Source organism: Phenylobacterium sp., from assembly GCF_036495085.1.
Lineage (GTDB): Bacteria > Pseudomonadota > Alphaproteobacteria > Caulobacterales > Caulobacteraceae > Phenylobacterium.
Map to the genome: position 1 here is coordinate 1 of NZ_DASXNL010000106.1, position 56,695 is coordinate 56,695.

At 68.0% G+C, this 56,695-nt stretch carries 52 protein-coding genes and 2 pseudogenes; 24 read left to right on the forward strand and 30 right to left on the reverse strand.

Going from position 1 to position 56,695, the window contains the following annotated elements:
• The first annotated feature begins 8 nt into the window (after positions 1-8).
• Entirely contained in the window at positions 9-161 is a 153-nt protein-coding gene (locus VGI62_RS22445) for a PEPxxWA-CTERM sorting domain-containing protein (protein ID WP_414695688.1), read from the forward strand.
• A gap of 326 nt (positions 162-487) precedes the next feature.
• Here the strand turns inward: VGI62_RS22445 and VGI62_RS12465 are convergent, their stop codons facing one another.
• A complete protein-coding gene (locus tag VGI62_RS12465) occupies positions 488-1,705 on the reverse strand; it encodes a hypothetical protein (protein WP_331504816.1) in 1,218 nt (405 codons plus the stop codon).
• A 119-nt stretch (positions 1,706-1,824) separates the two neighbouring features.
• On the reverse strand, positions 1,825-3,285 hold the full coding sequence (locus VGI62_RS12470) for a DUF2252 domain-containing protein (protein ID WP_331504817.1): 1,461 nt from the start codon (positions 3,283-3,285) through the stop codon (positions 1,825-1,827).
• An 855-nt stretch (positions 3,286-4,140) separates the two neighbouring features.
• On the opposite strand from VGI62_RS12470, the gene VGI62_RS12475 reads away from it, so the two are divergent.
• The 8 genes and pseudogenes from VGI62_RS12475 to VGI62_RS12510 all read left to right on the forward strand — a co-directional run bounded on the left by VGI62_RS12475 (position 4,141) and on the right by VGI62_RS12510 (position 15,685).
• Positions 4,141-4,692 carry a fimbrial protein gene (locus tag VGI62_RS12475; RefSeq protein ID WP_331504818.1) on the forward strand — a complete coding sequence of 184 codons (552 nt, stop codon included), beginning with the start codon at positions 4,141-4,143 and terminating at the stop codon, positions 4,690-4,692.
• 148 nt (positions 4,693-4,840) lie between these two features.
• Entirely contained in the window at positions 4,841-5,560 is a 720-nt protein-coding gene (locus VGI62_RS12480) for a fimbrial biogenesis chaperone (protein WP_331504819.1), read from the forward strand.
• A 511-nt stretch (positions 5,561-6,071) separates the two neighbouring features.
• The gene (locus VGI62_RS12485) at positions 6,072-10,148 is read left to right on the forward strand and encodes a fimbria/pilus outer membrane usher protein (RefSeq protein ID WP_331504820.1); all 4,077 of its coding nucleotides are present in this window, start codon (positions 6,072-6,074) and stop codon (positions 10,146-10,148) included.
• Positions 10,149-10,348: 200 nt separating this feature from the next.
• Positions 10,349-11,335: a fimbrial protein gene (locus tag VGI62_RS12490; protein ID WP_331504821.1), complete on the forward strand. Its 987-nt coding sequence runs from the start codon at positions 10,349-10,351 to the stop codon at positions 11,333-11,335.
• A gap of 253 nt (positions 11,336-11,588) precedes the next feature.
• Positions 11,589-11,846, forward strand: a complete 258-nt coding sequence (locus VGI62_RS12495) for a fimbrial protein (RefSeq protein WP_331504822.1) — start codon at positions 11,589-11,591, stop codon at positions 11,844-11,846.
• An 887-nt stretch (positions 11,847-12,733) separates the two neighbouring features.
• Positions 12,734-13,756 (forward strand): AraC family transcriptional regulator, encoded by a 1,023-nt coding sequence (locus VGI62_RS12500; protein WP_331504823.1) that lies wholly within the window; start codon positions 12,734-12,736, stop codon positions 13,754-13,756.
• Between the two features lie 36 nt (positions 13,757-13,792).
• Positions 13,793-14,064, forward strand: a pseudogene (locus VGI62_RS12505) (IS110 family transposase); the annotation flags it as partial.
• A 562-nt stretch (positions 14,065-14,626) separates the two neighbouring features.
• Positions 14,627-15,685 (forward strand): PAS domain S-box protein, encoded by a 1,059-nt coding sequence (locus tag VGI62_RS12510; protein ID WP_331504824.1) that lies wholly within the window; start codon positions 14,627-14,629, stop codon positions 15,683-15,685.
• 212 nt (positions 15,686-15,897) lie between these two features.
• Here the strand turns inward: VGI62_RS12510 and fdhD are convergent, their stop codons facing one another.
• On the reverse strand, positions 15,898-16,722 hold the full coding sequence (gene fdhD, locus VGI62_RS12515; RefSeq protein WP_331504825.1) for a formate dehydrogenase accessory sulfurtransferase FdhD: 825 nt from the start codon (positions 16,720-16,722) through the stop codon (positions 15,898-15,900).
• A gap of 109 nt (positions 16,723-16,831) precedes the next feature.
• Between fdhD and VGI62_RS12520 the strand changes: the two genes are divergently transcribed.
• Both VGI62_RS12520 and VGI62_RS12525 read left to right on the forward strand, forming a co-directional pair.
• Positions 16,832-19,234, forward strand: coding sequence for an FdhF/YdeP family oxidoreductase (locus tag VGI62_RS12520; RefSeq protein WP_331504826.1), 2,403 nt, complete (start codon positions 16,832-16,834; stop codon positions 19,232-19,234).
• 1 nt (position 19,235) lies between these two features.
• Entirely contained in the window at positions 19,236-19,724 is a 489-nt protein-coding gene (locus VGI62_RS12525) for a nitrate reductase associated protein (RefSeq protein ID WP_331504827.1), read from the forward strand.
• Here the strand turns inward: VGI62_RS12525 and VGI62_RS12530 are convergent.
• Positions 19,721-20,257 (reverse strand): NTP transferase domain-containing protein, encoded by a 537-nt coding sequence (locus VGI62_RS12530; protein ID WP_331504828.1) that lies wholly within the window; start codon positions 20,255-20,257, stop codon positions 19,721-19,723. The genes VGI62_RS12525 and VGI62_RS12530 overlap by 4 nt on opposite strands.
• 163 nt (positions 20,258-20,420) lie before the next feature.
• Between VGI62_RS12530 and VGI62_RS12535 the strand changes: the two genes are divergently transcribed.
• The gene (locus VGI62_RS12535) at positions 20,421-22,205 is read left to right on the forward strand and encodes a thiamine pyrophosphate-dependent enzyme (RefSeq protein WP_331504829.1); all 1,785 of its coding nucleotides are present in this window, start codon (positions 20,421-20,423) and stop codon (positions 22,203-22,205) included.
• 195 nt (positions 22,206-22,400) lie between these two features.
• Here VGI62_RS12535 and VGI62_RS12540 read toward each other — a convergent pair whose 3' ends face one another.
• The 9 genes from VGI62_RS12540 to VGI62_RS12580 all read right to left on the reverse strand — a co-directional run bounded on the left by VGI62_RS12540 (position 22,401) and on the right by VGI62_RS12580 (position 29,885).
• Positions 22,401-22,823: a c-type cytochrome gene (locus tag VGI62_RS12540; protein ID WP_331504830.1), complete on the reverse strand. Its 423-nt coding sequence runs from the start codon at positions 22,821-22,823 to the stop codon at positions 22,401-22,403.
• Positions 22,810-23,715: a cytochrome c oxidase assembly protein gene (locus tag VGI62_RS12545; RefSeq protein WP_331504831.1), complete on the reverse strand. Its 906-nt coding sequence runs from the start codon at positions 23,713-23,715 to the stop codon at positions 22,810-22,812. Before VGI62_RS12545 ends, VGI62_RS12540 begins: the two co-directional genes overlap by 14 nt.
• On the reverse strand, positions 23,703-24,038 hold the full coding sequence (locus VGI62_RS12550; protein ID WP_331504832.1) for a hypothetical protein: 336 nt from the start codon (positions 24,036-24,038) through the stop codon (positions 23,703-23,705). Before VGI62_RS12550 ends, VGI62_RS12545 begins: the two co-directional genes overlap by 13 nt.
• Positions 24,029-24,646, reverse strand: a complete 618-nt coding sequence (locus tag VGI62_RS12555; protein WP_331504833.1) for a cytochrome c oxidase subunit 3 — start codon at positions 24,644-24,646, stop codon at positions 24,029-24,031. Before VGI62_RS12555 ends, VGI62_RS12550 begins: the two co-directional genes overlap by 10 nt.
• Positions 24,643-26,550: a cbb3-type cytochrome c oxidase subunit I gene (locus VGI62_RS12560; protein WP_331504834.1), complete on the reverse strand. Its 1,908-nt coding sequence runs from the start codon at positions 26,548-26,550 to the stop codon at positions 24,643-24,645. Before VGI62_RS12560 ends, VGI62_RS12555 begins: the two co-directional genes overlap by 4 nt.
• On the reverse strand, positions 26,547-27,566 hold the full coding sequence (locus tag VGI62_RS12565) for a cytochrome c oxidase subunit II (protein WP_331504835.1): 1,020 nt from the start codon (positions 27,564-27,566) through the stop codon (positions 26,547-26,549). The genes VGI62_RS12560 and VGI62_RS12565 overlap by 4 nt, the downstream gene beginning before the upstream one ends.
• Positions 27,563-28,069, reverse strand: a complete 507-nt coding sequence (locus VGI62_RS12570) for a c-type cytochrome (RefSeq protein WP_331504836.1) — start codon at positions 28,067-28,069, stop codon at positions 27,563-27,565. Before VGI62_RS12570 ends, VGI62_RS12565 begins: the two co-directional genes overlap by 4 nt.
• Before the next feature lie 161 nt (positions 28,070-28,230).
• Complete coding sequence (locus VGI62_RS12575; protein ID WP_331504837.1) at positions 28,231-29,124, reverse strand: NAD(P)H-hydrate dehydratase; 894 nt, start codon at positions 29,122-29,124, stop codon at positions 28,231-28,233.
• On the reverse strand, positions 29,121-29,885 hold the full coding sequence (locus VGI62_RS12580) for a histidine phosphatase family protein (protein WP_331504838.1): 765 nt from the start codon (positions 29,883-29,885) through the stop codon (positions 29,121-29,123). Before VGI62_RS12580 ends, VGI62_RS12575 begins: the two co-directional genes overlap by 4 nt.
• Before the next feature lie 248 nt (positions 29,886-30,133).
• Between VGI62_RS12580 and VGI62_RS12585 the strand changes: the two genes are divergently transcribed.
• Both VGI62_RS12585 and VGI62_RS12590 read left to right on the forward strand, forming a co-directional pair.
• Positions 30,134-31,171 (forward strand): PAS domain-containing protein, encoded by a 1,038-nt coding sequence (locus VGI62_RS12585; RefSeq protein WP_331504839.1) that lies wholly within the window; start codon positions 30,134-30,136, stop codon positions 31,169-31,171.
• 489 nt (positions 31,172-31,660) lie between these two features.
• A complete protein-coding gene (locus VGI62_RS12590; RefSeq protein ID WP_331504840.1) occupies positions 31,661-31,981 on the forward strand; it encodes a hypothetical protein in 321 nt (106 codons plus the stop codon).
• Here the strand turns inward: VGI62_RS12590 and VGI62_RS12595 are convergent.
• From VGI62_RS12595 to VGI62_RS12610, 4 genes are all read right to left on the reverse strand, one after another.
• A complete protein-coding gene (locus VGI62_RS12595; RefSeq protein ID WP_331504841.1) occupies positions 31,978-32,730 on the reverse strand; it encodes a DUF72 domain-containing protein in 753 nt (250 codons plus the stop codon). The genes VGI62_RS12590 and VGI62_RS12595 overlap by 4 nt on opposite strands.
• Before the next feature lie 4 nt (positions 32,731-32,734).
• On the reverse strand, positions 32,735-33,586 hold the full coding sequence (locus tag VGI62_RS12600) for a Ku protein (RefSeq protein WP_331504842.1): 852 nt from the start codon (positions 33,584-33,586) through the stop codon (positions 32,735-32,737).
• A gap of 86 nt (positions 33,587-33,672) precedes the next feature.
• Positions 33,673-34,578 (reverse strand): SDR family oxidoreductase, encoded by a 906-nt coding sequence (locus VGI62_RS12605; RefSeq protein WP_331504843.1) that lies wholly within the window; start codon positions 34,576-34,578, stop codon positions 33,673-33,675.
• 96 nt (positions 34,579-34,674) lie between these two features.
• Entirely contained in the window at positions 34,675-34,950 is a 276-nt protein-coding gene (locus VGI62_RS12610; protein WP_331504844.1) for a DUF5961 family protein, read from the reverse strand.
• Between the two features lie 122 nt (positions 34,951-35,072).
• Here VGI62_RS12610 and ligD point away from each other — a divergent pair, with 122 nt between their 5' ends.
• Together ligD and VGI62_RS12620 are read left to right on the forward strand one after the other, a co-directional pair.
• The gene (gene ligD / locus VGI62_RS12615) at positions 35,073-37,694 is read left to right on the forward strand and encodes a DNA ligase D (protein ID WP_331504845.1); all 2,622 of its coding nucleotides are present in this window, start codon (positions 35,073-35,075) and stop codon (positions 37,692-37,694) included.
• Positions 37,642-37,989, forward strand: a complete 348-nt coding sequence (locus VGI62_RS12620) for a hypothetical protein (RefSeq protein ID WP_331504846.1) — start codon at positions 37,642-37,644, stop codon at positions 37,987-37,989. The genes ligD and VGI62_RS12620 overlap by 53 nt, the downstream gene beginning before the upstream one ends.
• 13 nt (positions 37,990-38,002) lie before the next feature.
• Here the strand turns inward: VGI62_RS12620 and VGI62_RS12625 are convergent, their stop codons facing one another.
• Positions 38,003-38,221 carry a SemiSWEET transporter gene (locus tag VGI62_RS12625; RefSeq protein ID WP_331504847.1) on the reverse strand — a complete coding sequence of 73 codons (219 nt, stop codon included), beginning with the start codon at positions 38,219-38,221 and terminating at the stop codon, positions 38,003-38,005.
• Here VGI62_RS12625 and xth point away from each other — a divergent pair.
• From xth to VGI62_RS12640, 3 genes are all read left to right on the forward strand, one after another.
• A complete protein-coding gene (xth, locus tag VGI62_RS12630; RefSeq protein WP_331504848.1) occupies positions 38,220-39,206 on the forward strand; it encodes an exodeoxyribonuclease III in 987 nt (328 codons plus the stop codon). The genes VGI62_RS12625 and xth overlap by 2 nt on opposite strands.
• 41 nt (positions 39,207-39,247) lie before the next feature.
• The gene (locus VGI62_RS12635) at positions 39,248-39,601 is read left to right on the forward strand and encodes a hypothetical protein (RefSeq protein ID WP_331504849.1); all 354 of its coding nucleotides are present in this window, start codon (positions 39,248-39,250) and stop codon (positions 39,599-39,601) included.
• Positions 39,602-39,668: 67 nt separating this feature from the next.
• Positions 39,669-40,457, forward strand: a complete 789-nt coding sequence (locus tag VGI62_RS12640) for a Crp/Fnr family transcriptional regulator (protein ID WP_331504850.1) — start codon at positions 39,669-39,671, stop codon at positions 40,455-40,457.
• Between the two features lie 6 nt (positions 40,458-40,463).
• On the opposite strand, the gene VGI62_RS12645 is transcribed toward VGI62_RS12640, so the two are convergent.
• The 4 genes from VGI62_RS12645 to VGI62_RS12660 form a co-directional block, all read right to left on the reverse strand.
• Entirely contained in the window at positions 40,464-40,607 is a 144-nt protein-coding gene (locus VGI62_RS12645) for a hypothetical protein (protein ID WP_331504851.1), read from the reverse strand.
• Between the two features lie 12 nt (positions 40,608-40,619).
• A complete protein-coding gene (locus VGI62_RS12650) occupies positions 40,620-41,279 on the reverse strand; it encodes an Nramp family divalent metal transporter (protein ID WP_331504852.1) in 660 nt (219 codons plus the stop codon).
• A 54-nt stretch (positions 41,280-41,333) separates the two neighbouring features.
• Positions 41,334-42,281, reverse strand: a complete 948-nt coding sequence (locus VGI62_RS12655) for a manganese catalase family protein (RefSeq protein ID WP_331504853.1) — start codon at positions 42,279-42,281, stop codon at positions 41,334-41,336.
• A gap of 198 nt (positions 42,282-42,479) precedes the next feature.
• Positions 42,480-43,127 (reverse strand): sigma-70 family RNA polymerase sigma factor, encoded by a 648-nt coding sequence (locus VGI62_RS12660; protein WP_331504854.1) that lies wholly within the window; start codon positions 43,125-43,127, stop codon positions 42,480-42,482.
• Positions 43,128-43,720: 593 nt separating this feature from the next.
• Here VGI62_RS12660 and VGI62_RS12665 point away from each other — a divergent pair.
• Positions 43,721-44,614: a DUF1206 domain-containing protein gene (locus tag VGI62_RS12665; RefSeq protein WP_331504855.1), complete on the forward strand. Its 894-nt coding sequence runs from the start codon at positions 43,721-43,723 to the stop codon at positions 44,612-44,614.
• Here the strand turns inward: VGI62_RS12665 and VGI62_RS12670 are convergent.
• Complete coding sequence (locus VGI62_RS12670) at positions 44,608-45,108, reverse strand: DUF4142 domain-containing protein (RefSeq protein WP_331504856.1); 501 nt, start codon at positions 45,106-45,108, stop codon at positions 44,608-44,610. The two genes, VGI62_RS12665 and VGI62_RS12670, sit on opposite strands and share 7 nt — an antisense overlap.
• 156 nt (positions 45,109-45,264) lie before the next feature.
• Here VGI62_RS12670 and VGI62_RS12675 point away from each other — a divergent pair, with 156 nt between their 5' ends.
• The gene (locus tag VGI62_RS12675; protein WP_331504857.1) at positions 45,265-45,990 is read left to right on the forward strand and encodes a DUF72 domain-containing protein; all 726 of its coding nucleotides are present in this window, start codon (positions 45,265-45,267) and stop codon (positions 45,988-45,990) included.
• A 9-nt stretch (positions 45,991-45,999) separates the two neighbouring features.
• Here VGI62_RS12675 and VGI62_RS12680 read toward each other — a convergent pair whose 3' ends face one another.
• Positions 46,000-46,362: a hypothetical protein gene (locus VGI62_RS12680; protein ID WP_331504858.1), complete on the reverse strand. Its 363-nt coding sequence runs from the start codon at positions 46,360-46,362 to the stop codon at positions 46,000-46,002.
• A gap of 324 nt (positions 46,363-46,686) precedes the next feature.
• Here VGI62_RS12680 and VGI62_RS12685 point away from each other — a divergent pair, with 324 nt between their 5' ends.
• Positions 46,687-47,187 (forward strand): hypothetical protein, encoded by a 501-nt coding sequence (locus VGI62_RS12685; RefSeq protein WP_331504859.1) that lies wholly within the window; start codon positions 46,687-46,689, stop codon positions 47,185-47,187.
• Here the strand turns inward: VGI62_RS12685 and VGI62_RS12690 are convergent.
• The 5 genes and pseudogenes from VGI62_RS12690 to VGI62_RS12710 all read right to left on the reverse strand — a co-directional run.
• Positions 47,184-48,197, reverse strand: a complete 1,014-nt coding sequence (locus VGI62_RS12690; protein WP_331504860.1) for a methyltransferase — start codon at positions 48,195-48,197, stop codon at positions 47,184-47,186. The genes VGI62_RS12685 and VGI62_RS12690 overlap by 4 nt on opposite strands.
• Positions 48,194-48,424 (reverse strand): hypothetical protein, encoded by a 231-nt coding sequence (locus VGI62_RS12695; RefSeq protein WP_331504861.1) that lies wholly within the window; start codon positions 48,422-48,424, stop codon positions 48,194-48,196. The genes VGI62_RS12690 and VGI62_RS12695 overlap by 4 nt, the downstream gene beginning before the upstream one ends.
• Positions 48,425-48,578: 154 nt before the next feature.
• Complete coding sequence (locus VGI62_RS12700) at positions 48,579-49,412, reverse strand: formate/nitrite transporter family protein (RefSeq protein ID WP_331504862.1); 834 nt, start codon at positions 49,410-49,412, stop codon at positions 48,579-48,581.
• 60 nt (positions 49,413-49,472) lie between these two features.
• Entirely contained in the window at positions 49,473-49,655 is a 183-nt protein-coding gene (locus VGI62_RS12705) for a hypothetical protein (protein ID WP_331504863.1), read from the reverse strand.
• Positions 49,656-49,868: 213 nt separating this feature from the next.
• Positions 49,869-50,114 (reverse strand): annotated as a pseudogene (locus tag VGI62_RS12710) (TraR/DksA family transcriptional regulator); the annotation flags it as partial.
• Between the two features lie 173 nt (positions 50,115-50,287).
• Here VGI62_RS12710 and VGI62_RS12715 point away from each other — a divergent pair.
• Positions 50,288-51,217: an iron-containing redox enzyme family protein gene (locus VGI62_RS12715; RefSeq protein WP_331504864.1), complete on the forward strand. Its 930-nt coding sequence runs from the start codon at positions 50,288-50,290 to the stop codon at positions 51,215-51,217.
• A gap of 46 nt (positions 51,218-51,263) precedes the next feature.
• Here the strand turns inward: VGI62_RS12715 and VGI62_RS12720 are convergent, their stop codons facing one another.
• A complete protein-coding gene (locus VGI62_RS12720; protein ID WP_331504865.1) occupies positions 51,264-51,431 on the reverse strand; it encodes a hypothetical protein in 168 nt (55 codons plus the stop codon).
• A gap of 457 nt (positions 51,432-51,888) precedes the next feature.
• Between VGI62_RS12720 and VGI62_RS12725 the strand changes: the two genes are divergently transcribed.
• Positions 51,889-56,490: an autotransporter outer membrane beta-barrel domain-containing protein gene (locus VGI62_RS12725; protein ID WP_331504866.1), complete on the forward strand. Its 4,602-nt coding sequence runs from the start codon at positions 51,889-51,891 to the stop codon at positions 56,488-56,490.
• Positions 56,491-56,695: the final 205 nt, after the last annotated feature.

A 56,695-nucleotide genomic window follows, 5' to 3' on the forward strand; every position in this document is an offset into this window, starting at 1 on the left:
ACGGCGGCATAACCGAACTCGCCGACTTTGCGCCGGATGCGTCAACCTTCAAGGCCACACCCGTTCCGGAACCGGCGAGCTGGGCCCTGATGATGGGGGGCTTTGGCCTGATCGGCGGAGCACTTCGCCGCAGGGCGCGTCTCCACAGCCGCCCGGCTTAGAAGCCAGGGAGCACAACGACAATTTCGTCATTTAGAAAAACAAAGGTCCGCGACCATCGTTAGGCCAGCAGAGAATGCTTTGGTCAATCCAGCCAGCGTGGTGAGCCACGGGCCGTCCGGGGTCGTTCCGGCGATCGATTTCGAGCTTGGCGGCAACGCGAAGCTGAACCGCGGCGGCGTCGCATGGTCGATCTTCGATGTCGCTGGCGGCGCAAGCCGGACAAGGGCCGTGCTGCTAGAGGCGAACTGGGCGGCGACGAACAGGCCGCTGAAAGCGGGTTCAAGCCGGCAAATCGTTGCCGGCGCGACATCCTGATCGGCCAGTCCTAGGTGAGGACGCCGGCGATCAGTTTGAGCACCTCGTCGAAAGGCAGCACCAAGAACGCGAGCGGCAGCCCGGGGAGGCAGCTGATCAGCGCCGTCTGTATGAACTGCGCCCGACTCACCGGGAAGACGGTCATTTGTCGAACCACCAGAAAACTAGAGCCGAGATCAACGAGTGAGGAGGCGTCCGGATTGCCGAGTATAATCTCTTCCGGTTGCTTCTTCCCCTGAATCCATTTGTCGTGGAACATCTGGTTATGCTGCTGGACGAGGATTCCGTAGCTCCTCAAAGCCTCGTGCTTGGCCAAGGTCAAAGGCCGAACGAACAACAGCAGGGGACTATAGGTCGCCACTTCCACGAACAGCACATAGGCCACCAGCACCGGGATCATGGTCTTCGCCGCCACGAGGTCGAAGCCCTCGAAGACGGCCCGGAACGCCAATTCAGCGCTGAGGGCGCAGCCCACGGCGAAGGGGATGATCACGGTGGTGACATGAGCGGTCCCCAGGAATCCCAGACCTGCGGACATGTCGGTGTGGGTGGGCAGCAGGTTGAGGTGAAGCCGTGAGACGTCCCAGAGGAACAAGGTCCAAATAATCAGGCGCCAGAACAGGCGGATGAAGAACAACTGCAACAAAGGCAGCGCGACGTAAAAATACCACAGCCCAGCCGGAGTCCGGTGTTCAATACCGTTGACCACCGTGGTCCCCCAATCCGCCTCATGTAGTCCAGCCAATTGCTCAACGTTCAGCGACCTGGCGAAGAAGATCACGACGGCGAAAATGAAAAGCTCCGGTAGTAGAGCCTCACGCCTTGTCCGGACCCGTTCAGCGGCGGCCGCGAATTCCGGATAGTCCTCCGGGCCAACGATCCCGCCGTTGATGAAGCGAAGGGCGGCGTTGCGCAGGCGCGGGCCGACCACGCTCTCAGCGGCGATGATCAGCGGAACGGCGAGAAAAAACCGTGCATACGAGTCGAAGTCCCACAGAAAACTCGTCCTCGGCGTGGGTCCGATCGCCTCGCCATGGAGGGCTGACAGCAGGAGCAGCGGCAGCCAGGTGACGGCGATCGCAGCTATGCTGCGGCGCGCGACGGAGGGTCCGGCGCCCTTGATGACGCCGATCCGCTGCATCAGGCGATAGGTCGGACCACCTTCGAAGAAGGACAGTGCGCTTAAATCCAGGGTCCTGGAGTCGGGCGCGATTGGTTCGTCTTGCACCACGCGAACGCCCTTTGGGTTTCAGACCTGGCCCGACTGGCCACTAGAACGTCATGCTGGCCGAACTGTCGGCAGATGGTTGAGCGTGCGCCGCGACCGACCGGCCGATCGCAGTGGTCTTACACATCGCTGAAGGCGACCACGTCGCCCTTCCGGACCGCGGCCTTCAGTGCGGCATGATCGCGCTCGGTTTGATCGGCGTAGGCGACCCCAAAGGCGCCCATGGCTTCGTCGAACGCGTCCCCTGAGCCCAAGTAGCCGCCGATGGACGCGGCATCGCCCGCCTTGGCGTGCGCGCGAGCCAGAACCCAGCCACAGGCCTTGGCGTAGACCGAGAACAGTTCGCGGTCGAACGTCTCGACCAGCGGCTTGATCTTGGCGTCGCGCAATTGCCGGACATAGTACTGTTTTCCGGTCGCCTCCACCGTCACCCAGCCCAGGAACATGTCCGAGACCGGCTGCATCAGCCGCTGGCCGGCGACGACCCGCTGACCGTGGTGAGGATAGACGCTCTCGCCCGCGTACGGCTCGAGCACCGAGGCTTCCGCTTCCTTGAATTGCAGGAACAGCGGATCGTTCGACGAAGACATCAGGAGCAAGATCCAGCATCGCCGTCCGACGCTGCCGATGCCCACGACCTTGATGGCGGCGTCCACAATCCGATAGCGGTCCAACAGAGCGCGCCGGTCGTCCGTCAGCGTCTCGCGATAGGCGCCGAACGCCTGTTCCATGACCCCTTGGAACCCGGGCTCGCGCGCTTGCTCGGGGTGGAAAATCAACGGCGGGGCGTCGCGGATGGCGACCTGGCCGCCGACCATGCCGGCCAGCTTGGGAAAATCCATTTCCGATCCGTCTCGGGCGCTCGCCTTCTCGATCCGGGCGTTCACTCTCCCCCGCCTTGACGCCGGCACGGCGTTTGCGACGTCTTGAGCGGTGACGCGCGCGTACCAGACCTCGAGCGGGCTCATTTGGGAGAAGTCGCGCATCCGTTTGCGGTAGGTCTGGGCGCAGGTCGCGGCCAGGTCGCGTGCGTTGTCATCAGAGAGACCGTTCGAGCGCGCCGCCAGCACAAACGAAGCCGCCAGGCGTTTGATGTCCCATTCCCACGGCCCAGGGGCGGTCTCGTCGAAATCGTTGATATCGAAGACGATGTTTCGCTCAGGCGTGGCGAAGCCGCCAAAGTTCAGCAGATGACAGTCACCGCAGACCTGCACTCGAATTCCGGTCGCCGGCGTTCGCGCCAAGTCGGCTGCCATGACGCCGGCAGCTCCACGAAAAAAGGTGAACGGTGAGGCCAGCATGCGACCGTATCGGATTGGAATCAGCTCCGGTATCCGACCCGCGTCCGCTGACCGAAGGACATCGATCGGATTCGCCCGGTCCTCCGGCCGTTTCCACTTCCCATGGGATTCGCGTGTGGTCATGGAGCGCAAGGCCCTGCCGGCCTGCGCGCGCTCCTCCGGAGAGCGCTTGCTGTCGGCATTCGCGGACGCTGATGCTGCGGTAGAGATCCTGCTCTCCGCACGCTTCGCCTTGTTCAGGTTTGCGACGGGGGGCGGCGCGTCCAGGACGTCAGGCATCGAGTTTTCTCCACCGACGGGGGCGTCGGCTCGGCGGTCGGTTCCGGCCGCCGTCACCTTCGCCAGCCCTCAAGCTTCAAATGAATTCATGAGCTCCGCCATCCGGGAAACACCTGAGAACCGGCGCTTCGGCCGCCGGTGAGCCGCCAGCCTCGCGCCGGTTGCGAACCACAAGCTGGGCCTGGATCGAACAGGAGTGCGGCCTCCGTACTCCACCCGATGTCACGGCCACGCTACCCCTGGACCATCCATGCTCGACGCACAGCGCCATGGCGGGGGGTAGCTCCCGTTAGGTCGCTGCCGGGCCTGTACCACCCGAAGGCTCTGGTGATACTGGTTCGGCGTTTGGTCCAACGTCAGCGTAAAGCGCTGAAAATGTGGTTCGGCTCAGGCCGGCGGAGGCAGCCAACTCTCCGAACGTGAAGTGGTTGGTCAGGGAATTGCGGAAAAGTTCATCCTCTTTCCTGAGTTGCGATGGTGACAGAAGCACGCCGGCGCCGGCGGACTCTTTTCCTCCGAGCACGCATGCCGTTACAGAACATGAGCGGCAATAGCGCCGATCGTATCAACAACTTCCCCGGGCGGGGTTAAGACGATCGCATCTGGCTCGAGTGTGGCCTGGACCGTTTTGCCTCCTATCATCCGTTGGATGATCGGAGGAGTGAGCACCGTGGCGATCCAGACGCTTGAAATTGGATGATGCTCTCGCGCGTCAGGCTCGTCCGAATCCGCGAGGTCAGCATTACCGGGCAATTTTACAATATATTGTGGTTCCATCAAAGACCAACTCGCTTGGCTCCTGATAGCACAGCCTCACTCAAGCTCGGGTGAGCAACAATCGCAGGGAGCCAACACTTGATTCAGAATATCCGCAAAACTTTGCTCGCCGTCGCGCTGTTCGGGGCGGTCGCCGCGCCGACGGCTTCGTTCGCGTCCGACGGCACCATCAACTTCTCTGGCATGCTCACCGACAACACCTGCAAGCCCAGCGTCAACGGCACGGGCAAAGACGGTCAAGTCAACTTGCCGACAGTGTCGGTCGATGCCCTCGCTAAGAAGGGGGACGTCACCGGCGACACGCACTACCAGATCAAACTGTCCGGTTGCACCGGCGATTTGACTAACGTCGCAGTCTATTATGAGGCGGGTCCGACCGTCGACTATGAGACCGGAAACCTTGTGAACGCCCTCGGCGACGCCACGAATGTCGAAGTTCAACTGCTCAATGCTGCTGACGGCGGGAAGATTGAGCTCGGAGCGGTGGATGCAGCGAGCCAGAACGCGGCGTATATGGAGATCGTGGGCGGTGAGGCGACGCTGGACTACGTCGCGCGATATTACGCCCTGGGCCCGACTGGGCCGGGCTCTGTCGAGACCAGCGTCACGTACTCTCTGATTTACAAATAGACGCCTGTTCGTCGGTCAATCATGGCCGGGGTGCCGCCCCGGCCAGAATTCGCCTTGAGTGGCGGCCTTTAATGGCGAGACAGCGCGCCTCAACTAGATGGTCACCAGAAAAGTTCTGCTCTTAGCCGCGGCGGCCGTATCTGTCTCGGTGGCTTCAGGCACTGCCTGCGCCGGCGTCGTTATTGGCGGCACCCGCGTGATCTATTCGGAAAAGGATCGGGAAGTGACGGTCAAGGTCACCAATCACGGCGATACGCCGTCGCTGGTGCAGGCCTGGATTGACGCAGGCGACCCGAAGGACGGTCCAGACGTCTCCAAGGCGCCGTTCACGCTGGCCCCTCCCCTGTTCCGTCTCGACGCAAACAAGGGCCAGAGCCTGCGTCTGATCTACACGCGCGATCCGCTGCCCCGGGACAGGGAGTCGCTCTTCTGGCTCAACGTGCTGGAGATCCCACCGAAGGCGAAGCTTGAAGAAGGGGCCTCGTCGAATCACATGCAGTTTGCGTTTCGTTCGCGCATCAAGTTCTTCTTCCGCCCGGCGGGCCTGCCGGGCGCGGCCGAAGACGCCCCGGCGAAAATCGCCTGGCGCCTCGTGCGCCAGGCCGATGGACAGTGCGGCGTCGAAGCGACCAATCCTACGCCTTATCACGTGACGCTGACGAAGATCGTCATCAGCGAAGGCGACAGAACCTGGGCGAACGATAGGGGGGCGATGGTCGATCCCCGCGCGGCTGCAGTCTTGAACGCACAGAAAGGCCCGCGCCGTCCAACCGGGCCAACCCAGATCGACTACACATTCCTCAACGACTATGGCGCTGCGGTCTCTGGCACGGCCGGTCTCGGAAGCAGCCAAAATGTCTGCGGCTGAGGCGCCTTTTGGCCGGGCCTTCCCGGCCCTCGGCGCCCACGCGGCGCCGCCGGGATGAGGATCGCGGTGATCTGGCCCGCCTCCAAATTCAGCGGATCGACCGACGCATTCGCCATCCTGGTGGCGGGGGAAACACGCCCGCCTGCCGCTCGGCTCGAAGTCGTCCTCACCGCCGTCCCCGACGGCACGATAGAGGGCAATCATGCATGAGCGTAAGCGGCGCGGCTTGCTGCTTGGCGGCGTGGCGGTCATCAGCCTTGGCGCATCGGTGATCGGAGGACGTACGGCGTCGGTTGCGATTGGGGAGCCGGCGCGACCACCCGGCGTCACGAAGCCTCCGGCGCGGACTTCGGCGGTCGGAACGGTTGCCCAATCTGACGCCTCCATTTCAGACGCAGTCTCCGTTCACCGGGCGGACCCGCTCGCCGAAGCCGCCGATCGCCACGAAGCTTCCCGCGGGGACCTCTCGACTGCGGCTGATCGTTCGGACGCGTCTGAGACTCATTTGGCCGTGGCGGAGAAGACGCTAGTCCATCCCACGGCTCAGCCCGCTCAGTCGGTCCCACTGGCGGACGGCGCAGAAGACGATGCAGGCTCGGCGGCCGCATCCCTGGCAGCCGTCTCGGCCGCCGCGATCGCTCCGACGCCGTCCTTCGCCGCGGCGCCGGGGCCCGCGCTCGCCCCGGAAGGTATCGCCGAACCGCGAACGTCCGCCGCTCCGGTTGTCGCCCTCGGAGACGTCACGCCCCTCAGTGACCGTTCGGGCCTGAAGTCCGACGGCGCTGCGGGCGAGGCGACCCAACCGTACGAACAGCTGACGGAGATGATCAGCACATCCAACGCCGCGCACCCGTGGACGACCTCGACAGAGGGGCTTGCGCAGACGGTGCTCGCACCGGACCAAGCCGCCTCGGTGCAACAGAAAATTGTTGTGGCGGACCTTCAGCCGCTCCCCATCATCCGCGCGCCGGCCGGCCCGACGACGGTCCAGCAGATAGAAGCTGGTGCGCCCGACAAGGCGTCGCGCACGCAGCTCGAACAGTTCGGAGCGGGGGCCGGATTCCTGGCCAGCGCACGATTCCCGGAAGCTGCTTCTGGCGGGGTGTCAGGCGCGCCCGCAGGCCCGCGGCAGGTTCCGGCGACTTTGGCGCACAGCGAAGGCGGCGACGCAGAACCGGCGTCGGAGCTCGAGCTCCATGAGCCGGAATTCGCACGCACCAACCTCGCAGCAGAACCAAGCGATCGGAGCCAAAGCGCCGCAGACTCGATATCCAGCCTGGGCGAGGCGCGCGCCCCGGCAGGCGGAGCCATCCCGAAACCGTCGGCCGATGAAGACATCGCCGCCTCGATCCAACGCATCCACGAGATAGCCGCGGAGGTGCGCAACGGTTTGGATCGGGGTCAGTCCGCCGCCGCCCGCCGGCCAGGCCGGGTCGTCGAGGCGACCATAGCGCCGGCAGCCGAAGAGCCCGCGATTCCAACTCGCCAATTCGCCCTGGCCGACACGACGCGTCAGCCAGCAACGGACCCCGACCGTACTGCGGGTCCCGCGATCGGTGGAAGGCCGTCCTCTCTCGCGTCGTCCTTCCGGGAGACGCCGACGACTTCGGTGGACGCGGATCAGCGCGCGACATTGGCCGCGGATCAGGAGGTGTTACTCGAGGCCGGCTTTACACCGGAGAGGCTCGCGCAAATGTCGCGCAGCGATCTGGCTCGGCAACTCGTGTCAGCCGACGACCGGATCCTTCAGCGGGCGATTCTAAACACCGCATTGCAACTTGCCGGCGTTTCCAGGCGGGAGCGCGCGAACCTTTCCGCGGAGGACATCGCCGAAACCCTATTCCCCGAAGTCATCTCCACAAACCGACTTCCTGCAGCGACGAGCACAGAAGGGGTGGGGACCGAAACCAGCCGCCAGGACATGCAACTCGCCATGTCGACGTCCAGCCCGCTCGCCCGCACATCGGGGGATCGCCAGCCCTCGGCGCCGGACCGCGGGGGGACCGCTACGAATGGGGCGGCTAGCGTCGACGCAGGAACCGCTGTCGCGTTCAATAGCGAATTGCTGATGCGACCGGCGGGCGGGCGGAGCATCGACGTGTCGCGCTTCGAGCACGGCAATCCAACGCCTGCCGGTAGCTATCGTGTCGACGTGTACGTCAACGGCGCCTGGACCGGCCGCACCGAGATCCGCTTTGAAGCGGCGACCAGCCAAGCCAGTGCTACGCCCTGCTACGACAAGGCCCTGCTCCGCCGCCTGCCGCTCGATTTCACAGCCCTGTCCAACAGGGGCGGGGCCGACATCGCGAAGCTCGCCGAGGGCGAGTGCCTAAGCCTGGCGCAGGTCGTCGCCGGGGCGTCCGAAACCTTCGACCTTTCGGAGCTGCGTCTGGATCTGAGTATCCCGCAGGCGATGCTGCTGCGCACCCCACGCGGCTACGTGCCTCCGGAATTCCTGGACGAGGGCGTTCCCTCGGCCACGTTGGGCTACAATCTGAACGCCACGCGCCAGGACGCCGCCGGCGAGGCCAGCACCAGCGCCTACCTGGGGCTGAACGCCGGCGCCAATCTAGGCGGCTGGCACTTCAGGCACAATTCCGCCCTCTCCTATCAACCGAACGGCGCGGTGAACTTCCAGGACATCTCAACCTACGTCCAACACGACCTGCCATCGATCCGTAGCCAGCTCACACTCGGGGAGTCGTTCACCGACGGTATGGTCTTCGACAGCATCGGGATCCGCGGCGTTCAGCTCGCCACGGACGATCGGATGCTGCCGGATTCGCAGCGGGGCTACGCCCCGCTGATCCGCGGGGTGGCCGACAGCAACGCCCGGGTGACGGTGACGCAGAACGGCAACAAGCTCTACGAGACGACGGTGGCGCCCGGCCCGTTTGAGATCAACGACCTTTATCCGACAGGGTACGGCGGCAACCTGTTGGTGACGGTCACCGAGGCCAATGGAAGTCAGCGCAGCTTCACCGTGCCTTACGCTTCGCTTGTGCAGTTGTTGCGTCCGGGCGTGACCCGCTTCAGCGTCGCGGCCGGCGAGTTGCGCGATGCGCAGCTCCCTCAGCATCCGGCGGTGCTTCAGGCGACGGTGCAACACGGTTTCACCAACGCGTTTACGGGCTACGCCGGCCTCGCCGCGACGCCCGACTATCTGGCCGGCCTGGTCGGGGTGGCGCTCAACACGAACCTTGGCGCCTTCGCCGTCGATCTGACCCAGGCCAAGGCCAGCATCACCGGTCTCTCGGCAACAGCCGGTCAGAGTTTGCGTGTCTCGTACAGCAAGCTGGTGCCCTCGACGAAGACCAACTTCTCGGTCGTGGCTTACCGGTATTCGTCCAGCGGATACTGGGCATTGCGCGACGCGGCGCTGGCAAACGCCGCTGCCTTGGCAGGGAACAGTCCCAACGCTGCGGCCCGTCAACGCAATCAGATCCAGTTGAGTGTGAACCAGAACTTCGGTCGCACTTTTGGCAGTCTCTACGCTGCCGCGTCGGTGCTCGACTATTGGAACCGCCCTGGCTCCACCACACAATTCCAGGTCGGCTACAACAATACGCTGCGCTTCGCCAAGTCGAACGTCTCCTACAACATAGCAGCGTCTCGTGAGCGAGACGGCATGAGCGGCCAGATGGACAATCGGGTCACGTTCGGCCTGTCGATGGCGTTGGGACGCGGAGCGCATGCACCGATGCTCAACACAAGCGTGACTCACGACAGGGCAAGCGGAACGTCCGAACAGGGCGTGCTGAGCGGCACGCTCGGCGTTGACAATCAATTCAACTATGGACTGAACCTCAACAATTCACCCGGCGGCGGCACGTCGGGCGGCGTGAACGGGCAGTATCGGAGCCCATACGCCACGCTCTCCGCCAGCGCGAGCGCGGGGCCGAACTATACGCAATTCTCGGGGCGCACATCCGGTGCGATCGTCCTGCATCCCGGAGGGCTCTCGTTCGCCAACGATCTGGGCGATACGGTCGCTGTCGTCGAGGCCAAGGACGCTGCCGGCGCGCGCATCACCAATTCGTCCGGCGTGCGGATCGACGGCCACGGGTATGCGGTCATCCCCTATCTGACGCCCTACAGAATGAACACGGTCGATATCGACCCGAAGGGCATGTCGCTGGACGTCCAACTCGCCTCCACCAGCCAGCAGGTGGCGCCGAGGGCGAATTCCGTGGTCATGGTCCGCTTCCCAACGGCCGCGGGACGCACTGCGGTGATCTCGGCGAAGTTGCCGAACGGACAGGCCGTGCCGTTCGGCGCCGAGGTCCAGGACGCGAAGGGCGGGAGCATCGGCCTGGCGGGCCAGGACGGCCGGATCTTCGCAAGCGGCCTGGCCGACCGAGGCACGCTTGCCGTCAGATGGGGCGAAGGCGCCGAAGAGCGCTGCGCATTTGCTTATGAATTGCCCGCGAAGAGCAAGGACCAGACGACTTACCCTCAGATCGGCGCCGTTTGCACGCTGGGCGAGGCCAGCGCGAGCAAGGCTCCGGGCAACCCGCCTCAATCTGACACCCAGGTAGACGCGCATGCGATGGGCGCCACGACGAGTTCGCAGCAAACAACCAAATGACGGAAGGTCGTGGGAGAGAATAGACGCAAGGTGAGATAGTATATCATTGACAACAAATGGTAATAGTAAGTTCGCGCGAGATATGTGGTATCTGCAATCGCCTTGGCAGTTGGGGTTGAAGTAGCGACTTTGTCTTCCGGTGTTCCGCGGGGGCTCATGACAGCTGGGATTGCGCGCCGAAATAAATCGCGAGCCAAATGATGAAAAACCTGACCCAGATTCTCGCCTATATTGGCTCTGTCATTTTGTTATGTTCGACACCCTCCATCAGTCGGGCGGCTTGCCCTGAAATTCTATACGCTTCAGGTCCAGCAGAACTTCGTGTCGATCCCAGCAAAGCCGTAGGTTCGGTGCTTACCAGTATTACGGTTACCTGGCCCACAACTCTTGCCGGACCCTGCGCGCGGGGAAGCTACACGATGGTTTATGCCGGCACCGGCGCTGTCGTCATGCCAAATCCGACGGGCGGCAACCTGTATGATTCTGGAATCCCGGGTATCGCGCTAAGAATGAAATTCGATTACGTCGACGGTATCTGCAGTACCGCTTATTGGCCGGTATCCTGTAAAGTAAACAACACAACCAGTCTTATTACGGGTGCGTCGATGACCGTGGAACTTGTCAAGACAGGTCCCATTAGCGGTAGCGGGGTACTGTCTGGTCTATTCGCCAACTGGGTGACAGACGGCGGTGTAGTCATCGCAGAACACTTATGGACGACCAGCATTGTCGTTGCTCCCATACCAACGTGTGCAGTGACCGCATCGCCGATAGAGGTTCCTCTCGGTGCCGTTGCGTTAAGCACCCTCACTGGGATGGACACAACGTCTCCGGAGAAGTCCTTCAGCATCGATCTAGAATGTTCGGGCGGTGCTCCCAGCCTGGTTACCAGCGTCTACGTGACACTTACAGATCAAACCAGTCCAGGTAACACGTCAGATATTCTGTCATTGACCCCAACTTCGACCGCCGCCGGTGTCGGCATTCAGGTGCTGAATGGTGGCGTGCCTGTCCATTACGGGCTCGCTCCCGATGTGATCGGTGGTGATGCGAGCCAATGGTTTGCCGGATCAGCCGGTAACGGCACGTTCACGATCCCATTAACCGCTCGCTATATCAGGACTTTACCTGTGGCGAAGCCCGGTTCGGCCAATGGCGTCGCCATTTTTACGATCAGCTACAATTAAAGTTGGTAACCCCCAGGCCCTCGTTCGATCGCGCACGGGCGAAGGGTTCCTCCGGGGACGCCGTTAGCCCCTGTGCGGCGGATGAAGCGGCCGAAGGGGCGATGCGGAAGGTTTCGTTCTCTCCTGCCACCGGCGGGCATCCTCGATTTGAGGGTGCGGAGATCACCGTCAACCGTGTCCGGCCCGCGCGGCCGGCCCCGAACCTGAACCGCACCGCCGGAACGCGATCGCAACAGTGTCGGGATTGCCTAAATTGACTGTTCTTCCAGCCACCTGCGCCGTGACCACGACCGCGCTCAACGTGACTTTGCCCGATGTCCCCGTATCGCAACTGAACGCCGTAGGCGCCACGGCCGGGAACAGATCCTTCGAGATCGGCCTGTCCTGCCCGTCGACCGGGGGCGGAGACGTCTACGTCACCTTCACCGACGCGACCGCCCCCGCCAACGTAACCGACGTGCTTTCACCCGCCTCCGGCTCTACGGCCACCGGCGTAGCCTGCGCATCCTGAAACGATCGGACGGGTCGTCGACCAGTTTCGGACCGGATTCGTCCGCCCCCGGCAACCCCAACCAATGGTTCGTCGGCCCCGTGGCAAGTGCGGCCAGCATTCCATTGACCGCGCAATACTACTCGAGGAGCAATTCCCCTACCCCGGGCGTCGTGAACGGGCTTGCCACCTTCACCATGAGCTACCAGCAACGCCATGCCGCCCGCGCTGCGCTAGCAGGCTCTTGAGGAGCTCCGTGGCGGGGCGGATTTCCCGTAATTCACTGCACTCTCTATTCGGGGATGGGGCGGCCCTCGCTCCCGCCGGCGATGCTGCCGCGGGCGTGTTGCTGCAGGCCTTCCATTCGAGCCGCTCGGAGCGGCAACTGATGGCGTCGTCGGCCACGCGAAGCCGTCAAAGGCGCGTCGCGACCTTCGCCATGCACGCTCGGCTCCGCCCCCGACTTCAGGCTGCGCGCGTCTCGCTGCCACGTTGGACTGGCCTGGTCTTCATGAGACAGTCGGTCGACGAACGACTAGACAGCGAGTCCATGCACCATGGACTGAAAGTTGTTTAGCGAGGTCAGGTTTGTAGAATAAGGTAATAGTTTGTATATTTCGACAAACGTTTCTCATAGATCAGGATAGAGACTTTACGAATCTACCAAACAGCACGACAATTCTCTCGCCTAGCGCTTGAATGGCTGAAGCAAGAAAAGGGGGTTGGCCCGAATGACTTTCCGGCTGTCTGGCGCCGTCCTGCCCTGGCCTTGATAGCGTTGCGCACATCGCACCTCACGGCGGGCGCCCCCGCGACATTGGCGCCCGCTTCGTCACCACCAGTTTGCCCTAATTGCTCCAATCAAGGATGGCAGGGGGGCGGCAGTCATTTGGGGTGCAGGAGGAAGCATGACCGACAACAATTCCGGTCTCGCCGATCAGGAGCCTTCGTTCCTTCGTGCCGGCACCATGGAAGCGGCGTTGGCAGCCGCTCCGCGGCGGCCGTATGCGCATAGCCAGCCGCCCCGGGGCGTCGCGGCGCCGACCATCGACGATGTGACAAGGAAGACCCTTTATGTGTCGGACTGCATCGCACCGGTAGTCGACAGCCGGGCGCTTGGCTGGTCGGATGTTTTTGCTGCTCGCACCAGCGAGCTTCCACACAACACACAATACGGCGTTACGTCGACGTTCTGGGTCTCGATGTCCCTCGACGACTCGTTTGTCCAAAGGCGGCTGGACGGCAAGGATGAAGAGGGGGAGGTCGCACGCCACTCGATCTATATCGTTTCCCCTGGCACCAACAAAAGCATCCAACTCGGCCGGCAGACCGACCTGTTGCACGTATTCGTCAATCCTGCCTTGATCGACGAAGTCGCGTCGGAGATTGCCCAGAAGACAATGCGCAATGTGTTGTTGAACCCGCTCTTCAACAAGACTGATGCGGAATTGGGTTATCTGTTGCGCGCTATTAAACGATCCCTGGCGGAAACGGACAATGCGTCGCCGTTGAAGATGGACTATCTCTCGCGAGCCCTGTGCGCTGATCTCCTGGAAAAATACGCCCTTGAGCCGGTCGAGCGGGGTGATTTCAGGCCCATGCTGGAGGGCCTCAGCAGGCGCCAAATCGCGCTCATGCAAGATTACCTTGAGTCGAATCTGGCGCAGGACGTGCGCATCAGTGATCTGGCATCTCTTTGCGGTGTCAGTGTCACTGCCTTTTCGAGCCGCTTCAAGGCATCAAAGGGTATGACGCCCTACCAATATTTAATTCAGGTGCGCTTGGAAAAAGGAAAGCAGCTTTTGGCTGAGGGCAAACTGCCAATCTCGGAAATAGCCATTGCTTGTGGCTTCACCGATCAAGCGCATTTCACCAAAGTCTTTGGTCAGCGCACGGGCTTTCGGCCCTCTGAATATCGGAAGATGTGCTGAAACCGGCAATCATCGCTCCGAACGACCGTAGCGGAAGACGTCGCCCATCGTCGCTTGACGCACTATCTGCCGCTGTACTTCCCGGAGATCGAGGGCTTCCGCCGCGGCTCCCGCACCGACTGGCTCTTCGCCTTCCTCGAGCGTTTCCGACCCCAGCCAGCATTACAGCGTTCTCGAAGGCGGCCTTCCTCGAAGCGGCTTGGCCCGTGCTCGGCCGCAAGGTCGCCAAGACCCAGCTGATCGGCGACATCCATGAGACCGCCGCGAGTTCGATCGGCTTGCCCGTCCCGTTAGACAGTCCCGCGATCCCAACCGCCGAGTTTATCGACCCAATCGACCCGATTACCGACGTTCGAAGACCCCGTTTACCTTCCGGCTGTGCAATTGGCCGGGGCAACGTGGACATCCGCGAGCCAGCCCTGGCCTGCCCTACGCGCATTTCTGAAGAGCAGCGGCCTGAGCCGGACTGAACCAGACGACGATGGCGAGCCGCCTGGGCATGAGCTTCTGCGGATACCAGGACTCTGGTGACGGAGAATGGTCTCGCAGATTGTCTTACTGCAGCTCGGAAATACGGTGAGGTCCGCGGGTGAAATTGGCCACCCTGGTTCTCACTTCGCCGCTCACATGGGTAGCGTCCGAGTTGGAAATCCGCTGTCGGGCGCACACATAACGGGAAAAGTACCGGAGACGACGAATGCCAGCGCTGTCTTGCGTTCGGCCCGTTCGGGCGCCGAGCTTGCGCCACTGCAGATTGCCGAACCAGGGCCCGGGATTGCCTGGCCTGCGGAGCGGCCCGGTCGTTTGACCGACCGGGGGGTGGAACCTAGACTTCGACGTCTCGCGCCCTGCCGGTTTGTTGGAAGTCCGATGCCCGAAATACCCATAGCACCTTGGGGTGCTCACGACGGGGTCGAAGCGGCGCAAGCCCTTGAGGAACTCCGTCAGCATCTCGCCGCGATCGTGGAGTCCTCCGGCGACGCGATCCTTTCGAAGAATCTTGACGGCGTCATCACCAGCTGGAACCGCGGCGCGGAACAACTCTTTGGCTACACGGCTGAAGAAGCGGTGGGCCAGTCCGTCACCCTTCTGATCCCGGCCGACCGGCTGGACGAGGAGCCTTCGATCCTGGCGCGCCTTCACAGAGGCGAGCGGATCGACCACTTTGAGACGGTCCGCCGCCGCAAGGACGGCAGCCTGGTGGACATATCGCTCACGGTATCGCCGATCCGGGATTCCACCGGACGGGTGGTCGGCGCCTCGAAGATCGCGCGCGACGTCACCGACCGGCGGAGAGTTCTCGAACAGCAGAGCCTGATGCTGGGCGAGATGCAGCACCGGGTCAAAAATCTGGCCGCCGTCATCGACGGGCTGGCCCGCCAGTCGCAGCCGGACGACGACCCCGGCGTGAAAGCCTTCGTGGCGCGTTTCCTCGGGCGGGTGCACGCCCTGCTCTCCACCGGCGAGCTCGTGATGTCCGCTTCGGACCGCCACGCTGATCTGCGGCAAGTGGTGGAAAACGTGCTTCAGCCCTTCCTCGACCCGTCCAAGGCCTCGCCGATCACGCTCGACGGTCCGCCCCTGCCCCTTCCCGAACACACCTCGGGCGCCTTGGCGCTGGCCACGCACGAGCTGGCGACCAATGCGCTCAAGTATGGCGCCCTGAAGGTCCCCAAGGGCCGCGTGTCCCTGACCTGGTCGGTCGAGCCGGGCCGCGAAGCCGACCGGGTGCGGATCGAGTGGGAGGAGCGCGGCGGTCCCAAGATCCTGTCCCCGCCGACCCGCCAAGGCTTTGGCGATCGCGTCGTCCGCTCCGCGGTGTCCCGCGAGCGCGAAGGCAGGACCGATGTTGTCTTCGGACCCGACGGCATGCTGTGCCGTTTCGAATTCCTCACGGCGCCGAAGGCGTCCGCCGCGACGACAGGCTAGGGCGCGCCGCCTTCAGGGGCGACCCTCAGACGGCCCGTGCTCGCGGGCCGGTTCAATCGCCGTCGGCGCCGGACGGCAGACTGCAGAATCGTCGCGCGCGGCGTGCGCCAGGACGAAACCATCCCTGCCTGGTCGCGGAAAGCTTGGCGGCAGCCCAGCATCCACTTCCGCCTCCGCGTTGGTCTTTTGCTTCCCTGCCGGCGGGGGCCCCGTCAGAGGCCGGCGCGCATCTCCGCCGGTAGGTCGATGCGATCGGGGTGGGTGAACACCTCGAAGCCGTCGGCGCGCGCCACGCCCACCAGGGTGAGGCCGGCGGCCTGCGCCGTCCGCACCGCGAGCGCTGTCGGGGCGGAAACGGCGCAGATGACCGGCGCGCCCAGCACCGCGGCCTTCTGGACCATTTCCACCGACACGCGGCTGGTGAGCAGCAGTACGCCGCGCGCGCCGCCGCCGCGCCGGCAGGTTGCGCCGATCAGCTTGTCGAGGGCGTTATGGCGTCCGACATCCTCGCGGACGACGAGCTCGCCGTCAGGTCGCCAGAGCGCGGCGGCATGGGCCGCACGGGTGGCGCGCCCGAGCGGCTGAGCCCCATCAAGCCCGGCCATGGCGTCCAGTAGCGCGGCAGGCGACACCTTGAAGTCGGTGGCCGGGATCGGGCGGGCGGGCTTGGCCGCCGCTGCCAGGCTTTCGACGCCGCAGAGCCCACAGCCGGTCGGTCCCGCAAGGTGGCGGCGCCGCGCGGCGAGTTGCTCGGAGCAGTCGCCGGAGAGCCAAAGCCGGACTTCGACGCCGTCGGCGCCATGGTGGACTTCCACGTCCTGAATGTCAGCGGGCGAACCGACAATGCCTTCGGAAAGGGAGAACCCTAGGCCCAGGTCCTCAAGGTCCGCCGGCGTCGCCATCATCACCGCGGTGGTCGTCGCCTGGTGGACCAAAGCGATCGGCGCCTCTTCGGCGGCCAGGCGGGGTTCGACTTCCGCGCCGTCCGCGACGCGCCAGCGGAGACGAGAGACCGGCTGCATGGATTCGACGGACATGACGGTTCCGAGGGGAGCGGTTTTCAGCTTAGCGCGCTTACGCCGCGATCGATGCATCGCATCGGTCCGCCTTGGCGTTCCGCCAAGGCGCACGCCGCGGAAAACGCCTATGACGAAATCGCATAAAGGCCAGATCCACCCTTACCCCGGTCCGGCCGGCGGCTACGGGTCCGCGTTCTCCGTCGCCGACATCCTGGCGCGGGAGGGGATTCCGGCCGACCTCGACCTGATAACCAGGCAGAACAAGCCCGACGGCTTCATGTGCGTCAGCTGCGCGTGGGGGAAGCCGGCCGAGCCGCACCCCCTGGAGGTGTGCGAGAACGGCGTAAAGGCGACCGCCTGGGAGATCACGCGGCATCGCGCGGGTGACGCCTTCTTCGCCAAACACACCCTGAAGGAGCTGGAGAGCTGGTCCGACCATGAGTTGGAGAAGGCCGGGCGCCTGACCCGGCCGATGTGCTGGGATGCGGCCAGCGACAGATATGTCCCGATCAGTTGGGAGGAAGCTTTCGAAGGGATCGGGCGGGAGCTGAAAGCCCTTAGCGCGAACCCCGACGCCACGGTCTTCTACACCAGCGGCCGGGCGAGCCTGGAGGCCAGCTACCTCTACCAGCTGCTGGCGCGGATGTACGGCACCAACAACCTGCCGGACAGCTCGAACATGTGCCACGAGAGCACATCAGTGGCCCTGCCGGAAAGCATCGGCGTCTCGGTCGGGACCGTTACGCTGCAGGACTTCGAGATGGCGGACCTGTTGCTCTACATGGGGCACAACCCCGGAACTTCGTCGCCCCGCATCCTCCACCAGCTGCAGAGCGCGGCCCAGCGGGGCGCCAAGATCATCGGGGTCAACCCGCTCCGCGAGCGGGGGCTTGAGCGCTTCAGGAACCCCCAAAAACCGCTCGAGATGTTGACGCCGAAGGAGACGGAGATCGCCGACGAGATCCTGCAGGTGCGCAACGGCGGCGACATCGCGTTGCTGACGGGGGTCTGCAAGGCGCTGATCGAGTGGGACGACGTTCTGGCTGCTGACGGTGAGGCGCATGTCACCTACCGCGACAAGCTGCTGGCGGAGACGACCAATGACGCCGGCTTCTCGGTGAAGGCGGCGGCGGCGGGGAAGGAGAACCGCCGCATGCTCGACCATGACTTCATCGCGCACCACACGGCGGGGTTCGAGGCGTTCGCGGCCTACTGCCGCGGGACCGCCTGGAGCGACATCGAGATGGTCTCCGGCCTCAGCCGCCTCGACATCGAGGGCCTGGCCAGGACCTACGCCGAGGCCAACGCGGTGATGGGCATCTACGGCATGGGCCTGACCCAGCACGTGGCCGGCGTCGAGAACGTGCAGATGGTGGTCAACCTGCTGCTGTTGCGCGGCAACATCGGCAAGCCGGGCGCCGGCGTCTGTTCGGTGCGCGGCCACTCCAACGTTCAGGGGCAGCGCACCGTCGGGATCACCGAAAAGCCGGAATTGGCGCCGCTCGACAAGCTGCAGGAGCTCTATGGCTTCGCGCCGCCGCGTCACGAGGGCCTGACCACGGTGAAGACCTGCGAGAAGATGATTTCCGGCGAGGTGAAGGCCTTTGTCGCGCTCGGCGGCAACTTCTCCCGCGCCGCGCCGGACCTGCCGCGGGTCGAGGCGGCGTGGCGCAAGCTGCGGCTGACAGTGGCGATCGCAACGAAGCTGAACCGGAGCCATGTGGCGCACGGCGAAGTGGCCTATCTGCTGCCGTGCCTCGGGCGGATCGAGATCGATCAGCAGGCGACCGGACCCCAGGCGGTTTCAATGGAAAGCAGCCTGGCGCACTTCCATGGCTCGAACGGTCAGGTGAAGCCGGCCAGCCCGCACCTGAAATCTGAGCCCGCAATCATCGCGGGCATCGCGAAGGCGACCCTCGAGCCTAATCCCAAGGTCCCCTGGGACGCCTGGATCGATGACTACGCCACGATCCGCGACGCCATCGAGAAGACCTGGCCGGCGACGTTCAAGGGACTGAACGAGAAGATGTTCCAGCCCGGTGGCCTGACCCGGCCGCTGGGGGCTCGGGAGCGCAAGTGGGCGACCCGCAGCGGCAAGGCCAACTTCATCCCGCCCACCCAGCTGTTCGCGGGGGATGTGGAGAGCTTCAACGCGCCCGACACCCTGCAGCTCATCACCCTGCGCAGCAACGGCCAGTTCAACACCACCGTCTACAGCGATGTGGACCGCTTCCGCGGCGTGAAGGGCACCCGGATGGTGGTGTTTATGAACCCCACCGATATGGCGCGGCTTGGCGTCGAGAAGGACGACCTGATCGACCTGACCACGGTGATCGAGGCCGAGGTCGAGCGCCGGGTGAACGGGTTTCGGGTGGTCCCCTACAACATCCCGCCGGGCTGTATCGGCGCCTACTACCCCGAAGCCAATCCGCTGGTGCCGCTGGGCCATCACGACAAGAAGGCCCACACCCCCGCCTACAAGGCGACGCCGGTGCGGATCTCGAAAACCCCGAGTCGCGAGACCGCTTGAGATGAACGACACCGCCCTCTACGCCTTTGAGAACGACTTCGTGGTCACCTTGCGCTGCGTGCCGATGGCGGTGCGCTTCAAGCTGGACGCCTGCGGCATCAAGCTGACCCTCCGCCAGTGGAGCCGCTTCACCCGGGACGAGCGACAGACCCTGCTCTTGGCCCCTTGCGGGTCGCTGCGGGAGGTGGAGGCCTATCGGGAGCGTCTCGTGAACCTCATCGCGGTGCGCACCGGCGATGTGGCCAAGCTCCTCGGGAGCGAGGGGCTGGTGCCGTGGGAGGAATCGGAGGCGACCCCCGCGCAGGTTCTCGCCTTCGCGCACAGCCGAAAGGTCCAACCGCCTTCCGACGCCGATTGGCGCCGGCTCACCGAGCTGCAACGCTTCGTGCTGCTGAAGCTCAGCCGCGACAACCATGACAATGTCAATTTCGTCCCGGCGATGCGGGAATTCGGTCTGATCGACGCCGCGCCGATATCGGCGGTCGCCTAGGGCGCCGAGCGGAACAGCGCGACGCGCTCGCTCGGCGTGTTGGCGCCCCGAACGCGCAGCGCCACCGCGGGCGGGCAGGAAACGTGCGACAGGCCGCTGGCCTCCACCAGGCGGCGCAAGGGCCAGCCGGCCTCGGCCTCGGGCGGCAGCCGGGCGATCTGGACCACCAGAGGCAGGGGAAACCGTGCATACGCCGCCCCAGGCGGTTCGGCGGCGATCAACGGTGCGAGGTCCGCCGTCCGGAGCGTTGGGGCGTCCACGGCCAGGACCAGCATGCGGTCGCAGCCCAGCGCAGCGAGCGCCGCGGCGCCGGCCAGAACACCGCCGACCGGACCCGCCAAGGGCTGCGCGTCGGCCACGAACGGCAGGCCGTAGTCGGTGTGGCCAACGGTGAGCACGGCGATCGGCCGCAGGCTCTCGGCAAGCGCGGCGACCCGATCCACCGCGCGTTGGCCGTGCCATTCCGCGGCGGCCTTGTCCTCACCCATGCGGGACGATGCGCCGCCCGTCAGGATCGCCACGCCGAGACCCAAGGATTTACCTCCTGCCTAAAGCCTTCGCGACGAGCCCTGCGCACAGCGCCGGTCGCCGCGATGGCGGGCTGTCCAGCCGCGCCCGGACACATTCTCATCTTAATGCACAGGGGTGCGGAACGGGTCTCGCGGCAAGCGGTTGCCAAGCCGATAGGAGAGCCCGATGGACGACGCCGCCGCGAAGCCCAAACCCGACCCGACCGCCGCCGACCTGCTGATCGACAGCCTGATCGACTGGGGAATCGACACGGTGTTCGGTCTGCCGGGGGACGGCATCAACGGGATTATGGAAGCGCTGCGGACGCGACAGGCAAAGATCCGTTTCATTCAGGCGCGGCACGAGGAGGCCGCCGCCTTTATGGCCTGCGCCTACGCCAAGTGGACGGGCAGGATCGGCTGCTGCCTGGCGACGACGGGCCCCGGCGGGGTCCATCTGCTCAACGGACTCTACGACGCCAAGTTCGACCGTGCGCCGGTCCTGGCGATCACCGGCCTGCCGTACCACGATCTCGCCCAGACCAGCACGCAGCAGGACATCGACCACGTTCGGCTTTTCAACGATGTCGCCGAGCACGCCGCGGCGATCACCGGCGCGGCGCAGGTCGAAGGCGCGGTGGCGCTCGCCTGCCGCACCGCGTTGGCGCGCCGCGGGGTCACCCACCTGGCGGTGCCGGTCGACGTCCAAGAACAGACCTTGTCGGCCGACAAGCGTTCGCCGCGCAACAAGGCCCGTCCGACCAAAGCCTATGCCGAGAGCCCGCACGCGCCCGACCCTGAGGCCGTCGGCGCTGCGGCGGAGATTCTCAAGGCGGGCCGCCGCGTGCTGATCCTTGCCGGCCAGGGGGCGTTCGGCGCTGAGGAGGACCTTCTGCGGGTGGCCGAGCGGCTCGGCGCGCCGATCGCCAAGGCCTTGCTCGGCAAGGCTGTGGTCCCCGACGACCATCCCTACGTTACCGGCGGGGTGGGCTACCTCGGAGCGCGCCCCTCGCAGTTGGCCATGGACGCCTGCGACACCCTGCTGATCGTCGGGTCCGGCTTTCCGTATGTCGAGTACTACCCGGAGCCCGGGCAGGCGAAGGTGGTGCAGATCGACGTCGATCCCGCGCGGATCGGCCTGCGCTATCCGGTCGACGCCGCCCTGGTGGGCGACGCCGCGGCCTGCCTGCAGGCGCTCACGCCGCATCTGCCGGATCTCGCCGAGCGCGGGTTCCTGGCCCGGGCGCAGGCGTGGAAACAGGAGTGGCTGGAGGCCCTCGACACGGGCGCGGACCGCAGCGACGTTCCGATGAAGCCGCAACGGGTGGTCCGCGACCTGAACCGGCGGCTGCCAGATCACGCCGTGATCGCGGCCGACTGCGGCCACAACACCGGCCTCACGGCCCAATATGTGCAGATCCGCCAGGGACAAGCCTTCGGCGTGTCGGGCACCCTGGCGTCCATGGGCGGCGGCGTGCCCTACGCGATCGCTGCGGCCTTAGCGTTCCCTGGGCGCCCAGTGGTGGCCGTGGTCGGCGATGGCGGGCTGTCCATGAGTCTGGCCGAATTGGCCACCTGCGCGCGCTACCGGCTCCCGGTGAAGGTGATCGTGTTGAACAACGGCACGCTTGGCCAGATCAAGTGGGAGCAGATGCTGTTCCTGGGCAATCCGGAATTCGCCTGCGACCTGCAGCCGATCGACTTCGCCAAGGTCGCGCAGGCCATGGGGGTGAAGGCCTGGCGCATCGAAGATCCCAACGACTGCGCGCGGGTGCTGGACGAGGCCCTGGCCCACGAGGGACCTGCGCTGGTCGACGCGGTGGTCGACCCCGACGAGCCGATGCTGCCGCCCAAGCGGCGGCCCGAATATATGGAGAAGCTCGAAAAGGCGCTGGCGGCAGGGACGCCGCATGCCGCCGAGATCACGCAGGCGCTGGGCCAGGAACCGGCCCGCACGTCCCTCAAGCCCTGAGCGTTGGACGGCTTGGGGGCGGCCATGACGATTGGCCGTTCTCGCCCGGTCCGGGCTCGGCCATGCGGCGGTGCATTTCCGCGAGCTGGGTCTGCGGGGTGACCGCGGCCATGGCGATGGGGGGCTGCTTGGGTTGGCGGCGGATCCGCAGGTCACGACCGTGCGGGGTAACGCCCCGTCGGTGCGCGGCTGGGCTCAGCGCAGAATGTAGAGATAGGCCGCAAGGTCGCGCGCCTCGCCGTCGGTGAGCCCCATCTCCGGCATGCCGGACCCCGGATCGAGGGCCTGCGGATGCTGGATCCAGGCCGTCATCTGCTGCGGGTCGTTGGCCAGCTTGCCCGCCAGGAAGGCCCGGATCGCCACCTTGTCCAGCGAGGGCCCGACGGCGCCGTTGGCGAAGTTTTGGCCGGTGATCGAATGGCAGCCGCCGCAGCCCTTCTCCGCGAACAGGGCGCGCCCCGAGGCCACGTGGCCGCCGGTGAGGGCCTGGGCGGCCTGGACGGTGGTGTGGTTGGTCTGAATGCGCTGGACCCCCAGCGACACCGCCGCGGCCACGGAGCCGAGCCCCAACAGGATGGCGATGAACACCAGGGCCGGCGGCAGCCTAGGAAACAGCATCGGCGACCTCGCGCTTGGCGGGCCGCAGCACATGGGCGACCACCGCCAGGGCGGCGGCGGCATGCACGACGCCGCCGGGGACCCACATCAGCAGCCCAGCCAGCTGCTGGTCCTCGATCGGAGTCAGGCCCAGCGGCGTCATCCCCAGCCGGGCGTAGCCCGCATACCAGGGGCTCTGGGCGACGGCCATCATCGCCCCGAGCGCGCCCGACACCACCGAGGTCGCGAACAAGCAGAGTGCGGCGACACCGGGGTTGCAGGGCCGCCGCTTCAGGACCGCGCTCCAGAAGAAAAGCGCGCTCAGGACGAAGCAAAGATGCTGGGCGATATGCCAGGCGGGATGTGCGAGTGCGACGTCGAAGAGGGCCGGGGCGTGCCAGAGCCAGAGCGCGGCGGCCTGCAGGAGGGTGGCGGTGACGGGTTCGGTTAAGACGCGCCACGGACGGGCCACGGCCGGGGTCCGGCTGAGCGCGCCCAGCGTCTGGCGGCCACCTGCGGGGAAGGCCCAGAGCATGACTGACAGCGGCTCGGCTAGCACCAGCAGCGGCGCGACGGCCAGCATCAGCAACTCGTGCTCGGCCATGTGGGCGGTGAAGGAGTGTCCGCCGGCTTGGTGCAGCGGGCTGATCAGCGCCGAGGCCAGCAGCAGCATCCCAGCGGCGAACAGGGACGTGCGCCGGCGAAGCCGGCCCGCGCCGAGGTTGGCGCGGGGCGCGAGCCGACGCCACCCCAAAGCGAAAAGGCCGACGCCCAGCAGCCAGGGCGCCACGATCACGGGGTCGAGGGTCCAGCCGAACCGTTGGCCCGCGCCGCCCGCGGGATGCGCCAGAGCGGGCGGGGCGGCCACGGATAGGGCGAGCGCCAGGCTGGCGAGGCGGGTCACCGGGCGCATGGGGGCACCAGCCAGATCGCGGCGGTCATCACCAGGCTCGCCAGCGCGAAGATCGCCGAGGCCCCGAGCCCGATCCGCCCGAGGAAGCGTCGGGTGGCGTCGGGGTCGCTCCGAACCACCTGCCAGGCGAGCGCGCCCGCAGCTCCGCACAGCGCGATGGCCGCCAAGCCGAGCGCCGCGCCGAGCGGCGGGCCGGCGGCGGCGCAGGCGAAGTAGACCAGGCCGCCTTCGCCCTGTTGGAACAGCACCCAGGCCGCCCCGGGGCCGAACAGCGCGGCGGCTGTGGCCAGGGTGACGCGCAGGACTGACCGGCTCACAGCCATCGCGGCCCCCAGTACACCAGCAGGTAGATCGGCAGCCAGGCCAGCACGACGAAGTTCCAGTAGACGGCGTTGTCATTGATGTCGGAGAACTGGTCGTCGCCGCACTCGTGGCTGAACAACCAGGCGCCCAGCACGGCGGTGTCGCCGAGGTCGGTGACGACGTGGGTGGTGTGCAGCACGATCATCAGCCAGGTGACCGAGCCATAGGCGTCCTGGTCCCAGCGCAGATTGAGGTGGGCGAACTCGAAGCCCCGCACGACCATGAGGCCGACCGCGATCAGGGTCATGGCGAGCACGCCCCAGCGCGCTTCCAACGCACGCTTCTGCTTGGCCATGCGCGCGGTCCACAGGTTTGGGATCAGGCTGAGGACCGCGACCCCTGTGAAGACGGCGCCCCAGAGGTGATCGGGCGGGGCGTCGCCGGGCGGCGGCCAGCCGCCGGCCTGGCCGCGCAGGTAGAGGTACGCCGCCGCCGCCAGCAGGAAGGCGGTGCCCTCGATCAGCATGAAGCCGAAGGTGCCCCACCAGAGCAAGCTGCGCGGCCCGATGGCCGACTTCGGCAGCCCTTCCACCGAGCCCACCACCTCGATCTCGAAGGGCGCCGTCATGGCTTGTCTCCGAGGTGACGGCGGGGTTGCTTCGGCCAGAACCAGGCCGTGATGGTGGCCCCGACGGGAAGGGCGCCCCAGACCAGCGCCCAGGGGCTGAAGATGCTGCCGACAAACATGGCGCTGGTCGCCAGAGCAGCCAGGAGCGGCCAGATCGACGGCGTGGGGCTGTGCTGGCGGTAGTCGGGCTCGGCCTCGACGGGGGAGGTCAGCAGGAGCTCGCGATGGTCGAGGGACAGGCCCTCGAGCACCGGCCGCGGGCCCGTCTGGGTCCAGAGCGGCGTCAGGCTGTCGACCACCGGGATGTGGTCGAAGTTGTAGGCCGGTGGCGGGCTTTGCGTGGCCCACTCCAGGGTGGCGCCGCCCCAGGGATCGGGGCCGGCCTTAGCGCCGCGCCAGTAGCTAAAGAGGGCATTGGCCACGAAGACCGCGGCGCCGCCGGCCGCGATCACCGAGCCGATGGAGACGACGATGTTCAGGGGACCCCAGCCCATGGCGTCGGAATAGGTGTAGATGCGTCGCGGCATGCCCATCAGCCCGAGGATGTGCATCGGGAAGAAGCCGAGGTTGAAGCCGCCCAGGATCAGCCAGAAGGCGACCTTGCCCCAAGCCTCCGACATCACCCGGCCGGTGGCCTTGGGATACCAGAACGTGAAGGCGCCGAAGAGCGGGAACATAGCCCCGCCGACCAGCACATAGTGCAGGTGGGCGACCACGAAATAGGTGTCGGTCAGCTGCAGGTCGAGCGGCGCGGACGCGGTCATCAGGCCGGAGAGGCCGCCGATGACGAAGGTGGCGATAAATCCGATCACCCACAGCAGGGGCGTCCTGAACACCGGCTTGCCACCGAAGATCGTGGCGATCCAGCAGAAGATCTGCAGCCCGGTTGGAACGGCGATCGCCATGCTGGCGGCGGTGTAGAAGCTGTTCCCAAGCTTCGGCAGGCCGACCGCGAACATGTGGTGCACCCACAGGCCGAAGGCGAGCACGCCGATCGAGACGAGCGAGAGGACCACCGGCACATAGCCGAAGCCCACGCGCCGCGAGAAGGTCTCCACGATCGAAGCGACAAAGCCGAGCGCCGGGATGAAGATCAGATAGACTTCCGGGTGACCGAAGAACCAGAACAGGTGCTGGAACAGCAGCACGTCGCCGCCCACCGCGGGATCGAAGAAGTGCGTGCCCACCAGCCGGTCGGTGATCAGCATGCTGGTGACCAGCATCACCGCCGGCAGGGCGAAGATGGTCATCAATGCTGAGATCAGCATCGACCACAGGAAGATCGGGAGGCGCGCGAGCGTCATGCCGGGCGGCCGCAGCCGCATGATCGTGGCGAAGGTGTTGACCGAGACCGCCAGGGCCGCGACTTCCGTGAAGGTGATCATCTGGGCCCAGACGTCCGCGCGATGGCCGGGCGCATAGTTCGGCCCGGAAAGCGGGGCGTATTCGAACCAGCCCAGATCTGGGGTGACGTTGGCGATGTGGGGAATCCACAGCATCAGCACCCCGCCGAGATACATCCAGAAGGAGAAGGCGTTCAGGCGGGGGAAGGCCATGTTGCGCTGGCCCAGCATGAGCGGGACCAGCCAGATGGCCATGGCCTCCATCACCGGCACGGAGACCAGGAAGAGCATGCTGGAGCCGTGCAGGCTGAAGGACTCGTTGAAGCCCTGAGGCCCCAATCGCTTCACGGCCGGAAAAGCCAGTTGCAGGCGCATGTCGACGGCCAGCAGGCCATCGAGCACCAGGAGCGCCATGGCCACCAGGATGTAGCGGGCGGCGATCTTCTTGTGATCGGTGGTGGTGAGGAACCCCCATAGGCCCGGCGCGTCGCCCCAGGTCTTGGCCAGCCGGGCGCAGCGTTCGGCGTCGGAGGCGGCGTGGATGTCGGCGGCGCCCGTCACGTCAGGCCCTCGAGATAGTGGGCGACCGCCTCGGCGTCGCGCGGCGACAAGCCGGTGGCGGGCATCTCCGCGCCGGGCTTGAGCGCCTGCGGCTGCGCGATCCAGCCCTGCAGGCTGCCCCGGGTGAGGGGCGCCGCGCCGGCCGCCAGGAAGCGGCGGCCGGCGATGTGGGTGAGATCCGGCGCAGCGCGCGCCGCGGCCGCCGTGCCTCGCAGCGCATGGCACTGCCCGCAGGTCCCGTCTTGCACCAGGGCCAGGCCGCGCGCGGCGACCGGGTCCTTCGGCGCCGCGGCCGGCGCGGCCTGGCGCGCCACCCAGGCGGCGTAGTCGGCCGGGCTGTCGACCTTCACGTCCAGGGCCATCTGTGCGTGCTGCAGGCCGCAGAACTCGGCGCACTGCCCCCGCACCCAGCCCAGCTGGCGCGGCGTGATCGTCAGGCGGTTCACGCGCCCGGGAACCATGTCGATCTTGCCGCTAAGGTTGGGGATCCAGAAGGAATGGATGACGTCGGCGGAGACCACCTCGACCGGGGTCGGCTGATTGAGCGGCAGGTGCAGTTCGTTGGCGCTCTCCACCCAGCGTCCGCTCGCCGGATCCTTCACCTCGATCCGCCACCACCACTGCTGGCCGGTGACCCGCACGCTCGGGTCTCCGCGGGGCTCGGCGCCGGCCAGGGCGCGGTCGACGAGGAAGCTGGCGACCGCCAGGGTGAGGAGGCCGGCGACGATCAGCGCCGCCCAGGCCCTCAGCCCCCATTGCAGGCGGCCGTCGTGCGGTTCGGTGATCGGCGTCTCGGCCAAGGCGCCGCGGGCGCGCCAGAGCGCCACGGCCAGGAACGCCAGCACCAGCAGGTACGCGATCCCACAGACCCAGAGCATCAGGCCGAACAGACCGTGCAGCCACCGGGCCTGGTCGCTGGCCGGGCTGAACACCGACTGCGGTCCAGCGCAGCCGGCGAGGCTCGCAGCGCAGAGCCCGGCGAAAAGCGACGCGATGCGCGAGGCGCGCCCGCTCATCGCAGCCCCCCGGACCAGGTGGCGCCGGACGGCTCGCCCTCCTGGGCGTCGGCGTTGCGCCGCCGCATGTTCGGCTTCACCTCCTGGAGGCCGTGCACATAGCCGGCGAGCTGCCAAATCTGCTGCGGCGTCAGCAGGCCATCGTAGCCCGGCATGCCCGGCGCGCCGTGGGCGATGGAGGCATAGATCTGGGGCGCAGAGCCGCCCTGCCGCCACTGGGCGTCCGCCAGGTTGCGGAACCCGGGCGCGCCCTCGGCGTGGCATCGGTCGCAGCCGATCCACCTGAACAGCCGGCCGCCCTCGCTCATCTCGTAGAAGTTGGTGGTGTAGTGCTTCTCGCGCGGGTCGTTCGGCCCGGACGGCGCCGAGCCGGGGGGCGATGGACCGACGTCCCGCTTCTCCACGCTGCAGGCCGCCAGCAGCACGGCGAACAGGCCGACCGCGACGCGGCGGCCGGCGGCGGCAAGGCGGACGTCTGGTTTTCCTGCGGCGCGGTTCGGCACGGGGTCCCTCAGGCTGCGTAGACGCGCATCTTCGAATTCGGTTTCCATTCGCCGCGAAGAACCCCGATCCCGCGGGGCCCTGCCCGATCGGACCATCTTCCAGACGACAGAACTCGCGGATCTAGTGGCCAGAGCGCGGTCGGGCCCGTCCGTACCCGGGCCTACCCGGCGGCGCCGGGCGTCGCGTCGATCATCGGGGCGATCACCTCCAGCAGCTCGCGCGCCAGGAAGCCGACCGCGCCGACCTCGCGGGTCAGGCGCCCGCCGGCGGCGCCATGGATACAGACTCCCCACAAGGTCGCGGTCAGGGCGTCCGCGCCGCGCGCCAGCAGACCGCCAACGATCCCCGCCAGCACGTCGCCAGAGCCGGAGGTCGCCAGGCCGACGGCGCCGCCGGCGTGCAGGAAGGCCTCTCCCCGCGGGGTCGCGATGTAGGTGTCAGCGCCCTTCAACGCCACCACGGCGCCCAGCTCGCGGCTGACGCGCAGGGCGGCCGCCAGCGGGTCGTCCCGGATGGCCTGGCGTTCGCAGCCACAGAGCTTGGCCATCTCGCCGGCGTGGGGGGTGATGACCAGCCGGCCCGCCAGGGTCCGCGTCATCTGCGCGTGTGCAGCGAGGCGGGGCAAGGCGCCGGCGTCGAGCACGAAGGCGGCCATCTCGGCCCGCGCAATGAGCCCGCAAGCGACCGCGGCCGCGGCGGCCTCATCGAGCATCCCCGGGCCGATCACCACCGCGCGGGCGAGCGCGGCCCGGTCCTGCAGAGCCTCGGCCGCGTGGGCGGCGATCTCGCCCTGCGGATCCGCCGGAACCGGGACGATCGCGGCTTCGGGCGCCGCCACGCCCAAGGGAACGCGCAGCGCCAGCGGGGCGGCCAGTTGCAACTTGCCCGCGCCCGCCCGCAAGGCGGCGAGGCCGGTGAGCAGGGCCGCGCCCGGAACCCCGCTGCCGCCGGCGACGACCAGCACCTCGCCGCGATCCTCCTTGTCGCCGTCGTGGGTCAGGCGGGGGAGCGGGAACCGCTGCAGGTCGCCTGGCGCGATCGGGGTCGGGCTCACCGGGCGCCTGCGATCGCGTCGGGTGCTGAGGTGACCGGGGCGCCGGCCTGGGCGAGCGGGGCGGCGAAGTTGTAGCGGACCAGGCGCAGCGCGCCGTCCGGACCTTCGCGGGCGTCGAAGCAGTACTCGGTGACCCCGCAGTTGACGACGTCGCCTTGCGCGTCGATCGCCATCAGCTCGGCCTCGGTGAGATTCTCCAGCAGGTAGCGAAGGCAGAGCACGACCACCTGGTGGCCGACGATCACCACGCGGCGGCGTGCGTAGTGCAGGCTGATGGTATCGAGCGCGCTGCGCAGCCGCAGGATTACGTCGCACCAGCTCTCGCCCCCCGGCGGGCGGTGATAGAACTTGCCGATGGCGCGGCGCAACTCCGCCTGCTCCGGGAACAGGCTCTTGATGCCGGCGGAGGTCAGGCGGTCGAGAATGCCGAACTCGCGCTCGCGCAGGCGCTCATCGACCACCAGGGGCTGGGCGTCCGCCGCCAGGCCGCCTGCCGCGGCCAGCGCCGCCGCCGTGCCCTGGGCGCGGCGATAGGGGGACGCGATCGCCACTTCCGGGCGTTCATCTGCCGGCATCCGGGCGAACCAGGCGCCCAGCGCTTCGGCCTGGGTCTCGCCGAGCGGGCTGAGGGGCACATCGACGTCGCGCGCCCCGATGTCGATGCGCGCCGCACCGGTGCGGCGGGCGAGGTCGCGCGCGACATTGCCCGCGCTTTCCCCGTGGCGGACGATCCAAAGGCGGCTTGGCCAGCGTGACTGCATGGGCCGCAAACGCGGCAGGCGCTCAGGGGTTCGTCGGTGTCGATACCTGGGCCGCCGCAGGGCTGCGACCGGGGACGCGGCGTGGCGGCTCCGCGGCGGGATGCCGACGTCGCCCTCGCCTCCCATCACCTCAAATGCTGTCCTCGGAGCTCTCCTCCGCGAGCTGCCCGGCGCGCCGGGCCGGGCCGCGGGGCCACCGAAAAATCCTTTGAACCAAGGCCCTACGCCAACGTTCGGAGAGCCTGCGGTTGGCGAGGCATACGGTGACCAAGGCGGTGAGGACCCACGATCTGCGCGCCCCGGTGACCCCGGTCGCCACGATGCAGGGCTTGGCGGACCGCGAGCAGCTGGCCCTCGTCGCGATGGCCAGCACCCGTATGCCGATGGTGATCTGCGACGCCCAGGCGGACGACACCCCGGTCGTGCTCGCCAATCAGGCGTTCCTCGACCTGACCGGCTATGCCGCCGAGGAGGTCGTCGGACGCAACTGCCGTTTCCTGCAGGGGCCGGACACCGCCCGCGAGGCGGTCCAGCGGATCGGAGAGGCGATCGCCCAGGGCGAGACCCTGGAGATCGAACTGCTCAACTACCGCAAGGACGGCGCGACCTTCATCAACCAGCTGCACGTCGGCCCCGTGCGCGACGCCGCCGGGACGGTGCAGTACTTCTTCGCCTCGCAGAAGGACGTGACGGAACGCCGCCGCGCCGAGACGCTGCGCGCCGCCGAGCATCGCCTCCTGCGCGAGGTCGACCATCGGGCGATGAACGCCCTGGCCCTGGTGCAGGCCTTCACCCGCTTGACGGAGGCGGAGACGGTGGAGGCCTACGCCGCCGCCGTGCAGGGCCGCATCGCCGCGCTCGCCAATGCCCACACCCTGCTCGCCGGCGGCGCCTGGGCGCCCGTCTCCCTACGCGCCATCCTCGACAGCGAGACCCAGGGGTACGACCTGGGGCGGATGCGGCTGACCGGATCTGAGGTGCTGGTCTCGCCGCAGGACGTGCAGCCGCTCGCGCTGCTGTTCCACGAGATGATGGCCAACACCGTTGCGCACGGCGCCCTGTCGGAGTCCGGAGGCGAGGTCGAGGTCGGCTGGACCCTGGAAGGTGAGCCGCCGGACCTGCGGCTCACCTGGCGCGAGGTCGGGCCGGCGCCGCGGGCGGATCATGTCGAGCGCCTGGGCTTCCGGATCATCGACTCGGTGGTGCGCGCGCAGCTGCGGGGCCGGCTGGAGCGGCAGTGGACGCCGCACGGCCTTCGCGTCGAATTCCGTTTTCCGCTCGATTAGCTTCAGTCCTGGTCGGTCGGTCGGCCGGTCGCTGAGCTGGGTGCTGTCCTTCCGCCCTTTGCCCATGCGGACCATGTCCCCGGCGATGGCCGCGCCAGCGGGCCCACCACGCGAGGCTGAGCCGGAGGCTGTCGTGGTGGGGCGTCGCTGGACGTCGCGCGCTTGCGAGCCCGGAAATGCGGTGCGGCGGATCTGGTTTCCCGCCGGGACAAGGCTAGCGCGGGAAATCGGCGCGCCCGGTTTGCGTCAACTCGGCATGGCGACGGCCCGCAACCCCCGACTGAAGGTTTTCCAGGCTCGGTTCGGCTTCCACGATTCCCTTGTGGCGGCGCCCAGCCAGGCGGCCGCCTTGCGCGCCTGGGGCACGCGGCAGAACTTGTTCGCCGAGGGCTGGCGCGGGTTACCGAGGACGCGGCGGCCGCGCAGGCGGCGCCGGCGCATCCCGGCGTCCCGCTGCGGCGGGCCGTGGGATCAAAGGGGGCCTTCGCCATGGAGCCGAGCGACCTGCCGCATATGCCGGATGCGTCCCGGCCGGCGGGACTTCGCAAGACCAGGCCGGACCAGGCCCGGCCGCCCGCGGCGCCCCAGCGGCCGCCGGCCGACCGCTCCGCCCTCGATGCGGCGGAGCAGGCGCTGCACAAACTGGACGCGGTGCGCACGCGGGAAGAGGCCGATCTGCGGCGCCGCCAGGTTGAGCTCGACCGGCGCGTGGCCGACTCGCAGGCGCGCTACGTCGCCGCGCGAGAGGCGGCGACGGCGGCGGTCGTGGCCGCTCGACAGGCCTATCGAAAGGCCGGTGGGACGGATTAGTCGGGATCGGCGGCGCGGGCCCGCAGCACTTCGCAGAGCGCCAGCGCGTTGGCGACGGCCGCGCCGCTGGCGGTGTTGTCGAAGATGCACCAGGTGCTTTCGGGAGCCCGCTGCGCCAGCGCCGCGGCGAGGTGATCGAGCGCCTCCGGGGGGTAGCTCGAATAGTAGGGTCGCGGCGCGCCGTGCAGCCGCCAGTAGGCGAGACCGGGATCGCCGCCGGGTCTGTCCGCGCCGGGCGCCCGCACCGGATCGGCGGCGACGCGGGCGATCCGGAAGGACTGCAGGCAAAGCTCGGCGGCGTCCTCGAACCAGCTGGCGTGGCGCGGCTCGCAGGCGACGGGCCCCGCCCACTGCGCGCGCAAGAACCCGAAGAAGCGCTCGGCGGTCGGGCGCGAGAACGCGAGACTAGGCGGCAGCTGCAGCAGGATCGGGCCGAGCTTCCGGCCCAGGGGTTCGAGCTCGGCGAGGAACCGCGCCAGGCGAGGCTCGCAGTCCACGAGCTTGGCCTCGTGGGTCAGGGCCCGGGGCGCCTTGACCGAAAATCGGAAGCCGGGCGGCGTGGTCTGCGCCCATCGCGCCAGGGTCTGCGGCCTTGGGCTGCGATAGAAGGTGGTGTTGATCTCGACGGCGGCGAAGCGGGCGGCGTAGCGCCACAGGCCCGTCCCCTCGGCCGAAAACGCCGGCGCACAGGTCCGCGGGATCGACCAGCCGGCCGTCCCGATCCTCGGGGTGGCCGGACCCTCCGTCATCGTCTCAGCCCGCCTTGCGGGTCCCGGCCCGAGCCGCGGCCTTCGGCGGCGCGGGCTTGGCCTTCCCCTTGCCGCCTTCCTTGTCCTTGCCGGCCAGGCTGGCGCGCAGGGCCGACATCAGGTCCACCACGTTGGTGTCGGCGGGCTCGGCCACCTTGGCGGGTTTGTGGCCTTTCTGCTTCTCGGCGATCAGCGCCTTCAGCGCCTCTTCGTAGCGGTCGACGAACTGGCTGGGATCGAAGGGGCCTTCCTGCTGCTCGATGATCTTCTCGGCGATGGCGATCATCGCCGGATCGGCCTTTGCGTCGTCGATGTCCTTGAAGATCTCCTCCGGCTTGCGCACTTCCGCGTCGGTCCGGATCGTGTAGGCCAAGATGCCCTTGCCGCGCGGCTCCAGGGCCAGGATCCGCTCGCGGGTGCCGATGACCACGCGGCCCAGCGCGATCTGGCCGGATTTCTCCATGGCGGTGCGGATCACGCCGAAGGCCTCCTGGGCGAGCTTGCCGTCCGGCGCGAGGAAGTAGGGATTGTCCCAATAGAGCCGGTCGATCTGGTCCTCGGCGACGAACCGCTCGATGTCGATCGTCTTGGTGCTTTCCAGCTTGACCGAGTTGATCTCGTCGTTGGTCAGCAGGATGTATTCGCCCTTGGAGACCTCGTAGCCCTTCACCAGCTTGGAGCGCTCCACCGGCCCGGTGTCCGGATCGGTGGTGATCATCTTGATCCGGTTATTGGTCTCCGGATTGATCAGGTTGAAGTGGACGTCGCCGGCGGAGTTGGTCGCTGTGTAAAGGGCGACCGGACACGTCACCAGCGAGAGCTTCAAGTGTCCTTGCCAGGTCGGGCGGTAGGCCATGTCCGTCTCCAAAGCCGGCCTCTTTGGCCGCGCCGACTCAACGGCTGTTCGAGCAATTCGTTCGGGGATCGGCGGTGAACGTGACCTCAGCCGATGCCTTCGCCGCCGGTGACGCCGTAGACTTCGCCCGTGGTGAAGCTTGCCTCCTGGGACGCCAGGAGGACGTAGACGGGCGCGAGTTCCACCGGCTGGCCCGGGCGGCCGAAGGCCGAGTGCTCGCCGAAGTGCTGCACCTTCTCCTGGGTCTGTCCGCCGGAAGGCTGCAGCACCGTCCAGACCGGACCCGGCGCGACGGCGTTCACCCGCACGCCCTTCTCGATCAGCTGCTTGGAGAGCGCCTTGGTGAAGGCGACGATCCCGCCCTTTGTGGTGGCGTAGTCGAGGAGGCTGGCGGAGGGGTCGTAGGCCTGGATCGAGGCGGTGTTGATGATGGCCGAGCCTGGCTTCAGGTGCGGCGTGGCCGCCTGGGTGATCCAGAACATGGCGTAGAGATTGGTCTTCATGGTCGCGTCGAACTGCTCGGCGCTGATCTCGGCGATCCCCGGCTGGGTGACCTGCTTGCCGGCGTTGTTCACCAGGATGTCGAGCCCGCCGAGCTTCTCGACGGCGGTTGCGACCAGCGCCTTGCAGAACTCAGGTGACTTGATGTCGCCGGGAATCGCGATCGCTGTTCGGCCCGCGCCCGCGATCAGCGCCACGACCTCGTCAGCGTCCTTCTGCTCTTCCGGCAGATAGACCAGGGCGACGTCCGCCCCTTCGCGCGCGAACGCGATGGCCGCAGCCCGTCCGATCCCGGAATCCGACCCGGTCACCAGCGCCTTGCGACCCGCCAGGCGGCCATGGCCGACATAGCTGGTCTCCCCATGATCCGGTCGGGGATCCATCTCGGCAGCCAGGCCGGGCGCCGGTTGCGGCTGCTTGGGAAAGGGCGGCTTCGGATATTGCTCGCGAGGGTCCTGCATGGTCAGGCGGGACGCGGCGTCGTCGGACATGGGAATCTCCATTTTCCGACTGAACCGCCGCGGCGGCATTTAGCTCCCCAAAGGCGCGCGCCGTCCGACGGATGCCGGCCGCGGCTCGCGTTAGGGTCACGCACAAGGCGCGGCGTCGCCGGTGTGGAGATCGACGACGAAGCAATGCTCATGACCACTGGCGACCTCACGGACGATGATGCGGATTTCATCGTCGGCGGGAAGGTCGTGCAGGTCTTCGACATAGGCCACCGCCGCCGCCTCGAAACTGGCCTCCTCGACCACGCGGGCGTGGTGGGCGTCGATGTGACGCGCATGGACGCTGAAGCTGCGAAACTCGGGGCTCGGGGTCTCGGGGCTCGCGGTCCCGGGGCTCTGGGCAGTCTGGGTCATAGGGGGCTCCTGAGGTGGTAACGCCCGTGGCCCGGAAAGGATTCATGCGCCGGCGACGGCGCCGTGCGGATCGTGTGGCCGCGGTCGGTCGTTGCGCATCATGACCTGAGTCGGAGACCGCCATGGCCGCGACAAAACTCGCCAAGTACCAGGGGATGCGCGACTTCGCCCGCACGGCCGAGCCGTCGGGAGAGGACGCGAAGGTCAAGCCCTCCGAGGCGCTGCGGTTCGTGATCCAGAAGCATGCCGCGAGCCACCTGCACTTCGACCTGCGCCTGGAGTACGAGGGCGCCTTCCGCTCCTGGGCGGTGCCGAAGGGACCGTCGCTCGATCCGGGGGTCCGCCGACTGGCGATGGAGGTGGAGGACCACCCGCTGGACTACGGCGACTTCGAGGGGACCATCCCCGAGGGCCAGTACGGCGGGGGCACGGTGATGCTGTGGGACCGCGGCTATTGGGCGCCGGAAAAGGGCTTCGAGGCGATCGGCCGGGCGCTGGCCAAGGGGGAGCTGAAGTTCGTCATGGAGGGCGAGCGGATGCACGGCTCGTGGGTGATCGTCCGCACCCGGACGGACGCTCGCGGCAAGGCCAGCTGGATGCTGATCAAGCACCGCGACGAGGCCGCGGTCCCCGGCGATTCCAACGGGCCGTCGGACGCCGACCGCTCCGTGGCCTCGGGCCGCACCATGGTGGAGATCGCCAACGGCAAAGGCCGCAAGGCCAAGCCGTTCATGACCGCGGCGGGGGCGGAGGCGGGCGCCGTGTGGCAGAGCAACCGACGGCAGGAAAAGGCCGCCCCTCCGGTCGCGCCGTCGAGGCCGGCCAAGGCGAAAGCGGCGCCGAAGCCGGTGGTCGCCAAGGCGCTGCCGGCCTTCATCGAGCCGCAGCTGACCCGCCCGCTGGAGAAGCCGCCCTCCGGGCCCGGCTGGGCCCACGAGATCAAGTTCGACGGCTATCGGATGCAACTGCGCACGGAAGGTGGCCGCGCGCGCCTCCTGACCCGAAAGGGCCTCGACTGGTCCGACAAGTTCAAGGAGATCGTCGCCGCCGGCGGCAAACTCGACGATGGCATCGTCGACGGCGAGGTGGTGGCGCTGAACGCCGGCGGCGCGCCGGATTTCGCGGCGCTGCAGGCGGCGATCTCCAGCGGCAAGACCCGTGACCTGGTGTTCTTCGCCTTCGACCGGATGTTCGCGGGCCGGGAGGATCTGCGCGGTCTGCCGCTTGCGGAGCGTAAGGCGCGATTGGAGGCCAGCCTGGAGGGCGCGGCGGCCAACCTGCGCTACGTAGACCACTTCGTCACCGCTGGGGATGCGGTGCTGCAGTCGGCGTGCCGGATGGACCTGGAGGGCATCGTCTCCAAGCGGCTCGACGCGCCCTATGCGTCGGGCCGCGGCGACACCTGGACCAAGGCCAAGTGCCGCGCCGGGCACGAGGTGGTGATCGGCGGCTACACGACCACCGGCTCGGCGTTCCGCTCGCTGATCGCGGGCGTGTACCGCGATGGACAACTCGCCCACGTGGGGCGGATCGGCACCGGTTTCAGCCGCGACAAGGTGGGCAGCCTGCTGCCGCGTCTGAAGGCCCTGGAGACCGACGAAAGCCCGTTCGGGGGGAAGAGCGCGCCGCGCAAGACCGCAGAAGTGCACTGGCTAAAGCCTGAGTTGGTCGCCGAGATCGAATACGAGGGTTTCACCAGCGACGGCCGGCTGCGCCAGGCGGCCTTCAAGGGCCTGCGCTCGGACAAGCCGGCGCAGGAGGTCGAGGCCGAACGGCCCGCGCCCGCCGCCACGCCGGTGGCGCAGCCGGGCGCGGGGACGCTCCGCGCCGGCGTCATGCCTCGCGGGTCAGTCCCCGTCATGGGGATCAGCATCTCGCACGCCGATAAGGCCCTGTGGCCGGACGGCGGTGACGGCCGGCCGGTGAGCAAGCTCGACCTCGCCCGGTATTACGAGGCGGTAGGTCCCTGGATGCTGCGGCACGTCCGCGGCCGGCCCTGCTCGATGATCCGCATGCCGGACGGCATCGATGGCGAACAGAAGTTCTTCCAGCGGCACACCGGCAAGGGTCAGTCCGCGCTGATCAGCGAAGTGACGGTGTGGGGCGACCGCAAGCCCTACACCCAGTTCGACCGGGTGGAGGCCCTGGTGGCGGCCGCGCAGGTCGGCGCCGTGGAGCTGCATCCCTGGAACTGCGAACCCTTCGAGCCGGAGCAGCCGGGCCGGCTGGTCTTCGACCTGGACCCGGCGCCGGACGTCGCGTTCGACGCGGTGATCGCCGGCGCCAAGGAGGTCCGCGCGCGTCTGGAGGCGCTGGGGCTGGAAGCCTTCTGCAAGACGACCGGCGGCAAGGGCCTGCACGTGGTGACGCCGCTCAACGCCAAGGGCGCCGACTGGCCGACGGCCAAAGCCTTTGCGCGCGATGTCTGCAAGGTGATGGCGGCCGACGCCCCGGACCGGTTCCTGATCAACATGGCCAAGAAGGAACGCACCGGCCGCATCTTCCTCGACTATCTTCGCAACGACCGGATGGCGACCGCGGTGGCGCCCCTCTCGCCGCGCGGCCGGCCGGGCGCCCCGGTGTCTTTCCCACTGGCCTGGGGGCAGGTTAAGCGCGGCCTGGACCCGGCGCGCTACACCGTCCGCACGGCGCCGGCGTTGCTGGGCAAGCTCACCGCCTGGGACGGCTACTGTGAAGCCGAGCGCCCGCTCGCAGCGGCGATCCGCAAACTCGGCAAGGTCTGAGGCGGGCGCCACGGTCCGGGTGACCCCGGACGGCCGCTACCTGGTCGTCCGCGGACGGCTCTGCCGGCGCAGCGATGCGCGCCTGGCTGCGCCGGAGCGCGCCGCGCTGGTTCCGCAGCTGATGACGGCGCGCCGCGCGGTGGGCCGGGCGCGCCGGCGCGGGGACACGGCCACCGTGGCGGACACGCACGCGACGGTCGACGCGCCGAAGCGGGCGCTCGGCGAGCGCGGGCCGATCTGCTGGTCGGACGGCGCGCCGGACCGGATGGCCCGGACCACCCCCTGTGCGGCCTAAGTTCTCCGCCGGCTCAGCCGCTGCGCTTGAAGCGCAGGGTGAGGCCGAGGATCAGGCCTGAGAGCGCCAGGCAAACGGCGTTGGAGGCGACCAGCGGCCAGCTCTTCAGCAGGACCCCATACCCGATCCACAAGGCAAATCCGGTCACCGTCACCGCGTACATGCGTAGCGAGACGGCTTCGGCGTCCCGCTCGCGCCAGATCTTGAGCACCTGCGGCACGAAACTTGACATGGAACAGAGGGCCGCGGCGACGCCGACGACGGTGGCGGTCGCTGAGGTCATCGCGGCGTTCGCGGGCGGTTCGGCATCGCGGCCCCCTTTCGGCTTGCGGCTTGCGGCTTGCGGCTTGCGGCTCGGCAACGCCTTGCGCCCGGCGCCGTTCCGATGCGCCCGGCGTGCAACGCCGCGGCGCGCGGCGCGTATCGTCGGGATGCGCCTGGCGACCTTCAACGTGAACGGGATCAACGGCCGGCTGCCGCGGCTGCTGGAATGGCTGGTGGAGACGAAGCCCGATGTCGTCTGCCTGCAGGAGCTCAAGGCGCCCCAGGAGAAGTTTCCGCGCGGCGAGATCGAGAAGGCCGGCTACGGCGCCATCTGGCACGGCCAGAAAAGTTGGAACGGCGTGGCGATACTCGCCCGCGGCCGCCAGCCGGTGGAGACCCGCAAGGGCCTCCCGGGCGACCCGGACGACGTCCAGTGCCGCTACATCGAGGCCGCGATCAACGGCCTGATCGTCGGCTGTCTCTACCTGCCGAACGGCAATCCGGCGCCGGGGCCGAAGTTCGAATTCAAGCTCAGGTGGTTCGAGCGCTTCAGCCGGTACGCCGCGGGCCTGCTGAAGAGCGGCCACCCGGTGGTCCTGGCCGGCGACTACAACGTCATGCCGACCGAGTTGGACGTCTACAAGCCGGAGCGCTGGCTGGACGACGCGCTGTTCCGGCCGGAGGTGCGCGCGGCCTACAAGGCGCTGGTCGACCAGGGTTGGACCGATGCGCTGCGCGCGCGGCATCCGGGCGAACGCATCTACACTTTCTGGGACTACTTCCGGAACGCCTACGGCCGCGACGCGGGCCTGAGGATCGACCACCTGCTGCTCAGTCCAGCGGTGGCCGGGCGTCTCGAAGCGGCCGGCGTCGATCGCGCATTCCGCGGTCGCGAGAAGGCCAGCGACCACGCCCCGACCTGGATCGTGCTGCGGGACGCGCCCCCAGGCTGACCCCAGATGGTTCATCGCCGGTTCAGGCGTCGGGCGCGATCGTGCAACACCGGAGGCGGACACGCTCCCCGTCCCTCGAAGTGGACGTCTCCGGCGAAAAGACAAAGGCGGCGCGTCGCTTCGGCGGCGCGCCGTTCTCGCATCTTGCCGGGGCGCAGGACGATTACCCCGCCGCGCGCGGCCGCCGCGAGGCGCCGGCGGTTGTTTATGTCGGTTACGGCGATCGCTGCTTCACCGGCCGCCACCGCTATCCGGTTCAGGCCGCGGATCGCGTCGACGGCGGCGTAGAGCCCTGCACGCCCTCCTACGAAAGGCGGCGACGGCTGCCGTTCGCCGTCGCGATTTTCGCCACCTGCGAGCGGCTGGCCGCGCAGGCGGACGCCATCTACCTCTAAGGGAACCAGGCCGCGGGCCAGGCGCTAGCGCAATGCCCGCCTTGACCGTGGGCCCGGGAGCCCGTCTGTGACCGCCGTCGTCTCGCACGAACACTACCGGCTGCTGCGAAAGCTCGACACGGAATCGAGGGTGACGGCGGAGGAAAAGGCGGCCATCTGCGCGCTGCCCCTGAAGACCCGGCCCTTCGAGAAGCGCGTGGACCTGGTCGAGCAGGGCGACCAGCCGCACCACGCCTGTCTCATCGTCGAGGGCATCGTTTGCCGCTACAAATGTCTGAGCGAGGGCCGCCGGCAAATCCTCTCGGTGCACGTACCCGGGGACCTGCCCGACCTGCAGAGCCTGTTCCTGGACCGGATGGACCATGGCCTCGCCACCCTCACGAAAGGACGCGCCGCCTTTATCCCGCACCCGGCGCTGCGCCGCCTGATCGAGGCCTGGCCCAATGTGGCCGCAGCGCTCTGGCGCGACACCCTGGTGGACGCCTCGATCTTCCGCGACGGGATGGCCGGCCTGGGGCGGCGGACCGCCCGCGAGCGCGTGGCGCACCTGATCTGCGAGATGGCCGTCCGGCTGAAGGTGCTGGACCTGGTCGAAGGGACCCAGTTCCTCCTGCCGCTCACCCAGACCCAGCTGGCCGATGCGCTTGGGGTCTCGAACGTCCACATCAACCGGGTCCTGAAAAGCCTGCGCGCCGACGGGCTGATCCGCAGCCGCGGGCGGCAGGTCGAGATCGTCGACTGGCCGGCGCTGTGCGCGGCCGGCGACTTCGACCTCGACTACCTGCACCTGCGCCCGGACGCCGTGCCCGACGACCTCAAGCCGCCGCCGGAGAAGGCTGCGCCCGACCCCGCCTAGCGGGCCTCAGCGCGGGATCCGAAGGACGAGCAGGCCGGCGTTGAGCGCCACCAGGACGGCGGCGATGGCCCAATAAGCCGCGCGCGCCGGCGTGTTGACGAGGTCGCCCATCCGCGCCTTGTCGCTGGTCAGCAGGATAAGCGCGATCACAGCGAACGGCAGCTACAGGCTGAGGACCACCTGGCCGGCCACGAGCAACTGGCCGACCCCGGCGGCGCCGTAGAGCCAGGCGATGGCGGCGGCGGGAACGATGGCCAGCCCGCGTGAAACCAGCCGTCGCGCCCACGGCGCGATCCGGAAGGTCGTGAACCCCTCCAGTACGATCTGGCCGGCGAGGGTGCTGGTCAGGGTGGCGTTCTGGCCGGCGGCGAGCAGGGCGATGCCGGCGACCAGGGGCAGGTGGAAGAGCAGCTGTAGGGCGATCGCCGCGCCCAGCACTTCGGCCAGGTCGCAGGTGATGATCGCGATCTCGCACAACAACCAGAGCATCGTGCGGACCGCCGGGCCGTAGCGGGCGCGACAGGCCTGGGCCAGGTCCTGGCCGGTGGCGATCCCCAGCCGCGCGGCCATGGCCTGCAGCGCCATGGCCATGACATTGGCCAGCACCACCAGGCTCAGGAGGCGGTAGCCGAAGGCCGAGCCGCCGGCCAGGCCGTTGGCCCAGTTGCCCGGATCCATGGAGCCGACCGCCACCAGGTAGCCGGGCCCGGCGGCCGCGGCGATCCGGCGCAACGCCCCTGCGCCGGCGCGGGGCCGGCGCAGGGGCGCGGCGGCGCCCAGCGGCAGGGTTGCGGTGGCCGCGAACTCGGGGGGCGGAGGCATAGCGAGCGACAGGTCAGGCCTGGGCCGGTCCCACGAAGGACCGGCCCGCCCGGCCTAGATCGCCTTGGCTTGCGCGGTGGCGTCGGCGATGTCCTTGGCGCCGCCGAGATCCTCTTCGCTGATCTTGCCGGCGCCTGGGCCGGCGCCCAGGTCCGCGCCGGTCTCGGGGTCCTGCGCGGGATCGGACAAGGTCCGGGCGGCGAGCTTCTTGACCACCGCGTCGGTCTTCTCGTCGAGCGTGACGCTGGCCAGGCCGTCGCCGCCGTCGGCGGGCAGGGTGGCGTTGAGGTCATCGACCCGCTCCCATTGCTCGCCGGTGTTCCAGGGGCCCTCCATGTCGCCCTCGCCCTGCGAGGTGTTCACGTACATGTTGGCGTACTTGACGATGCCGGGCAGCTTGCCGGGCGGGAAGTTGTCCTCGATCGAATAGAGCGCCTTCTCGAAGGACTTCTGGTGGGCGATCTCGCGGGTCATCAGGAAACCCAGGGCCTCCTTGATGCCCGGGTCGTCGGTGATGTTGATCAGCCGCTCGTAGACAATCTTGGCGCGGCTCTCGGCGGCGATGTTGGACCGCAGGTCGCAGGTCGGGTCGCCCTTGGTGTCCACATAGGCCGCGGTCCACGGGACGCCGGAGGAGTTGGTCAGGGCCGGGCCGCCGCCGTAGAGCAGCGACTGGGTGTGGCTGTCGCCGCCGGCGTTGATCGCCATGTAGAGGTCGGCCTCTTCCATCGCGGCCTCGGAGAGCTGCGCCTTCACGCCCTTGTTCAGCATCGCGACGATCGAGCCGATCACCTCCAGGTGACTGAGCTCCTCGGTGGCGATATCCAGCAGCAGGTCCTTGCGGCCGGGATCGAATTCGCCGAGGCCCTGGGTGAAATAGCGCATTGCCGCGGCGAGCTCGCCGTCGGGACCGCCGAACTGCTCGAGCAGCAGGGAGGCCAGCGCCGGGTTCGGTTCGGCGACGCGCACCGTGTATTGCAAGCGCTTGTTGTGCATGAACATGGGGGGCGTCCTAAGGGGGTGGGTGGATGGGGACCGCCAACACCCCGACCCCTGAGCCGTTCCCCTCCCGATCGTCGAAAACCTGAAGAATCCACAGGTCGCTGTCCGTCAGAGGGACCCAGCCGGCGGCGCGCCGGCGCGCGCGCGCAAGGTGGCGCGAAGGTCTCCCCCGGTATGAAGGGTGACGTGGAGCCTCGACTAGGCGGCGATCGCCTCGCGGAGCGGGCTCGCGGCGCGGGCGGCGCGATGCGGCGAGAGGTGGTCGAGGATGGCGTCGAAAGCCCCCTCGGCGGGGCGGCCGTCCGCCGGGATATGGCCGGCTTCCAGCAGCCGCCCCAGCGCCATGCGCGCGCGGCAGACCCGGCTCTTCACGGTGCCGGGGGGGACCTGCAGGATGTCGGCGGCCTCATCGTAGGAAAACCCGCCGACACCGACCAGCACCAGGGCCTCCCGATGCTGGTCGGTGAGACGGGTCAGTGCGCGGCGCACTTCATCCAGCTCCAGGATGCTGTCCACATTGTCCCGCGCCTGCAGAGTCGCCTCGGCCACCTCCGGATTGAGGACGGTGGAGCGCCAGGCGCGCCGGGCGTCGGAGTAGAACCGGTTCCGCAGGATGAGATAGACCCAGGCGCGCAGGTTCGTGCCCCTTTCGAAGGCGTCGCGCGCCTTCCAGGCGCTGGCCAGCGCCTCCTGGGCCAGGTCGTCGGCGCGGCTGGGGTCGCGGCAAAGACTGCGGGCGAAGGCGCGCAGCTGCGGGATCAGGGCGATCAGCGCCTGCTGGAAATCGTCCGGGTCAACAGTCGAGTAAGCGGACGCGCTCGGCGCGCGGGGGTCTGCTGTCTGCATCGGCAGGGCCTTCTGTGGGATGCCCGCCGAACGACGCCGCGGGACACCAAGGCAACCTGCGGTTTTTTACGGGGTTCCTGGGTGACAGTGGAGCGCCGGCGCTTTGCGCGGTTTTCACCGACCTATGTAAGTTTTCCGCTTTCACGCCGGGGCGCGCGCCGAACACGCGAGGCGCGATGACTTGCGCGCGGTCGGTGTTTGGCAGGCCGCGACGGCGCGTCTTCCTGGGGCTCGTCCCGAAAGCCGCTTCGACCGCAGGGATGGGATGGGATGGATGGCCGGCAAAAAACCACCCAGGTTAAAAGAAATCGCCGAAACCTGGCTTGACGCCGGAACGTGGAGCGGGGGGCGGCATTGCCGCTGGCGGTCCGCGCCGGACCGGGCCCCTGGGACTGCTCGTATGCCAAGACCGCCAGTCCCGCCCGCCGCCTCATCGGCGCCATGATCCCCTCGCAGTTAAATTCGATCTCGGCGCAGCGGATCGCCTGTGCGGCCGCGCGGAAGCTTGTGCGCACCTTCGCCAGAGCGCCCCATCCGCGCCGGCAGGCGCGCTGCGCCGACCCGGCGCGGCTGGACTTCGCGGCGAGACCGCGGTGAGCCGTCTGGGGGTCCGGTTGGGGCGACTGACGCTCCGAGGGCTGGCGATCGGGCGCAGCACCGGAGCCATCGCGGTGCTGGCTCGGCTGGGCTACCTGTCGCGCGGCGCCGTCTACCTCAGCGTCGGCGGGATTGCCGGGCTGAAGGCGGCGGGATTGACCCCGCACGCCAAGGGGAGCCTCGACGCTCTGCGAGCCTGGGCGCAGTGGCCGCTGGGCGTGGTTCTCCTGTGGGTGATCGGCCTGGGCCTCTGCGCCTTCGCCGCTTGGCGCGCGCTGCAGGCCGTTCTTGATATCGAGCGCTCCGGCCGCGGACCCAAAGCGCTCCTGGGCCGGGTCGGCAAGGCGGTGAGCGGCGTGCTTTATGGGACCCTGGGGTACGAGGTTCTCCGCTTTCTCGACACCTTGCGCGACCTGCGCCACGCCGGCGATGACGAGTTCGCGGCGCCGTTCGGCGGCCTTATGGCGTCGCCGTTCAGCCGCACCCTGCTCATGGGGGTCGGCGCCGCGGTCCTGTTGGCAGGGCTCGGCAACATGGTCCGCGCAGGCGTTGACCGCTTTACGCCCTCCCTGGACTGCCGCCCGGACTGGCGGGCGCCTCTCGAATGGACCGCGCGGGCCGGCTACTTCGCGCGCGGCCTGGCCTTCCTCCCCGCAGGCTGGTTGACGCTGCGGGCCGGTTGGCGGGCTCGCCCGAACGAGGCGCTCGACATCGGCCGGGGCCTTGAAACCGTTCTGGCCACCCCGTTCGGCCGCGGCGGCCTGGCCGCCATTGCCGCCGGGTTGATCGCGTTCGGACTTTTCGGCGTGGCCAAGGCAGCATTGCGGCGGGTGGACCAGGGCCGGGCCGCCGCCGGCGGACACGGCGACGGGCCCGCGACCCCCTATTGACCCGCGGGCATCTTCTGCAGCATGCCGAGGTGCATCTGCACCACCGGCACGATCTTCGCCGCGGCGGCCTTGAGGTTGGGGTCGTCGCCGGCCTTGGCGTAGCCGCTCTGCAGGGCCAAGGCCTGCTTGTGCGCCGCCAGCTGCTGGCCGACGTAGGTCTTGTCGAACGCCGCGCCGCTCTGGGCCTTCAGCTGGGTGAGCTTCGCCTGCTGATCGGCCGTCAGCGCCGGGGGCGGCCCAACGGACAGGCCGCTCTTCTTCGCGGCCGCCATCACCATCTGGGTGCTCTGGGTGTGGTCGGTGACCATCTTCTGCGCGAAGCTCTTCACGTCCGGGTTCGTGGCCTTGCGGGCCGCCAGCTTGCCGCTTTCGATCTCGAACTGGTCGGACTGGCCGGCCATCGTCATGTATTGCGCTGCCGGCGGCGGCGCCTGGGCGAAAGCCGTGGCGGGCAGGGTCAGGGCCAGCGCGCCGGCCAGGAGCAGGGTTCGCATCGGAGAAGTTCTCTCTTTGGGTCCGGCGCAGGGGCGCGCCGGAGGCGAAAACCCGCGCGCGCCCATTCGGCTCCGTTCCCGACCGGTGCCGGCCCCGCGGAACCCGGCGCGCCGGCGTGGGATTTCCGCGCCGGGGACCGCGGCCGAGGAGACCTGATGAGCGAGGGCCGACTGCGCGTAGGGACGTCGGGCTGGATCTACCGGCCCTGGCGTGGCCTGTTCTATCCCCAGGACCTGCCGCAGAAAGCCTGGTTCAGGTTCTACGCCCGCCAGTTCGATACCGCCGAGATCAACGCCACTTTCTACCGGCTGCCTTCGCAGGCGGCGGTGGCGGCTTGGCGCGAGGCGGCGCCGGAGGGGTTCGAGTTTGCGTGGAAGGCGTCGCGCTACATCACCCAGGCCAAGAAGCTCAGGGACGCCGAGGCTCCGCTGGCGCGGGTCTACGCGCCGATGGCCGCGCTCGGCGATAGGACCGGCCCGACGCTCTTCCAGTTGCCGCCGCAGCTGCGGCTCAACCTGGACCGGCTGACCGGCTTCCTGAAGTTGCTGCCGAGCGGTCGGCAAGCGATGGAGTTCCGCCATCCCAGTTGGTACGTCGACCCGGTGTTCGAGGCGCTGGCGGCGCGCAACGTCGCCTTCTGCATCTCCGACCATCACAACGCGCCCGCGCCCTGGGTCCGGACCGCGAGCTTCGTCTATGTCCGGGGCCACGGTCCCGGCGGCGCCTACGTCGGATCCTACAGCAACGCCGAACTCAAGCGCTGGGTGGGCGAGATCCGCGGGTGGCGAGCCGACGGTCACGACGTCTACGCCTATTTCGACAACGACATCGGCTGCGCGGCGCCGGGTGATGCGCTGCGGCTGCGGGATCTGGCGGGTTAGGCGCCGCCCCTAATCGCCGCCGCGGCCGGGGTCGTCGAGACTGGCGCCGGCGTCCGCGCCACCCGGCGGCATCGCGTCGCTCGCGAAGGGATCGGTCGGTGACGGGGCGGTCTGCGCGGCGCTCGCCAGGACCTCGGCGGCCGAGCGGCCGTCCGGCTTGGGCGCACCGTTCTGGCCCCCCTTGTTCACGTCGGGTTCGAAGCCCGTCGGATGGCCCTGGACGATCCGGACCGTGGGCCCGGCGACAGGATCGGGAGCGGGTTGAACGCCCGCATGCGGCTCGGCCTGAGTGTCGAGTTGGGAGTCGAGCTGGGGGTTGGCTTCAGGGTTGGACTGAGCAGCGGGGCTAAAGTCGGGGCTAAGATCGGACATCAGGGCCTCCAAGCGTGCCTGATCGGGCAAGGTCCTGAAGCCCGCAACGGTTCCCTGCCGATGAAGCCGCCGGGTCGAGGACGCGGCGGAACGCCTTCCCCTCGGCCGCGCCGGCGGTCGCGGCGGACCATCGAGTGGGCGCTCCCGCAACGCCGCCCCCGGACGGGCAAACGCCGGAGCAGAGGACGGCAGAGCGGAGCGCAGATCCGGCGACGCGGCGCCTCGGTTCCGTTGGCGGCCGACAATGCCGTTGAAATCCTGGAAGAACGGTGGGGAACGGGTTTTGACAGCCGTCGTTCTGGCCCCGGAAACGGGAGGAGTGCGATGCCGGACGGAACCCAGGCCCCGCGACAAGCCACCGGCCTCGGCTCTGGCGCCGCGCCGGCCCGGCCGATGACCCTGCTGCAGAAGGCGGTCTATCGGGGGCCGCATCTCTACAGTCGCCTGCCGATGGTGCGCCTGATGGTCGACCTCGGCGATCTGGAAGCCCATCCCACGAACCAGCTCCCGGGCGGCCGGATCGGGCGCCTTCTGGGGGCCGTGGCGCACAACCCGCGAATCCTCGGGGTCGGCATAGACGAGGACACCGCCATTTGCCTCTCCGGCGTGCGCTTCGACGTCCTCGGCTCCGGTGCGGTCTATGTGGTCGACGCCGAGGATGTCACCCAGTCGAACATCGCCGAGGCGCGCTCGGAGTCCGCCCTGTCTCTGCACGACGTGCGCCTTCACGTGTTGGCGGCGGGCGACGGTTTTGATCTCGATAAGCGCCAGCCGCTCAGCCCCGACCAGGCCAGGGCGCGGCCGGCCTTCCAAAAGGCCGACTAGCGACGCGTGATGATCGCTCCGACCGCAGCGATACGCTCCACGTCGGCATAAGCGGGGGCGTCGAGCTGGGCGCTGAAGATGTCGGGGTCGAGCTCGCGGTAGGTGACGGCGAAGGCGGCCGGGTCGAGGCCGGCTTCGAGCCTTTCTCGCAAGGGATCGCGGCCGTCGATGATGGCGCTGCCGGTGTAGAGCACCAACCGGCCGCGGTCGGCCATCTTTGCCGCGCCGTCGAGCGCCCAGTCGAGGGACAGGCGCGCCCCATGCAGGTCGCCGCCGTCCCGGTAGGTCCGGCCCTCGTCCCCAGCAATGAACGGCGGGTTCGCAATGATCAGGTCAGGCCGCTCGGACACCCCCTCGAGGCCATCGCTCAGGCGGAAGTCGGCGCTGATCCCGGCGGCGTGCAGGTTGATCCGCGCCAGGCGCAGCGCCAGCGGATTGACATCTGTCAGGATCAGGCGATCGGGCTTGACCAAGCGGGAGACCACGACGGCGCCGGCGCCGGAGCCGGCGCCCACATCCACGGCCACGGCGGGCGGCGGGGTGTCGCTCAGGACCTCGCCAAGGAAGTTCGAGAACCGGTAGGTGTCGGGCCCGAAGAACACGGCGTCGGCGCCGGTCGGCGGGAAGGCCGAATGCAGGAACAGATCCTGGCCGAGCGAGGCGACGCGCAGGCCGGCCTTCAGGCCCTCGGAGGTCGGCTGCAGCACATCCGCCGCGTCCAGCAGCTTCAGGATCGCGGCAGGCACGATCCCCTCGCCGAACGGCAGGCTCCAGCCCAGGGCGTCGCGCACACTGGCCGCCCGCGCTTTGCCGGGCCGGGAGATCACCCGGCGGTGGGTCGCAGGTGTCGGGACGGTGAAGCGATAGCCCTCCGTCCTCAGCCGTGCGAGCAGGGCCGCTAGCGCCGCGTCCTGGAACGCTTCGCCCGCATCGGATCGGGCCGCCGCGGCGGCCGGGAGCGCCGCACGCCGGCGGAAGGGCGTGACAACGCTTGCGTCAGCCCCCCTCACGTGTCGCGGCCCGGGCTGAGGCCCGGCTGCGGCGCGCGGGCGGGCGCGAAGGTGCGCTTCTCCGGCCTGGCCCGCCCGGCGATCGGCACGCCGAAGAACATCGCGCCGATCGCCGCCATCACCCCGTGGCGGACCGGATGCGGATCGCCGGCCAGGCTGTGCGGCTGAGCGCCGTCGGGGCTCGGCGACGGCTCTGCGCCAGCGGTCGTGCGCGGGCTCGAGAGCATGGAATGCCTCCTGGGCTTGGTCTTGGGCGGGAAACGCGGCCTCGGCACGGCCGTTCCGCTGGGGGGCTGACACAAAAGGCGCAATACCCTGGGGCGGACTCTGCGGGCGCGGCCCGAATGATCGGCGCGAGTTCAGCCGTTCGGAAGCCCCCTGTCATTCGATGTCGCCGTCGGCTGAGACCGGAGCGTGGTTGAGCAGCGCGACCAGGCCGACGCCGCCGAGGGTATTGCCGATGAATGTGGGGAGGAGAAACGAGCCAAGGTAGGCGGCAAGGGTCGCCTGGCCGGTGAGTACGCCGTAGGCGCCTTCGGTCGAGCCCGCGATGATGTGGTTGAGCTTAGCGAAGGCGACCAACCAGGTGAGCAGGGCGATAATGACGATCTTCGCCGAGCCGCCGCTCGGGAGCAGCCAGACCATCAGCGCGATCAGCCAGCCGGCGAGGAGTGCGCGGAGCAAGGTGTTCCAGAAGGGATGGGCGAGCGGGTCGCCGGCCAGCTGGTTGAGGGCGGCCGAGGTCTCTGGGGGCAGCGGGTGGCCCACCGCCAGCATCGCTGCAAAGAGCCAAGTGCCGACCAGATTGGCCGCCAGCACGATCGCCCACAGGCGCAGGGTGGCCATTCCGGTCGCCAGCTTTCGATCGTGCAGCGCCGGAAGCATCGCGGTCAAAGTACTTTCCGTGAACAGTTGCTGGCGACCGAGGATGACGATCGCAAAGCCCACGGCGTAGCCGGCGGCGGCGATGGCGTCGCGGCCCGCGACGCCGCTGAAGCTGGTCTGCAGCAGGGCCTGGGCGACGAAGGAGAAGCCCATGGAAAGGCCGGCGGCCAGGCCCGACCAGAGCAGGGCACTGGCCGGGCGGCGCAATTCGGTCTCGCCTTCGGCGCGGACGATTTCGTGGATGACGAGGGGCCGCAGCGGCGCGTTCTGCTCGGCCTTGGCCTTCTCCGCGCAGTCGAGATGCTTGGACTGTCGGGCGTGCTCGGCCATTAAGCCGCTCCGCCCGTATGCGGTCGGGCGGCGCCGTTGAACGGCGGCGCCATCAGCGCGCTAGGATTGGCGATCTCCACGGTCGCCCTGGCCCTTCTTGGCCGGTGTCTTCGAATGCTGCCGCTGGTCGGCGGCCAGGCTTTTGCCGACGTCCACCTGGTCGTCGGTGAATTGGCCCTTCTCGTCACGGCGGGCGTAGCGCTTGTCGCCCTTGTTGGGCTCAATAGTCTCGCGTGCGGTCATGGCGGCGCCTCCTTTGTTCACCGGGAATCGTGAAGTGGGAGGTTGGTTCCCTTGAGCGCCGAGGGCCTGGCGGTCCGGTGGCGCCGGTCAGCGCTCAGGGCCGCCGCAGGGTGGGATGAAGCTCCGGGATGGAAGGGGTGCGAAGCGCAGCCTGAGGACCCGGTGAAGAGCGCGACCCGGTCTCACAAAAAAAAGACCCGGTCAGGGCGCGACTCAGCGGAACTGGCTGTCCTTGCCGCCGCGTCGGTTAATGCCTGGACATACGGCGCGGCGATCGCGGCCCGACCGGCAGCCGACGCAGGTATGAACGCCGGGCAGGGCGCGGCGGCGGGCCTCCGGGATGTCATCGCCACATTCCACGCATTGGGCCGAGCGGTCGCCGGACGCCAGGCGGGCGCGGGCGCTCAGGACCCCGTCGATGATGGTGTCCTCGATCTGCTCCAAGACTGCCCCTTCGTGCGCCCAGCCGGCCGACCAAGGATTTCAAGCCGTCGGCCTCAGGGGGGCCGGATGTTCGGGTTGGCCGCCGGCCTGCGCGCAAGGCCGAGCGTATCGGCCTTTCGACGGGCGACCTTCGGAGGGGAACGGAATTCAAAGCCAAGCGCTCCCGCGCCCTCTGAGGAGGAGAGACGATGCTCGCAGGACAAAGGCTCGCCGCGATGGGCAAGTTCACACCGGAATTTCCGGACGCCGAGGCGCTCCATGTCGGCCTGGCCCGCTGGAACCGGCGACGGCTGGCGGTCCAGACGCCGCACGGCGACTGGCCGTCGCAACTCCTCGAAGACCAGCGGATGCTGCGGCTGGAGGGCGCCTTCGTCGAGGCGTTCCGCACGCATGTCGCCGAGCTGGTGAGCGGCGTCCCCTCGAATCCGGAGCGCTTCATCGCCTGGTTCGAGGACCTCAAGATGTCCGGCCCCGGCCAATGGGACCCGCTATTCGACTGGCTGGCGACCACCGCCACGCTTGAGCAGATGAAGTGGTTTCTCAACCAGGAGGCGGCCGGCGAAGCCGGGTTCGAGGACCTGGTCGCTCTGACCCAGGTGAAGCTGCCGGCCCGGGCCAAGCTGGAACTCGCCCGCAACTACTGGGACGAGATGGGCCGCGGGTCCCCGGGCGGCATGCACGGGCCGATGCTCGAGCGGACCGTCGCGGGCCTCGACCTGCATCCAACCATCGAGGGCACGCTTTGGCAGAGCCTGTGCCTCGCCAACCTGATGACCGCGCTGGCGACGACCCGGCGCTACACCTACCAGTCGATCGGCGCGCTGGGTGTGGTCGAGTTGACCGCCCCAACCCGAGTGTCCAGCCTCGACGCCGGCCTCAAGCGGCTGGGCTGCGCTCCGGAGCAGCGGAAGTATTTCGCCCTTCACGCCCACCTCGACGTGGAGCATTCGATCGCCTGGAACGCTGAGGCTTTGATCCCGCTGGTCGAGGAAGCTCCGGCCCGCGCCAAGTTCATCGCCGAAGGGGCGCTGATGCGCCTCATCTGCGGCGAGCAGTGCTTTACGGCCTACAGCGCCGCGTTGCTGGCCCACCATCACCCGCTCGTTTACGCCGCCTAATGTCGAAGGTCTTCTGGTGGGCCAGCGGCATGTAGGCTGGTGACGCTCAGCGGAAGCCTGGCCGGGGCGTCCATGTCCATAGCAGGTCGTAGAGCCCCGCGGAGTCAGCCTTCGCGCCAAAGAAGTGCGGGATGCGGGTGAAATGGAAGGCGGCGGTGTCCAGGCACTGCGCCGGGGCCATGTCCTCGCGGCCGAACGGCCGGCGCCCCCGCATCAACCCAAACGCGTGCGCATAAGAGGACGGCGCGTCGAACGGGGCTGGATTGAAACGACCTGGGCCACTGGCCCCGTGTCGCCCCGTCGCGAGGGCGTGGATCGAAACCCGTTCTCCGTGCCGAGGCTGAACAAGACCAAAGTCGCCCCTGTGCGGTGGCGTGGATCGAAACAGCCTAACGCCCCAGATGTCCGCGGACGCGCCGGAGACCGTCAGCCTAAAGCGCTGGGATTAGCGACCGGGTCTGCTCGGCAGAGCGACTTTTCCTGAACGATTTTACGAACAGCAAAACGTTTATCCAAGACCCGGCTTTGTCCTGCGGGACATAGCAATTGGGGGCCGGATTGTACGTTCCGAATTTCCCATTCCTGCGGGGCGAGTTTGAGCGGGTAGGCGAGCGGTGAAGCGACTCGTCTTTGTCGCCGTTTGATGGTGGCCGAAAGTCCAGAAATTGCTGATGAGGAAAACACGGCAAAGGGCGCTGCCGAACATTCAGTGTGCTGTCGCCGAGCACAACGAAACTGATGATCTTCGGCTGCGCGCCGTGGTTCGCCGGTTGGAAACGAGACCCCGGCGGGATCATGCTGATGCCTGGAAGACCCTCGCGGTCAAGACGCCCCATCCCTCGTGTCGTTCACGTTTGAAATTCCTGGGTCTCTCGACGGTGTCTCTCGCCGTTCTTTTGCTGGCGGCATTCGATGGGCGGTCAGCGCACGCACAACAGGTCATGGCCAATGGGACGACTGAAACTGCGACGGGCACGATCGACACCGGGACGTTAGCGCAGCCCAACGGCCGCGCATTGTATGCGCTCAATAACGGTGTCATCACCAGCTCCAGTCCGCTGACGCTGATCACCGGAGGCGGCTACGCTGCGGGAGCTTACGCCGAAAGCGGCGGGCGGATTACCATTGCCAGCGGTTCAACGGTCACCACGACCGGGTCCGGCGCGTCCGCACTATTCGCCACAGGTACGGGAACCGGCGGCACGGTCTCCACGATCAGCGCGACGGACACCACGATCTCCTCGGCAGCGACCGGCTCCTTCGTGGTGTACGCCACGCGAGGCGGCATGATCAATTTGACCGGCGGTTCAGTCACTGCTGGTTCGGGAAGTAGCGCTCTTTACGCATTTTCCGCCGACCTAAGCAGCAACGCAACGATCAATGCATCTGGCGTTGCGGTCTCCAGTGGCGGCTACGGCGTCCAGGCAAACGTGAACGGCATCGTCAACCTGACAGGTGGCACGGTCACCACCAATGGCGCTGATGGCTATGGCCTCTTTGCGATCGGCACGGGCGCCACAGTGAACGCCGACGGGACCGTGGTTCAAACGTGGGGGGATTCTGCGAATGGCGCATTCCTTCTCGCAGGGCAGACGATGACGTTGCAGAACGTCACCATCGTCACAAACGGCGCCAACGCAACAGGAGCGGCCGTCGATAGCGGCGGCGTCATCGGCAGTGGCGGTGGCAGTGGCGCCCTGACCATCACCGGCGGTTCAATTACCGCCAACGGGTCTTCATCCTATGGCCTGCTCGGCACCAGTGGCACCAGCCTGACGGCCACCGATGTCGCCGTCGCGGTCACCAACAGCAGTAGCATCGGTGCGTCCGCGCAGTTCGGCGCCCAGGTCCTTGTGAAGGGCGGCACCATCAGGAACACCGGCGATTCGGGCGCGGGCTTGTTCTCGGTTGGCCTTTTGGGAGGGACCGGCGCATCCCTGACCGCAGATGGCGTGACGGTGACGACATCCGGTGCAAATTCGCACGGCGCGGTGGTCCGCGGCGGCTCCAGCCTGACCATCGAAAATGGCAGCAGCATCACCACCGCGGGGGCCGGATCGGCCGCGCTATATACGTCGGCCTATGACGCCAATCCCAGCATCGTCATTGTCGCCAACAGCACGCTCAGCTCGGCGCAGAGCGTCGGCATCTACACCACCGGTACAACGCTCAACGCGTCGCTCACGGGTTCATCAGTGAGCGGGGGTGCTGCGCTATCGGCCACAGTCAATGGCGGCGCCCTCAACCTTATGGCCGACTCGTCGACGCTGACCGGCGCGGCGCTGACCGAATTCTCTTCCGGTTCGACCACCAACGTCACATTGCAGAGCGGTTCGCTCTGGACGATGACGGGCGATTCGAGCGTCACCAACCTCACGCTCGATGCGGGTACCCTGCGCTACGGCGCGGCGGCGACCCTCAGCGTCGCCAATCCGATCTTGCTCGCCGGCGGCGGCGGCACGATCGATACGAACGGTTTCAGCCCCACGCTGGCGGCCCCCATCAATGGCGCGGGCAGCCTCACCAAGACCGGCGCGGGCGTGCTGAGCCTGACGGGAGACAGCAGCGGTTTTTCCGGCGCGGTCGCTGTCACGGGCGGCGTGCTGTGGGTTGAGGGAACGCTGGGTAACAGCGCCAGCACGCTCGACGTCGGCTCCGGCGGCACGCTGGGCGGCAGCGGGTTCATCGGCGGCAATATGACAGTCGCGGACGGCGGCATTCTGGCGCCCAACGCCGGCGCTGGGTCGAGCGCCAGCACGCTGACCATCAATGGCGATCTCACGTTAAGCCCCGGCTCCATCCTCAACTACAACTTCGGGGACGCCAATGTCGTCGGCGGCGTCTTCAATGACCTCACCATCGTTCGCGGTGACCTGACGCTCGATGGCACGCTGAACGTGACGGCCTCGCCGGGCGGCAGCTTCGATCAGGGCATCTATCGCATCATCAGCTATGGCGGATCGTTGACGGACAACACCCTCGCGCTCGGCTCCGTGCCCGCAGGGGACACCTATCAGGTTCAGACCTCGACTCCCGGAGAGGTCAATCTCATCGTCGGCGCTTCGCTCAACACCTTCACCTTCTGGAATGGAGGAGACGCCGGCCTGCACGGCAACGGCACGGTCAACGGGGGCGATGGCGTGTGGCAGAGCTCGGCCGGCAACACCAACTGGACGGACCAGACCGGTGTGCCGATCGGCCCATGGAGCGATGGCAACTTCGCCATCTTCGTGGCGAGGCCCGGCACGGTCACCGTCGACAACAGCCAGGGTCAGGTCACCGCCTCGGGCATGCAATTCGCATCGGATGGCTATGTGATCCAGGGCGACGACCTCACATTGCTCCCCGACGCGCAAGGCCAGTCGCTCATTCGTGTCGGTGACGGCACTTCGCTGGGCGCGAACTTCACGGCGACGATCGCCTCAAACCTGGCCGGCGCCACGCAGCTGGTGAAGGACGATCTGGGCACGCTCGTGCTCTCCGGAGCCAACACCTACAGCGGTGGCACGGCGATCAACGGCGGCACGCTGCGGGTGTCGGCGGATAACAATCTGGGTGCGGCGTCGGGGTCGCTGAGCTTCGACGGCGGCACGCTGAACGCGACGGCGAGCTTCACCACGGCGCGGCCCACCACGCTGGCCGGGCTCGGTGGCACGTTCGCCGTCAATCCGGATACCACCCTGACCATGACGGGTGCGATTGATGGCGCCGGCAGCCTCAGCAAGGCCGGCGCCGGCACGCTGCTGCTGGACAACACCGCCAACACCTATAGCGGCGATACGCTCATCAACGCCGGCATGTTGCAGGCGGGCGCGGCGAACAGCTTCTCGCCGAACTCGGCCATGACCGTGGCCAGCGCCGGCACGCTGGATCTGGCCGGCTTCAGCCAGACCGTGGCGGGCCTCAGCAATGCCGGCCTCATCAACATGGGCAGCGGTACCGCGCCAGGCGCCGTGCTGACCGTCAACGGCGACTATGTCGGCAACGGCGGCACGATCGTCTTCAACACGGTCCTGGGCGCCGACACCTCGCCGACCGACCGGCTGGTGGTAAACGGCTCGACGTCGGGTGCAACGAACCTGCGGGTCGTCAATGCGGGCGGCCTCGGTGCGCAGACGACGGGTAACGGCATCGAACTCGTCGAGGTCAACGGGGCCTCGAACGGTGCGTTCCGCCTGACCGGCCGTCTCGCGGCCGGCGCCTTCGACTACGATCTGTTCAAGAACGGCGTCGGCGCCGATGCGGCGGATGGCGACTGGTATCTGCGCTCGAGCTTCCGGCCCGAAGTGGCGGTCGATAACGTGGCCCCGGCGCTGGCGAGCCGGCTCGGCCTTGCCATGCTCGGCGCCTACACGCAGCGCACCGGCGACGGCGGCATCGCCCAACTGTGCGCCGACGATGCATCGGCTCGGCGATCACCGCGCGGCAGCGCCTGCAACACGCGGTTATGGGGACGGGTGTTCGGGGAGACCGGCTCGTTCGGCGGCAATGGCTCCGATGGCGCCTTCGCCGGCTCCGGTCCGGCCTACAGCTTCGATTACGGCGGCTTCCAGGCCGGGGCGGACCTCTACCGCACCATGTTCGACAGCGCCGGTTTCTATGCCGGCGCGGCCACCCTGCGCAGCGATGTCAAAACCCCCAATGGCGCCGCTGCCGGCCGGGTCGGCATGGACGCCTATTCGCTCGGCGCCTACTGGACCCACCAGGATCGAGCAGGCTGGTACACCGACCTCGTGCTGCAGGGGAGCTGGTACGACAACATCCGCGCCAGCTCGTCGGCCGGCCAGAGCTTCGACACCGCCGGCTGGGGCCTCACCGCATCGGCCGAGGCCGGCTATCGGATCGGGCTCGGCGACGGCTACAGCGTGATCCCGCAAGGCCAGCTGATCTATCAGCGCACCGACCTCGGCGGCGGCGCCGACCAGTTCGGCCGGATCAGCTACGACGCCACCGACGAGGTTTACGGCCGGTTCGGCGCCCGCTTCGCCAAGGACTGGCGGACCGACAGCGGTCAAACCGTGACCGGCTGGGCCGATGCCAACGTCTGGCGCCAGTTCGGCAGCGAGGCCAGGACCACGTTCGCCACGCTTGAGGGCGCCTCGCCGACTTCGGTCGGGGCAAGCCTCGGCGGCAGCTGGGCGCAACTCGGTCTCGGTCTCTCCGGCCGCATCACCGACAAGGTCAGCCTCTTCGGCGCCTTCGACTACAACATCAGCCTCAGTCAGCCGGGCGACAGCATCGGCGGGCGCGCCGGCATTAGGGTCAGCTGGTAGCCGCAGAGTGGCTTTCCACACGCGTGGGCCGAGTACTTCGAGATCTTCTCAACGTGCTGGGCGAGCGCGCGCTCGCCTGTCATCTTCTGACGGCCCGATAGGGGGCGTGGCCATCGTCAGATCTTGCGCCAGGGAGGTGTGAGGTCGCGCCGCCGACACTGCCTGGTTGATGGTCGACGCCGCGACCGCAACGGCGGACGGCAAC

Bases quoted from the DNA above. Each gene is read 5' to 3' on its own strand.
- VGI62_RS12580 (WP_331504838.1), bottom strand. From the start codon at position 29,885: ATGCAGTCACGCTGGCCAAGCCGCCTTTGGATCGTCCGCCACGGGGAA.
- VGI62_RS12725 (WP_331504866.1), top strand. From the start codon at position 51,889: ATGAGGAAAACACGGCAAAGGGCGCTGCCGAACATTCAGTGTGCTGTC.
- xth (WP_331504848.1), top strand. From the start codon at position 38,220: ATGGAACAGAGGGCCGCGGCGACGCCGACGACGGTGGCGGTCGCTGAG.
- VGI62_RS12520 (WP_331504826.1), top strand. From the start codon at position 16,832: ATGACGAAATCGCATAAAGGCCAGATCCACCCTTACCCCGGTCCGGCC.
- VGI62_RS12655 (WP_331504853.1), bottom strand. From the start codon at position 42,281: ATGTTCATGCACAACAAGCGCTTGCAATACACGGTGCGCGTCGCCGAA.
- VGI62_RS12700 (WP_331504862.1), bottom strand. From the start codon at position 49,412: ATGGCCGAGCACGCCCGACAGTCCAAGCATCTCGACTGCGCGGAGAAG.
- VGI62_RS12550 (WP_331504832.1), bottom strand. From the start codon at position 24,038: ATGGCTGTGAGCCGGTCAGTCCTGCGCGTCACCCTGGCCACAGCCGCC.
- VGI62_RS12695 (WP_331504861.1), bottom strand. From the start codon at position 48,424: ATGCTCTCGAGCCCGCGCACGACCGCTGGCGCAGAGCCGTCGCCGAGC.
- VGI62_RS12600 (WP_331504842.1), bottom strand. From the start codon at position 33,586: ATGGCCTACCGCCCGACCTGGCAAGGACACTTGAAGCTCTCGCTGGTG.
- VGI62_RS12705 (WP_331504863.1), bottom strand. From the start codon at position 49,655: ATGACCGCACGCGAGACTATTGAGCCCAACAAGGGCGACAAGCGCTAC.
- VGI62_RS12470 (WP_331504817.1), bottom strand. From the start codon at position 3,285: ATGCCTGACGTCCTGGACGCGCCGCCCCCCGTCGCAAACCTGAACAAG.
- VGI62_RS12650 (WP_331504852.1), bottom strand. From the start codon at position 41,279: ATGCCTCCGCCCCCCGAGTTCGCGGCCACCGCAACCCTGCCGCTGGGC.
- VGI62_RS12500 (WP_331504823.1), top strand. From the start codon at position 12,734: ATGACCGACAACAATTCCGGTCTCGCCGATCAGGAGCCTTCGTTCCTT.
- VGI62_RS12510 (WP_331504824.1), top strand. From the start codon at position 14,627: ATGCCCGAAATACCCATAGCACCTTGGGGTGCTCACGACGGGGTCGAA.
- VGI62_RS12660 (WP_331504854.1), bottom strand. From the start codon at position 43,127: ATGCAGACAGCAGACCCCCGCGCGCCGAGCGCGTCCGCTTACTCGACT.
- VGI62_RS12545 (WP_331504831.1), bottom strand. From the start codon at position 23,715: ATGCGCCCGGTGACCCGCCTCGCCAGCCTGGCGCTCGCCCTATCCGTG.
- VGI62_RS12590 (WP_331504840.1), top strand. From the start codon at position 31,661: ATGGAGCCGAGCGACCTGCCGCATATGCCGGATGCGTCCCGGCCGGCG.
- VGI62_RS12490 (WP_331504821.1), top strand. From the start codon at position 10,349: ATGAAAAACCTGACCCAGATTCTCGCCTATATTGGCTCTGTCATTTTG.
- VGI62_RS12685 (WP_331504859.1), top strand. From the start codon at position 46,687: ATGCCGGACGGAACCCAGGCCCCGCGACAAGCCACCGGCCTCGGCTCT.
- VGI62_RS12675 (WP_331504857.1), top strand. From the start codon at position 45,265: ATGAGCGAGGGCCGACTGCGCGTAGGGACGTCGGGCTGGATCTACCGG.
- VGI62_RS12535 (WP_331504829.1), top strand. From the start codon at position 20,421: ATGGACGACGCCGCCGCGAAGCCCAAACCCGACCCGACCGCCGCCGAC.
- VGI62_RS12670 (WP_331504856.1), bottom strand. From the start codon at position 45,108: ATGCGAACCCTGCTCCTGGCCGGCGCGCTGGCCCTGACCCTGCCCGCC.
- VGI62_RS12595 (WP_331504841.1), bottom strand. From the start codon at position 32,730: ATGACGGAGGGTCCGGCCACCCCGAGGATCGGGACGGCCGGCTGGTCG.
- VGI62_RS12565 (WP_331504835.1), bottom strand. From the start codon at position 27,566: ATGAGCGGGCGCGCCTCGCGCATCGCGTCGCTTTTCGCCGGGCTCTGC.
- VGI62_RS12540 (WP_331504830.1), bottom strand. From the start codon at position 22,823: ATGCTGTTTCCTAGGCTGCCGCCGGCCCTGGTGTTCATCGCCATCCTG.
- VGI62_RS12555 (WP_331504833.1), bottom strand. From the start codon at position 24,646: ATGACGGCGCCCTTCGAGATCGAGGTGGTGGGCTCGGTGGAAGGGCTG.
- ligD (WP_331504845.1), top strand. From the start codon at position 35,073: ATGGCCGCGACAAAACTCGCCAAGTACCAGGGGATGCGCGACTTCGCC.
- VGI62_RS12625 (WP_331504847.1), bottom strand. From the start codon at position 38,221: ATGTCAAGTTTCGTGCCGCAGGTGCTCAAGATCTGGCGCGAGCGGGAC.
- VGI62_RS12680 (WP_331504858.1), bottom strand. From the start codon at position 46,362: ATGTCCGATCTTAGCCCCGACTTTAGCCCCGCTGCTCAGTCCAACCCT.
- VGI62_RS12715 (WP_331504864.1), top strand. From the start codon at position 50,288: ATGCTCGCAGGACAAAGGCTCGCCGCGATGGGCAAGTTCACACCGGAA.
- fdhD (WP_331504825.1), bottom strand. From the start codon at position 16,722: ATGTCCGTCGAATCCATGCAGCCGGTCTCTCGTCTCCGCTGGCGCGTC.
- VGI62_RS12605 (WP_331504843.1), bottom strand. From the start codon at position 34,578: ATGTCCGACGACGCCGCGTCCCGCCTGACCATGCAGGACCCTCGCGAG.
- VGI62_RS12525 (WP_331504827.1), top strand. From the start codon at position 19,236: ATGAACGACACCGCCCTCTACGCCTTTGAGAACGACTTCGTGGTCACC.
- VGI62_RS12720 (WP_331504865.1), bottom strand. From the start codon at position 51,431: ATGCGGGGGCGCCGGCCGTTCGGCCGCGAGGACATGGCCCCGGCGCAG.
- VGI62_RS12610 (WP_331504844.1), bottom strand. From the start codon at position 34,950: ATGACCCAGACTGCCCAGAGCCCCGGGACCGCGAGCCCCGAGACCCCG.